General features: G+C 69.0%; 40 protein-coding genes. 21 read left to right on the forward strand and 19 right to left on the reverse strand.

What is annotated here, in order from left to right:
• Positions 1-241 precede the first annotated feature (241 nt).
• On the reverse strand, positions 242-457 hold the full coding sequence (locus E2493_RS16740; RefSeq protein WP_135089060.1) for a hypothetical protein: 216 nt from the start codon (positions 455-457) through the stop codon (positions 242-244).
• A 986-nt stretch (positions 458-1,443) separates the two neighbouring features.
• Positions 1,444-1,917, reverse strand: coding sequence for an Lrp/AsnC family transcriptional regulator (locus E2493_RS16745; protein WP_135089063.1), 474 nt, complete (start codon positions 1,915-1,917; stop codon positions 1,444-1,446).
• A 259-nt stretch (positions 1,918-2,176) separates the two neighbouring features.
• Between E2493_RS16745 and E2493_RS16750 the strand changes: the two genes are divergently transcribed.
• The 6 genes from E2493_RS16750 (at position 2,177) to cysI (ending at position 10,731) form a co-directional block, all read left to right on the forward strand.
• Entirely contained in the window at positions 2,177-2,980 is an 804-nt protein-coding gene (locus E2493_RS16750) for a phosphoadenylyl-sulfate reductase (protein WP_225421547.1), read from the forward strand.
• On the forward strand, positions 2,977-4,365 hold the full coding sequence (cysG, locus tag E2493_RS16755; protein WP_167737589.1) for a siroheme synthase CysG: 1,389 nt from the start codon (positions 2,977-2,979) through the stop codon (positions 4,363-4,365). The genes E2493_RS16750 and cysG overlap by 4 nt, the downstream gene beginning before the upstream one ends.
• Complete coding sequence (gene cysD / locus E2493_RS16760; RefSeq protein WP_135089069.1) at positions 4,362-5,288, forward strand: sulfate adenylyltransferase subunit CysD; 927 nt, start codon at positions 4,362-4,364, stop codon at positions 5,286-5,288. The genes cysG and cysD overlap by 4 nt, the downstream gene beginning before the upstream one ends.
• A 190-nt stretch (positions 5,289-5,478) precedes the next feature.
• Positions 5,479-7,143, forward strand: a complete 1,665-nt coding sequence (cysN, locus tag E2493_RS16765) for a sulfate adenylyltransferase subunit CysN (protein ID WP_135089072.1) — start codon at positions 5,479-5,481, stop codon at positions 7,141-7,143.
• Positions 7,144-7,186: 43 nt separating this feature from the next.
• On the forward strand, positions 7,187-9,004 hold the full coding sequence (locus E2493_RS16770) for an assimilatory sulfite reductase (NADPH) flavoprotein subunit (protein WP_225421548.1): 1,818 nt from the start codon (positions 7,187-7,189) through the stop codon (positions 9,002-9,004).
• A 17-nt stretch (positions 9,005-9,021) separates the two neighbouring features.
• Entirely contained in the window at positions 9,022-10,731 is a 1,710-nt protein-coding gene (gene cysI, locus E2493_RS16775; RefSeq protein ID WP_135089077.1) for an assimilatory sulfite reductase (NADPH) hemoprotein subunit, read from the forward strand.
• A 15-nt stretch (positions 10,732-10,746) separates the two neighbouring features.
• Here the strand turns inward: cysI and E2493_RS16780 are convergent, their stop codons facing one another.
• A complete protein-coding gene (locus E2493_RS16780) occupies positions 10,747-11,241 on the reverse strand; it encodes a BLUF domain-containing protein (protein WP_167737590.1) in 495 nt (164 codons plus the stop codon).
• Between the two features lie 158 nt (positions 11,242-11,399).
• Between E2493_RS16780 and E2493_RS16785 the strand changes: the two genes are divergently transcribed.
• Together E2493_RS16785 and E2493_RS16790 are read left to right on the forward strand one after the other, a co-directional pair.
• A complete protein-coding gene (locus E2493_RS16785; protein ID WP_135089083.1) occupies positions 11,400-12,062 on the forward strand; it encodes a response regulator transcription factor in 663 nt (220 codons plus the stop codon).
• 151 nt (positions 12,063-12,213) lie between these two features.
• Positions 12,214-12,600, forward strand: a complete 387-nt coding sequence (locus tag E2493_RS16790; protein ID WP_135089086.1) for a response regulator transcription factor — start codon at positions 12,214-12,216, stop codon at positions 12,598-12,600.
• 200 nt (positions 12,601-12,800) lie between these two features.
• Here E2493_RS16790 and E2493_RS16795 read toward each other — a convergent pair whose 3' ends face one another.
• Together E2493_RS16795 and E2493_RS16800 are read right to left on the reverse strand one after the other, a co-directional pair.
• Positions 12,801-15,401, reverse strand: a complete 2,601-nt coding sequence (locus E2493_RS16795) for an EAL domain-containing protein (protein ID WP_135089089.1) — start codon at positions 15,399-15,401, stop codon at positions 12,801-12,803.
• A 128-nt stretch (positions 15,402-15,529) separates the two neighbouring features.
• On the reverse strand, positions 15,530-16,639 hold the full coding sequence (locus tag E2493_RS16800; protein WP_135089092.1) for a sensor histidine kinase: 1,110 nt from the start codon (positions 16,637-16,639) through the stop codon (positions 15,530-15,532).
• Between the two features lie 228 nt (positions 16,640-16,867).
• On the opposite strand from E2493_RS16800, the gene ftsZ (E2493_RS16805) reads away from it, so the two are divergent.
• The 4 genes from ftsZ (E2493_RS16805) (at position 16,868) to E2493_RS16820 (ending at position 22,935) form a co-directional block, all read left to right on the forward strand.
• Positions 16,868-18,328, forward strand: coding sequence for a cell division protein FtsZ (gene ftsZ, locus E2493_RS16805; RefSeq protein WP_135089095.1), 1,461 nt, complete (start codon positions 16,868-16,870; stop codon positions 18,326-18,328).
• A gap of 56 nt (positions 18,329-18,384) precedes the next feature.
• Positions 18,385-19,791: a cell division protein FtsZ gene (ftsZ, locus tag E2493_RS16810; RefSeq protein WP_135089098.1), complete on the forward strand. Its 1,407-nt coding sequence runs from the start codon at positions 18,385-18,387 to the stop codon at positions 19,789-19,791.
• Positions 19,792-20,023: 232 nt separating this feature from the next.
• The gene (locus E2493_RS16815) at positions 20,024-22,318 is read left to right on the forward strand and encodes a PAS domain-containing sensor histidine kinase (RefSeq protein WP_167737592.1); all 2,295 of its coding nucleotides are present in this window, start codon (positions 20,024-20,026) and stop codon (positions 22,316-22,318) included.
• Positions 22,315-22,935 (forward strand): response regulator transcription factor, encoded by a 621-nt coding sequence (locus E2493_RS16820; RefSeq protein WP_135089104.1) that lies wholly within the window; start codon positions 22,315-22,317, stop codon positions 22,933-22,935. Before E2493_RS16815 ends, E2493_RS16820 begins: the two co-directional genes overlap by 4 nt.
• Here E2493_RS16820 and E2493_RS16825 read toward each other — a convergent pair.
• The 8 genes from E2493_RS16825 to E2493_RS16860 form a co-directional block, all read right to left on the reverse strand.
• Complete coding sequence (locus tag E2493_RS16825) at positions 22,907-23,902, reverse strand: GGDEF domain-containing protein (RefSeq protein WP_135089107.1); 996 nt, start codon at positions 23,900-23,902, stop codon at positions 22,907-22,909. The two genes, E2493_RS16820 and E2493_RS16825, sit on opposite strands and share 29 nt — an antisense overlap.
• A 98-nt stretch (positions 23,903-24,000) precedes the next feature.
• A complete protein-coding gene (locus E2493_RS16830) occupies positions 24,001-25,071 on the reverse strand; it encodes a helix-turn-helix domain-containing protein (protein WP_135089110.1) in 1,071 nt (356 codons plus the stop codon).
• 66 nt (positions 25,072-25,137) lie between these two features.
• The gene (locus E2493_RS16835; protein ID WP_135089113.1) at positions 25,138-25,659 is read right to left on the reverse strand and encodes a hypothetical protein; all 522 of its coding nucleotides are present in this window, start codon (positions 25,657-25,659) and stop codon (positions 25,138-25,140) included.
• A 65-nt stretch (positions 25,660-25,724) separates the two neighbouring features.
• Entirely contained in the window at positions 25,725-26,795 is a 1,071-nt protein-coding gene (locus E2493_RS16840; protein ID WP_135089116.1) for a sigma factor-like helix-turn-helix DNA-binding protein, read from the reverse strand.
• A gap of 333 nt (positions 26,796-27,128) precedes the next feature.
• The gene (locus E2493_RS16845; protein WP_135089119.1) at positions 27,129-28,085 is read right to left on the reverse strand and encodes a peptidoglycan-binding protein; all 957 of its coding nucleotides are present in this window, start codon (positions 28,083-28,085) and stop codon (positions 27,129-27,131) included.
• Positions 28,082-28,519, reverse strand: coding sequence for a hypothetical protein (locus tag E2493_RS16850; protein ID WP_135089122.1), 438 nt, complete (start codon positions 28,517-28,519; stop codon positions 28,082-28,084). The genes E2493_RS16845 and E2493_RS16850 overlap by 4 nt, the downstream gene beginning before the upstream one ends.
• Positions 28,516-29,865 carry a flagellar protein export ATPase FliI gene (gene fliI / locus E2493_RS16855; RefSeq protein ID WP_135089125.1) on the reverse strand — a complete coding sequence of 450 codons (1,350 nt, stop codon included), beginning with the start codon at positions 29,863-29,865 and terminating at the stop codon, positions 28,516-28,518. The genes E2493_RS16850 and fliI overlap by 4 nt, the downstream gene beginning before the upstream one ends.
• A 5-nt stretch (positions 29,866-29,870) precedes the next feature.
• On the reverse strand, positions 29,871-30,269 hold the full coding sequence (locus tag E2493_RS16860; protein ID WP_135089128.1) for a flagellar biosynthesis repressor FlbT: 399 nt from the start codon (positions 30,267-30,269) through the stop codon (positions 29,871-29,873).
• Between the two features lie 172 nt (positions 30,270-30,441).
• Here E2493_RS16860 and flgE point away from each other — a divergent pair, with 172 nt between their 5' ends.
• The 3 genes from flgE (at position 30,442) to E2493_RS16875 (ending at position 34,803) form a co-directional block, all read left to right on the forward strand.
• On the forward strand, positions 30,442-31,731 hold the full coding sequence (gene flgE / locus E2493_RS16865; protein WP_135089131.1) for a flagellar hook protein FlgE: 1,290 nt from the start codon (positions 30,442-30,444) through the stop codon (positions 31,729-31,731).
• Positions 31,732-31,798: 67 nt separating this feature from the next.
• Positions 31,799-33,886 (forward strand): flagellar hook-associated protein FlgK, encoded by a 2,088-nt coding sequence (locus E2493_RS16870; protein ID WP_135089134.1) that lies wholly within the window; start codon positions 31,799-31,801, stop codon positions 33,884-33,886.
• Between the two features lie 8 nt (positions 33,887-33,894).
• Positions 33,895-34,803 carry a flagellin gene (locus E2493_RS16875; RefSeq protein ID WP_135089137.1) on the forward strand — a complete coding sequence of 303 codons (909 nt, stop codon included), beginning with the start codon at positions 33,895-33,897 and terminating at the stop codon, positions 34,801-34,803.
• A gap of 111 nt (positions 34,804-34,914) precedes the next feature.
• Here the strand turns inward: E2493_RS16875 and E2493_RS16880 are convergent, their stop codons facing one another.
• Positions 34,915-36,765, reverse strand: a complete 1,851-nt coding sequence (locus tag E2493_RS16880) for a tetratricopeptide repeat protein (protein ID WP_135089140.1) — start codon at positions 36,763-36,765, stop codon at positions 34,915-34,917.
• Entirely contained in the window at positions 36,762-37,019 is a 258-nt protein-coding gene (locus E2493_RS16885; protein WP_135089143.1) for a hypothetical protein, read from the reverse strand. The genes E2493_RS16880 and E2493_RS16885 overlap by 4 nt, the downstream gene beginning before the upstream one ends.
• Positions 37,020-37,120: 101 nt before the next feature.
• Here E2493_RS16885 and E2493_RS16890 point away from each other — a divergent pair, with 101 nt between their 5' ends.
• Positions 37,121-37,531 carry a hypothetical protein gene (locus tag E2493_RS16890; protein WP_135089146.1) on the forward strand — a complete coding sequence of 137 codons (411 nt, stop codon included), beginning with the start codon at positions 37,121-37,123 and terminating at the stop codon, positions 37,529-37,531.
• Between the two features lie 78 nt (positions 37,532-37,609).
• Here the strand turns inward: E2493_RS16890 and E2493_RS16895 are convergent, their stop codons facing one another.
• From E2493_RS16895 to E2493_RS16910, 4 genes are all read right to left on the reverse strand, one after another.
• Entirely contained in the window at positions 37,610-38,179 is a 570-nt protein-coding gene (locus E2493_RS16895; RefSeq protein ID WP_135089149.1) for a MotE family protein, read from the reverse strand.
• A complete protein-coding gene (locus E2493_RS16900) occupies positions 38,179-38,697 on the reverse strand; it encodes a DUF6468 domain-containing protein (protein WP_135089152.1) in 519 nt (172 codons plus the stop codon). The genes E2493_RS16895 and E2493_RS16900 overlap by 1 nt, the downstream gene beginning before the upstream one ends.
• Positions 38,694-39,671: a flagellar motor switch protein FliM gene (gene fliM, locus E2493_RS16905; protein ID WP_135089174.1), complete on the reverse strand. Its 978-nt coding sequence runs from the start codon at positions 39,669-39,671 to the stop codon at positions 38,694-38,696. Before fliM ends, E2493_RS16900 begins: the two co-directional genes overlap by 4 nt.
• 278 nt (positions 39,672-39,949) lie before the next feature.
• The gene (locus E2493_RS16910) at positions 39,950-40,450 is read right to left on the reverse strand and encodes a flagellar basal body-associated FliL family protein (RefSeq protein ID WP_135089155.1); all 501 of its coding nucleotides are present in this window, start codon (positions 40,448-40,450) and stop codon (positions 39,950-39,952) included.
• A 133-nt stretch (positions 40,451-40,583) separates the two neighbouring features.
• Between E2493_RS16910 and E2493_RS16915 the strand changes: the two genes are divergently transcribed.
• From E2493_RS16915 to E2493_RS16935, 5 genes are all read left to right on the forward strand, one after another.
• Positions 40,584-41,327, forward strand: a complete 744-nt coding sequence (locus E2493_RS16915; protein WP_135089158.1) for a flagellar hook-basal body complex protein — start codon at positions 40,584-40,586, stop codon at positions 41,325-41,327.
• A gap of 39 nt (positions 41,328-41,366) precedes the next feature.
• The gene (gene flgG / locus E2493_RS16920; protein ID WP_135089160.1) at positions 41,367-42,152 is read left to right on the forward strand and encodes a flagellar basal-body rod protein FlgG; all 786 of its coding nucleotides are present in this window, start codon (positions 41,367-41,369) and stop codon (positions 42,150-42,152) included.
• Positions 42,149-42,607 (forward strand): flagellar basal body P-ring formation chaperone FlgA, encoded by a 459-nt coding sequence (gene flgA, locus E2493_RS16925; RefSeq protein ID WP_135089163.1) that lies wholly within the window; start codon positions 42,149-42,151, stop codon positions 42,605-42,607. The genes flgG and flgA overlap by 4 nt, the downstream gene beginning before the upstream one ends.
• 15 nt (positions 42,608-42,622) lie before the next feature.
• A complete protein-coding gene (gene flgH / locus E2493_RS16930) occupies positions 42,623-43,399 on the forward strand; it encodes a flagellar basal body L-ring protein FlgH (protein WP_135089166.1) in 777 nt (258 codons plus the stop codon).
• Positions 43,400-43,694: 295 nt separating this feature from the next.
• The coding region (locus tag E2493_RS16935; RefSeq protein WP_135089169.1) for a flagellin at positions 43,695-44,455 on the forward strand (761 nt) is incomplete at its 3' end.

Below are 44,455 nucleotides of genomic sequence, written 5' to 3' on the forward strand. Positions count from 1 at the left end.
CGCGGCTTCGTACCGGGCTCAGGCGCGAAAGGCTTAGTTCGAAGGCTTTCCTGCTCAGCGAGCTGATTGAGCAACTCTTTGGAGCTCCGGATAACAGTCCGGGAAGCAATGACCGCCTCCTTGTCAGCAGCGCACTGTCGATGTTGCAACCCGAGCCGCCGGCGCAAGACCGATAATTGATCACCCAAATGGTCCACCATAATCGATTCAAGACAATGGGGGACCCTTTTTATCATTCGCCCTACGCACTGTCATCGGGCTGGAGACGCCGGAGATGGTGTCGGTGCAAGAGCAGCGAGTCCTCAAAGTTCACCAGAACCTGCTCTGACAGGGTAGTGTCGGCGCCAACCGACGCGAGATGCGCGATCAGCTCATGCTGGCGAGCAATATGCTTTAAGCCAAGCGTGATATGCCGGCGCACCCGGGCGACCTCATCATCATACATGGCGTCCGCCATCCCGATTGCGAGGACTGTTGCGGACGCCGTCAAGCGGAAGCAAGCGTTCCGTTTCCAAGAGGAGTTTGCGCGAGCGGTGCAAGGCTTCCTCAGAAGCCGAAAGGCGCTGTTGCAGACTGCTGATGGGCGTGCTGGCCCGCGTGACGGACTGAGCATTGGAAGAGGCCATAAAGGTGCTCCCACGTTGCAAGCGGGAGCACGAAGAATGTCTCTCAGGCAGGCGCTCGCTCACGAGTGAATTGCGCCCGATCTCTGGACTCTATCAGATGGGGGCTTGCCGCGCCAATGCAAAGGCAGCTGTCCATCCCCTTCGGCCGCTTATCGCCGAACCTGGGGCGCCACAGAGCGGACTGTCGCCTATCGGTCCCTCGAGCTCCAGAACGGACGATCCCCTCACGGCCACTCTCAGCCGCCCACTGGCGAGCCGATCTCGCTTGACGAGGACTGCGTGTTCATGTTATGTTCCGCTCACGGTTAGCGGCTTTGTAGCCGCGCTTATGGTCGTCCGGCCGGCCGTGGGTATGCGTCCTGCTCTTTGACGTCGTGAACGGACACACGTCGCGCCAGGCTCGGGGGTGACGACGGGCCGTGCAGCTGCACGCGAGGGGCTAGTCTTCTGCCACGCGGTGCGCTGCAGCAGGTGTCAGTGAGCGTGCTGCACCGCAGCACGCTGACCGTAAACAACGGTCGATTTACGGCGTGCAGCGCAGCATTCTAGGGTAAGTCGTGCGGTACGCTCGAGGCGCTTTTGATGCGGAGCAACACGCTGTTCCAGTCGCCTGCGCGGGCACAGCCACTGCGCCGGTGCCGCGGCACGGCGGCTACGTGCGGGTCTGTCGCGAGCCTGTGGTGGCTCAATGCGCGATCCGACCGGCGACGCCGCTCATGCGCCGGGATTAGCAGACCTCTTCGGCGCAGGCGGGCACCGCACCGTTTTCCCGTAAGAACCCCTGTTCTTGACAGGAAATGCGTGGCCGCACCCCGCGTCAGCGCCCGCCCGTCGCCGCCTCCCCGACCGGATAGGCCGTCGTGTACTTGACCCGCTCCATCGCGAAGCGGCTGGTCACGTTCTTCAGCGGGAGCAGGGCGACCAGCCGGCGGTAGAAGCCGTCATATTCGGCCATGTTGGCCACGGCGATGCGCAGCAGATAGTCGACGTCGCCGGCCATGCGGTAGACCTCCATCACCTCCGGCATCGCCTCGACCTCGCGGGCGAAGCGCTCGAGCCATTCCGCGCTATGGTCGCCGGTCTCGATCTCGACGAACACCGACAGGCCGAGCCCGATCGCGTCCGGATCGACCAGCGCCACCCGCCGGCGGATCACCCCGGTCTCCTCCATCCGCTGGATCCGCCGCCAGCACGGCGTCTGCGAGAGGTTCACCCGGCTCGCCACCTCGGCGACGGGGAGCGACGAATCCTCCTGGAGGATGGCGAGGATCTTGCGGTCGGTGGCGTCCATGCGGGCTCCGGGCTGGTGGGGCAGCGAGCGAATCCTTCTCCTCGCTTGCGGCACGTTTGAGCATAATCTTCTACGCCGGCAAGAGAGTGCGCAAGATGCATGTTATCTCCTCCGGACGCGTTGATCCCCTCTGAAGAGCCGCATATCTGGGCGCTTCCAGAACGACCTAGTGCGCGTCGGCCGCGAGGGGCGAGCTCCTCGCGGTCGGCGTCGTTTTGGAAGATTTTTCTCTTTGGTACCCCGCACGGGGCCCAGGTGCATGATGGTGGAAGCAGAAGGGCCGTTCGACGCCCGCAGCGAAATTCCCGACGCGATCGATCCGGTGGCCGCGGACCTGCCCGCCGCCGGTCTCGCCGCCCTGATCCACGGCGCCACCATTGCCGAGCGGCTTCGCGCCGCGGCGCAGGCGATCGACGGCCGGCTGGTCTTCACCACCAGCTTCGGGCTCGAGGACCAATTGATTGCCCACCACATCCTCACCGAGAAGCTGCCGATCGAAATCGTCACCCTCGACACCGGCCGCCTGTTTCCCTCGACCTACACGCTCTGGCAGGAGACCGAGGAGCGCTACGGCGTCCGCATCCGCTCCTACCATCCCGATGCCGAAGCGGTCGCCGCGATGGTCGCCGACGCCGGGATCAACGGCTTCTATCACTCGAAGGACGCGCGGATCGCCTGCTGCACCGTCCGCAAGGTCGCGCCGCTCGGCCGCGCGCTGGCCGGCGCCGCCGCCTGGGTCACCGGCCTTCGCGCCGACCAGTCCGGCCAGCGCGCGGCGGTGGCGCTCGCCGCCTGGGATGCCGAGCGCGCGCTGGTCAAGCTCGCCCCGCTCCACGACTGGACGCGCGACCGCGTCGCCGCCGAGGTCGAGGCGCTCGGCGTTCCAGTCAACCCGCTCCACGCCAGGGGCTTCCTGTCGATCGGCTGCGAGCCCTGCACCCGCGCCCTCCGGCCGGGCGAGCCCGAGCGCGCCGGCCGCTGGTGGTGGGAGAGCGATGAGGCGAAGGAATGCGGCCTCCACGTCGGCGCCGACGGCCGCCTGGTGCGGAGCAAGGCGGCATGAGCGTCCAGACCCTCAGCCCGGCCGAGACTCCGGCGCGGATCGCACCGCTCCCGAACCTGCCGCTGTTCCACAAGCTGGCGGGCCGCAAGGCGGTGGTCGTCGGCGCGTCGGACGGCGCCGCCTGGAAGGCCGAATTGCTCGAGGCCGCCGGCGCCGAGGTCGTCCGCCTCGTCTCCGGCTGGCAGCCCGCCGACCTTGAAGGGGCCGCGCTCGCCGTCGCCGCTCTGGCCGATCGCGGCGAGGCGCTGCGCTTCGTCGCCGCCGCCCGCGCGGCCGGCGCCCCGGTCAACATCATCGACCAGACCGATCTGTGCGACGTCCAGTTCGGCACGATCGTCAACCGCGCGCCGGTGGTCCTCGCCATCTCGACCGACGGGGCCGCGCCGATGCTCGGCCAGTCGATCCGGGCGCGGATCGAGGGCGTGCTGCCGCTCGGCCTCTCGGCCTGGGCGAGCGCGGCGCAAGGCTGGCGCGCCCGGCTCAAGCAGCACCTTCCGGACTTCGGGGCGCGCCGCGGCTTCTGGAAGCGCTTCACCGAGGCCGCCTGGGCGAATGTCGATCGCGCGCCCGCCGAGGCGGACTTCGCCGCGCTGCTCGCCGCGACCCCGGCCGAGCGCCAGGGCAGCGTCACCCTGGTCGGCGCCGGTCCGGGCGATCCGGAGCTGCTCACCCTCAAGGCCGTCCGCGCGCTGCAGAACGCCACCGTCATCCTCTACGACGCCCTGGTCGGGCCCGACGTGCTCGAGCTCGCCCGCCGCGAAGCGAAGCGCGTGGCGGTCGGCAAGACCGGCCACGGCCCCTCCTGCAGCCAGGCCGAGATCAACGCGATGATCGTCGAGCTCGCTTTGGCGGGGGAGACGGTGGTGCGGCTGAAGGGCGGCGATCCCCTGATCTTCGGGCGCGCCACCGAAGAGATCGACGCTTGCAAGGCCGCGGGCGTCCCGGTCTCGATCGTGCCCGGCATCTCGGCCGCCCAGGGCATGGCCGCCTCGCTCGGCCTCTCGCTGACCGAACGCCGGCGCAGCCGCCGCATCCAGTTCGTCACCGGCCACGGCGCCGACGGCAGGCTCCCGTCCGACATCGACTGGGGCGCGATGGCCGACCGCAAGGCGACGACCATCCTCTACATGCCGAGGAAGACGCTCGGCGAGTTCGCCCGCAAGGCGCTGGCCAAGGGCCTCGACCCGGCGACGCCCGCCGTCGCAATGGCCAATGCGACGCGTCCCGACGAGGCGCGGGTCGCCGGCACGATCGCCGACATCGACGCGCGCGCCCAGGCCCTGCCCGCCGGCGCGCCGGTCGCCATCCTGATCGGCTGGGTCGCCCGCGACCTCGCCGGCGCCTCCGCCGACCTCATCCCATTCCCGAAGGCCCTCGCGTCATGAATGCCCATTCGTCCCTCGGCACCCGCGCCCTGACCCACCTCGAGCAGCTCGAGGCGGAGAGCATCGAGATCATGCGCGAGGTGGTCGCCGAGACCGAGCGGCCGGTGATGCTCTATTCGGTCGGCAAGGACAGCGCGGTGATGCTCCACCTCGCCCGCAAGGCCTTCTTCCCGGCGCCGCCGCCTTTCCCTTTGCTCCATGTCGATACGACCTGGAAGTTCCGGGACATGTACGCCTTGCGCGACCGGGTCGCGAAGGAAAGCGGCATGGAGCTGCTCGTCTACCGCAACCCCGAGGCCGAGCGGCAGGGGATCAACCCGTTCGACCACGGCGCCCTCCATACCGACATGTGGAAGACCGAGGGGCTGAAGCAGGCGCTCGATCTCTATGGTTTCGACGCGGCCTTCGGCGGCGCCCGCCGCGACGAGGAGAAGAGCCGGGCCAAGGAGCGGATCTTCTCCTTCCGATCGGCCGCGCACCGATGGGATCCGAAGAACCAGCGGCCGGAGCTCTGGAGCCTGTACAACGCCCGCAAGGGGCCGAAGGAGACGATCCGCGTCTTCCCTCTGTCGAACTGGACCGAACTCGACATCTGGCAATACATCTATGCCGAGGACATTCCGATCGTCCCGCTCTACCTCGCCGCGCCGCGCCCCACCGTGGAGCGCGACGGCCTCATCCTGATGGTCGACGACGATCGCTTCCCGCTGCGGGAGGGGGAGGTGCCGGTCCAGCGCTCGGTCCGCTTCCGCACGCTCGGCTGCTACCCGCTGACCGGCGCCGTCGAGAGCGAGGCCTCGACCCTCGCCGAGGTCATCCAGGAGATGCTCGTCGCCACCACCTCCGAGCGTCAGGGCCGCGCCATCGACAAGGACGGCGGCGGCGCGAGCATGGAGCGCAAGAAGCAGGAAGGGTATTTCTGACATGATTGCGAGCAAGCATCTCATCCCGGCGAAGGCCGGGATCTCGGCGACCAAGGGCGCAGGCCTGCAATCCTCCCCGGAACGGGGAGGGGGACCGCGCGTAGCGCGGTGGAGGGGGCCCAGTGCCACGCTCCGAACCCCCTCCACCAGCCTGCGGCTGGTCCCCCTCCCCGCAAGCGGGGAGGAATAAATGGCCACCGCCCTTCGAGACCTCACCGCCGCCGACGTCGCCCGCGCCGAGATCGAGGCCTATCTCGACGCCACCGCGCGCAAGTCGCTGCTGCGCTTCATCACCTGCGGCTCGGTCGACGACGGCAAGTCGACGCTGATCGGCCGATTGCTCTACGATTCGAAGATGCTGTTCGAGGACCAGCTCGCCGCCCTCGCCAGCGACAGCAAGCGCTCGGGCACGCAGGGCGAGGCGCTCGATCTCGCTTTGCTCGTCGACGGCCTCGCCGCCGAGCGCGAACAGGGCATCACCATCGACGTCGCCTACCGCTTCTTCACCACCGACAAGCGCAAGTTCATCGTCGCCGACACGCCCGGCCACGAGCAATATACCCGTAACATGGTGACCGGCGCCTCGACCGCCGATCTCGCCGTGATCCTGATCGATGCGCGCAAGGGCGTGCTGACCCAGACGCGGCGCCACTCCTTCCTCGTCCACCTGCTCGGCATCCGAAGGGTCGTGCTGGCGGTGAACAAGATGGACCTGGTCGGCTTCGACCAGGCCCGGTTCGACGCCATCGTCGCCGATTATGCCGCTTTCGCCCGCGAGGTCGGGATCGAGGGCTTCACCGCCATCCCGGTCTCGGGCCTCACCGGCGACAACGTCACCGGCCGATCGGCCGCCATGCCCTGGTACGACGGGCCGGCGCTGCTCGAGCACCTCGAGAGCGTGCCGGTCGCCGCCGCGTCGCATGGCGACGAGCCGTTCCGAATGGCGGTGCAATGGGTGAACCGGCCGAACCAGAACTTCCGCGGCTATGCCGGCCGCATCGCCTCCGGGCGGGTGCGGGTCGGCGACGCCGTCAGCGTGCTGCCCGCCAGCCGCAGCTCGACGATCGCGCGGATCGTCACCTTCGACGGCGATCTCGACGAGGCGATCGCCGGCCAGTCGGTCACTTTGGTGCTCGCCGACGAGGTCGATTGCTCGCGCGGCGACATCCTCGCCTCGGCCCCGGCCGAGCCGGTCTCGAAGCTCCAGGCGACGCTCGTCTGGATGTCGGACGAGGCGATGGTGCCGCATCGCTCCTACTGGCTGAAGATCGGCGCGCAGACGCTCTCCGCCTCGATCGGCGGCATGGGGCCGATCGTCGACGTCAACACGATGGAGCAGCGGCGCGGGCTCACCCTGGCGCTGAACGACATCGGCCAGGTCGACATCGATCTCGACCGGCGCATCCCCGGCGTCCGCTACGCCGACAACCGGCGGCTCGGCGGGTTCATCCTGATCGACAAGGTCACCCACGCGACGGTCGCGGCCGGGCTCGTCCAGGACTTTCCGAAGAGCGTCCTCAGGGCCGGCGGCGGCGACGAGGACAAGGGCTCGATCCTCTGGATCGCAGGCCCCGGACGGGCCGAGCACGCCCGCCGCGCCGCCGATCGCCTCGCCGCGCTCGGCCGGCCGGCTTTCGTCCTCGACGCGGCGGCGCTCGCCGATCTGGTCAGCGACCTCGGCGGGGACGCGCGCGCCGAGGCGGTCCGCCGCGGCCGCGAGGTGGCGAAATTGATGGCGAGGGCGGGGGTGCAGGTTCTCGTCACGCTCGAGGCTTCGGCCGAGGAGGCGCACCCGGGCCGCCGCATCGAGGCCGGCGCCGGCGAACAGGAAGGGGCGGACGAATGGGTGATCTGACCCGCCGCCGCGAGCAACAGGGATCGAATTCGCGATGACCGCAATGCAGACTTTCGCCGAGGGCGCGCTGACCCTCGAGCAATGGCAGCACGTCGAGGCGCTGGCCGGGACGCTCACCCCGGCGCAGGCGCGCTGGATCAGCGGCTATTTCGCCGGCCTCGACGCCGGCCTGCTCCGCGCCGGGGCGCCGGCGGGCACTGCAGCCGCGCCGGCCGTGCCGCAGGGCCGGACGCTGACCATCCTCTACGGCACCGAGACCGGCAACAGCCGCGATCTCGCCCGCGCGCTCGCCGCTGCGGCAAGCGAGCGCGGCCTCTCGCCCCAGCTCGCCGACATGGCCGATTACAAGACCAGGTTGCTCAAGGACGAGCAGGACCTGCTGGTCGTGGTCAGCACCTATGGCGAAGGCGATCCGCCGCAGCCGGCGGTCGGCTTCTTCGAGTTCCTCGAAGGCAAGCGTGCCCCGAAGCTCGACAAGGTCCGCTTCTCCGTCCTTTCGCTCGGCGATTCGACCTACGAGAAATATTGCGAGGCCGGGAAGCGCATCGATCGCCGCCTCGAGGAACTCGGCGCCAGTCGGATCGGCGATCGGGTCGATTGCGACATCGATTACGAGGAGCCCGCCGCCGCCTGGAGCGGCATCGTCATCGATCGTCTCGCCGCCGATCTCGCCGCCGCCGCGCCTTCGGCCAGCGGCTTCGCGATCCCGTCGGCCATCCCGACCGCTGCTGCGGCGCCGGTCCACGACAAGAAGAACCCGTTCCCGGCGACGGTGATCGAGAACATCTCGATCGTCGGCCGCCACTCGACCAAGGAGACCCGCCACGTCGAGCTCGATCTCGCCGGCTCGGGCCTCGTCTACGAGCCGGGCGACGCGCTCGGCATCGCCGCCTCGAACGATCCGGCGGTGGTCGCGCAATTGCTCGAGGCGACCGGCCTCTCCGCCGAGGCGCCGGTCCCGGTCAGGGGCGAGACGCTGACGCTGGCGGAGGCGCTCGGCAGCCGCTTCGAGGTCGCCATCGCCTCGCCGCGCTTCCTCGATCAATGGGCGACGCTCAGCGGCGCCCGGGAGCTCGCCGAGCTGCGCGCCGAGGATCGCACCGCCGACCGCCTGCTCTTCCTGCGCGGCCACCATGTCGTCGACATCGTCCGCAGATATCCGGTGCCCGGCCTCAACGCCGAGGCGCTGGTCGCCGGCCTGAGGCCGCTCCAGCCGCGCCTCTATTCGATCGCCTCGAGCCTCGCCGCGGCGCCGGACGAGGCCCACCTCACCGTCGCCCCGGTCCGCTACGCGCTGCACGGGGAGCCGCGCGCCGGCGTCGCCTCGACCCAGCTCGCCGACCGGATCGAGATCGGCGACACCCTGCCGGTCTACATCCAGCACAATCCGCACTTCGCGCTGCCGAAGAACGGCGCGCCGATCGTCATGATCGGCGCCGGCACCGGGGTAGCGCCCTATCGCGGCTTCCTCCAGGAGCGCGAGGCGACCGGCGCCGGCGGCAGGTCCTGGCTGTTCTTCGGCGAGCGCAACTTTCGCTCCGACTTCCTCTACCAGACCGAATGGCAGGGCTGGCTGAAGGAGGGCGTGCTCAGCCGCATGGACGTCGCCTTCTCGCGCGACCGGGGCCAGCCCAAGACCTATGTCCAGCACCGCATGCTGGAGCAGGCGAAGGACCTCTACGCCTGGCTCGAGGAGGGCGCCCATCTCTACGTCTGCGGCGACGAGAAGAGCATGGCGCGGGACGTCCACGAGACGCTGATCCGGATCGTGGCCGAGCAGGGCCGCGTCGATCGCGACACCGCCGAAGCCTATGTCCGCAACCTCGCGTCCGACCATCGCTACCAGCGCGACGTCTACTGATTTCAGGATCCTCGAAGATGACCACGATCACCGACACCGTCGATCGCAGCACCGACATCTCGCAGCCGCTCGACAGGCTCGGGCCCGACGAGACGCTGAAGTACAACAGCGACTATCTGCGCGGCACGATCGAGCACGGCCTGCTCGATCGGATCACCGGCAGCGTCAGCTACGAAGACAACAAGCTGATGAAGTTCCACGGCATCTATCAGCAGGACGATCGCGACATTCGCGACGAGCGGCGGCGGCAGAAGCTGGAGCCGGCCTATACCTTCATGGTCCGCGTGCGGCTGCCCGGCGGCATCTGCAGCCCCGAGCAATGGCTGAAGATCGACGCGCTCGCCCGCGCCCATGGCGGCAACACGATCCGGCTCACCACCCGCCAGACCTTCCAGTTCCACTGGGTCCTCAAGGAGGACATCAAGCCCACCATCCAGGGCCTGCACGAGGTGCTGCTCGATACGATCGCGGCGTGCGGCGACGACGCGCGCGGCGTGATGTGCACCTCCGATCCGTCCGACTCCGCCGTCCATGCCGAGGTCGCCGCGCTCGCCGCCGCGACCAGCCATCACGTCATCCCGCGGGCGCGGGGCTATCACGAGATCTGGTACGGAAAGGAGAGGGTGGCGACCTCCGAGGAGGAGGAGCCCTTCTACGGCCGCACCTATCTGCCGCGGAAGTTCAAGATCGGCTTCGTCATCCCGCCATCGAACGACATCGACGTCTACACCCAGGATCTCGGCTTCATCGCGATCGCCGGACCCGATGGCCTCGAAGGCTTCAACGTCTCGATCGGCGGCGGCATGGGCCGCACCGACAACGAGCCGCGGACCTATCCGCGCCTGGCCGACGTGATCGGCTTCATCCCCAAGGACCGGCTGATCGAGGCCACCGACGCGGTGATGGCGGTGCAGCGCGACTATGGCAACCGCGCCGAGCGCGCCCGCGCCCGCTTCAAATATACGGTCGACGACAAGGGCGTGGAGTGGGTGAAGGCGGAGATCGAGCGCCGGATGGGCGCGCCGTTCGCCCCGGCGCGGCCGTTCGCCTTCACCTCGAACGGAGACCGGTTCGGCTGGCGCCGGACCGAGACCGGCCGCTTCGACTACACGCTCTTCATCCAGAACGGACGAGTCTCGAACCTGCCCGGCCGGCCGATGATGGATGGTCTCAGGGCCCTGGCGGGAGTGCATCGCGGCGCCTTCCGGCTCACCCCGAACCAGAACCTGATCATCGCCGACATCGCCGCGGAAGACCGGCCGGCGATCGAGGCGATCCTCGCCGAGCACGGCCTGGCCGAGGCCGATCGCCAGAGCGCGCTGCGCCTGAACTCTATCGCCTGCGTCGCGCTGCCGACCTGCGCGCTCGCGATGGCGGAATCGGAGCGCTATCTGCCGGATCTGATGACCCGCATCGAGGAGATCCTCGCCGCCAACGGGCTTCTCGACGAGCCGATCACGATCCGCATGACCGGCTGCCCGAACGGCTGCGCGCGGCCCTATGTCGCGGAGATCGCCTTCACCGGCCGGGCTCCCGGCAAGTACAATCTCTATGTCGGCGGCGGCTTCCACGGCGAGCGGCTCAACCGCCTCTATCGCGAGAATATCGGTGAGGCGGCGATCCTCGAGACGCTCGGCGAGATGCTCGGCCGCTATGCCGCCGAGCGAGCGGCGGGGGAGCATTTCGGCGATTTCGTCATGCGGGCCGGCTATTTCGACGCGGCCTGAGCAGGCCCGCGGCGCTCAGCTCGGGCAGGCCCTGGCGAGCTCGCGGATCATGTAGAGCAGTTGCGACGCCAGCTCGGCCTGGTCCCGCGCGCCGCGATCGAGCTCGATCAGCGGCGTGATGTATCGGGCCACGTAGAGCGAGCCGCCGCTGTAGACGAGGTCCATTCCCGGTCGCGGCGGCGCGCCGGCAACGGTCTGTTCGAGCACGACCTTCACCCGCTCGTGACGCGGATCGCCGGCGATGGTGGCCATCACCGCATCGACATGGTCCTCGGGCCCGTCGACGACTTCGCCGAAATGGCCGCGCGCCGCGACCAGCGCCGAATAGACGCCGAGCGAGGCATTGCGCCGTCGCCCCGCCGCGACGATCGCGCGCAGCTGCTCCGCCTCCTCGGTCCGCTCGATGCGGCTGGCGCTGACGAAGAGGAGGGTCTTCAGGGTCGTGCCCTCCTCTGGGCGCCGCCAACCGGAAGCGGTGCGGGTCTTGCCCTCATGCCGTTTCCGTAACAAAGTTTCCGAAAGAATTCAATCTTCTGGAAAGTTCGCGGCGGGGCAGCTTATCCCCAGAAATCCGCGGTTCTCGGCCCCGATCCGGATTAGTACAGTATCCCATTTTGGCGCCGAATGAGGGTAATGACGGCACCAACGGGGCAGGAGTTCGGAGCCAGATGCAGCCAATTGTCCATATCGTCGACGACGATCCGTCGGTCAGGGCGTCGATCAGCTTCCTTCTGCGCAGCCACGATTGCGTCAGCGAGATCTATTCGAGCGCCGAGGAGTTCTTCCGCGACGCGCGCTTCGGGCTCGGCTGCATCCTGCTCGACGTCCGCATGCCGGGGATGGACGGCTTCGCCGCCCAGGCCGAGCTGATCCGCCGGGGCGTCGATCTGCCAGTGATCTTCATGAGCGGTCACGGCGACGTTCCCTCGGCCGTTCGGGCGGTGAAGCTCGGCGCCTTCGATTTCCTCGAGAAGCCGTTCCGCGAGGGCGTGCTGCTGCCGATCGTGCAGCAGGCGTGCGCACTCTCGATGCGCGATCAGCAGCGGCGTGCCCAGCGCAGCGAAGCGGTGGCGCGCCTCGCCCGCCTCTCCACCCGCGAGACCCAGATCCTGCGCGGTCTCCTCGCCGGCATGACCAACAAGGAGATCGCGCGCCGGTTCGAGATCAGCCCGCGCACGGTCGAGATGCACCGCGCCAACATGATGCGCGACATGAATTGCGACGCGTTGTCCGATGTCATTCGCCTGGCCATCGAGGCCGAGCTCGAGCCGCTCGACCGGGCCTCGCCGCCCCAGCACGCCGCCGGGGAGCAGCGCGACCTCGCCGCCTGAAGGCTCTGCGGACGGTGCGTGATCCCGCGCGCGCCGGCCGCGCCTCGCCGTCGCTCGAAAAAATCCTGCCGACCGCCCTTTCGGAGACACTCTCCCTTGCGGGAACGCGCCCGCACCTTATGCTCGGCGTCGGGCAAAGAGGTGCGTCTCCATGCGAACCGGAAGCGTGTACCTGGTGGAGGATGATGACGCAGTCCGCGCATCGCTGAGGACGTTGCTCCGGCTGGCGGACTGGACGGTCACGGATTTCGCCTCCGGCACGGCTTTTGTCGACGCGCTCGCCACGCTCGAACCCGGCTGCGTCATTCTCGACATGCGGATGCCGGACATGGACGGCCTCGCCGTCATCCAGAAGATGGCCGAGCAGGGCATCGACTGGCCGGTGGTGGTGATGACCGGCCACCCCGATCCCGGCATCGCCGCCGCCGTGCTCAAGCGCGGCGCGATCGAGTTTCTCGAGAAGCCCTGCCGTGAGGAAGACATGTTCGCGGCGCTCGAGCGCGGCCTCGACGCGCTGGACGGCCGGGCCCGGGGCTGAGGCGACCAATCTCCTGCGTCTGAACCGGTCCCTGTGGTCAGGGGGCGATTGCCGGGCATCCCGGTTCGCACGGCCGAGATGCATCGCACCAGTCTGATCCGTACGCTGCAGGCGCGCGCGCTCGCCGATGGGGTCCTGCTCGCCACCGAAGCCGGCATGCGGCGCAGGGAAGCGGAGCTGCAGCCTGATCGCGCCGCCGCTCAGCGCGGCGCGGCGTCGCCCGGAGCGAAGCTGAAGTCGGTCCAGCGGGCGATCCGCTCGGCCGCAGCGTCGGCCGCCACCGGCCGGCCGAAATAATAGCCCTGGCCCATGCTGCAGCCCTGGGCCGCCAGGCAGACGGCCTGCGTCTCGCTCTCGATGCCCTCGGCGATCGTCCGCAGGCCCAGGCTCTTCCCGAGGCTGATCAGCGCATTGACGATCGCCGCGTCCTCGGGATCTTCCTCGATGTCGCGAACGAAGCTGCGGTCGATCTTGATGATGTCGACCGGAAAGCGCTTGAGGTGCGACAGCGAGGCGTAGCCGGTGCCGAAATCGTCCAGGGCGATGCGCACGCCTTCCGACGAGAGCAAGTTGAGCGCGCGATCGACCAGCTCCGAGCCGCGGCCGAGGAACACCGTCTCCGTCACCTCGAGCTCGAGGCAGGAGGCGGGAACGTCTCCCGCCTTCAGCAGCCCGAGCACGCGCTCGGCGAAATTGTCGCGCCGGAATTCGGCGGCCGAGGCGTTCACCGCCACCCGGCCGAACGGCAGGCCGCCGTCCAGCCAGCGGCGCATGTCGGCGATCACCCGCTCGAACATACGATCGCTGATGCTGGTCGCCAGCTCATTGTCCTCGAACGCGGCGGCGACGCTGCCGGGCAGCTGAAGGCCGCGGTGGCGGTCGCGCCAGCGCAGCAGCGCTTCGAAGCCGACCAGCTTTCCCGAGTGGAGATCGACCTGCGGCTGGTAGTGCGGCTCGATCGCGTTCGAGGCGAGCGCGCCACGCGCGAGGCTCAGCATCGATGCGCGCTGCTGGATGACGGCGCGCATCTCCGGCCGGAACATGGTGACGCGACCACGTCCTTCCGCCTTCGAGACGTAGAGGGCGATGTCGGCGTGCTTGAACATCGCCTCGGCGCCGTCGAACTCGGCGCGCGAGGTGGTGGCGCCAATGCTGGCGCGGACCTCGATCGACTGGTCTTCGAGGCGGAACGGAATACCGAGCTGCGCGATGACGCGCTCGGCGATTGCCAGCACCTCTTCGTCGGACGCGGGCTGCGCCAGGAGGATGGCGAACTCGTCGCCGCCGAGCCGCGCCACCGTGTCGTGCTCGCCCACGGCCTTGCGGATCCTCTCCGCCGAGACCTGGAGGAGCCTGTCGCCGGCATCGTGTCCGAGAGTGTCGTTGATCAGCTTGAAGTCGTCGAGGTCGACGAGCAGCAGCCCCGCGCAGCAATCCGGGGCGCGGCCGGTGCTGACGGCCTGATGCAGCCGTTCCTGGAAGGTCAGTCGGTTGGCGAGCCCGGTGAGCGGATCGTGCCGCGCGGCCCAGGTGACCTGGTCCTGCGCCTCCTTGCTCTCGGTGATGTCGCGGATCGCGACGATACTCCGCGTCGTCGTGCCGCTTTCGTCCCGCACGCGATGGATGTCGAAGGTCAGCCAGCGCACCGCACCCGTGTCGGCGCGGCGGAAGCGGAAGAGCTTGGCGTTCGGCGGGAGCGCGGGATCCGGATCGTCGCCGTCGATCACGGCGGTCACCACCTTGCGGTCCTCCTCCACGACGCGCTCGAGGAACAGGGCGGTATCGGCGGGGACCTCGGCCGCGAAACCCAGCATGTCGCGCAATTCGTCCGACCAGCGGCGGGTTCCGGAGGCGTGATCATAATCCCAGATGGCGAGGCCGGTGGCGCGAACGGCGAGGCGATAGACCTCCTCGACGGAGAGCAGCGCCGCCTCGGCACGTTTTTGATCGTCGATGTCCTCGAGCGTACCGTACCAGCGCACGATCTCGCCTTGCTCGTTGCGGCGCGCGCCGGCTCGTGCCCGCACCCACAGCCCGCCTCCGTCGAAGCGCCTCATCCGGTATTCGCTGTCGAGGGTCTCGCCGGTCTCGAGCGAATGACGCCAGGCGGCCTCGGCCCGTTCCCGGTCGTCCGGATGGACGAACTCCAGCCAGCCGTGGCCGAGCGCGTCGTCGCGCGGCCGGTCGCTGGCCTGGAAGCCGCGCTGGCTGACCTCGATCAGGCGACCGGAAGGATCGGCGGTCCAGGGGATCTGCGGGCTGAGCTCGACGGTGTAGCGATAATGCTCCTCGCTCTCCCGAAGCTTTTCCTCGATCGCCTTGCGTTCGGTGATGTCCTGCAGGATGCCGCGGACAGCCGTCACCTGCTTGTGCTCGTCCAGCACCGGGCGGACCTCGGCCCAGCAGTGGCGGGTCTCGCCGTCGGGACGGATGATGCGGAACTCGGCAGCGTCGTCGCTGCCGCCGGCGATCGTGCTCAGCAGGCGCTGGTGGACGCCGGCGACATCGTCCGGATGGATGCAGGACAGGGAGCTCTCCAGCGTCGGCTTGTAGGTGGCGCGATCCCGTCCGGCGATCCGGAACATCTCGTCGGACCAGGCGAATGCCTGCGTTGCGACCGTCCACCGCCAGATGCCGAGCTTGGCGATCCGCTGCGCCTCCGCCAGATCATCGGCCAGGGTCTCGATGCTGGTCGCCAGCTCCGCGAGCCGTTCCGGGCCCACCGACGCGGTGCGCGGCGGCTCCGTGCGGCGGCGGGGTATCTGCGAGGAAATGTCGTTGTGAGCGTACATGACAGCCATTGAGCGGCCGGGCGGAATCCCGGCCCTTTCATTCTAGAGCGCCGAGCCTGGGGAGAGTGGCCGGAGAAGGACTTTCTGCCGCGATCCTCGCGGGCGAGGCGGCAGCGGCGGGGCTGCTCGGCGCCGGCTCAGTCGCTTGCCGTCGGAATTGCGATGCAGAAGCAGGCGCCGCCTTCCTCGTTGGCGGCGGCCCAGAGACGGCCGTGCTGCGCCTCGACGATCATCCTGGAGACGGAGAGGCCGATGCCCATGCCTTCCTCCTTGGTCCCGGAGAAGGGCGTGAACAACGTCTCGCGCTCCTCCTCGCTCAGACCCCGACCGGTATCGCGGACATCGATGCGAACCTCGTCTCCGCTGCGATAGGCGGAGATCCGCAGATGCTTGCGCTCGCATCCGTCCATCGCCTCGACGGCGTTGCGGATCAGGTTGATCAGCACCTGCTGCAGCTGCATGCGGTCGAACTGCACCATCAGCTGCGGCGGATGGGTGATGGTCTTGCGGATCTGGGTGCCCTCGGGGCCGATCAGCGCCACGGCCGCCGCTTCCTCGATCGCTTCGCCGACGTCGACGCGCTCGCGCGCCGCCTTCGATCGCACCGTCATGTTGCGCAGCCGCCGGATGATGTGGGCGGCACGGGTGGTGTTCTGGCGGGCGGCGGGGATCAGCTCGCGCAGCCGGTCGAGCGCAGGCGGGTCGGCGTCCAGCGCCATCTCGCATGCGGCCAGATAGTTGGTCACCGCGGCGAGCGGCTGGTTGAGCTCATGCGCCAGCGTTGAGGCCATCGCGCCCATCGCGCTGACCCGCGACATGTGGACGAGCTCGGCCTGGAGATTGGCGATCTTCGTCGCGGCCTCCATGCGCGCGCTGATGTCGCGGATGAAGCCGAGGAAGAGAATCTCCTGGAATCGCCCGGTCAGCATCACCGCGAGCTCGACGGGGATCTCGCTGCCGTCCCGGCGGAGCGCCACCGTCTCGATCTGGCGGCCGAGGATGCCCACCTCGCCGGCACGGAGAAACCGCTCGAGGCCGGACTTGTGGGCCTGGCGCAGCCGCTCCGGAATGATCAGCTCGCTGAGATCCTGGCCGATCGCCTCGCTGGCGGTCCACCCGAACAGGCGCTCGCATATCTGGTTCCAGCCGAAGACGGTGCCGTCGGCGCGCATGACCACAACCGCGTCGAGCGCGGTGTCGAGCACGGCAGCGAGAAGCTGCCCTCCGGTCTCCGGCGAGGTCGGCATGTGCGCGGCCTACACCGCAGCAGGCGGATTTGGACAGCCCGTATATCTACAAAGCGCGCTCAATAGCGTGCGCCGCAAGAGGCTGTGGCGAGTCCGGGCCCGCCGCTCCGTAGAATCCCGCTAGGTACACTTCCGCAATATCTCGTCATCAATTCCAAGAAGTAGTTACCGAGTCATTAACGGAGAGAGTCGGCGCTGCTCGCCGACGGCCGAGCGGGGATAGTAATGATGATGACCGACGCTGTGAGCAATTACGGTTCCGAGCTTCGTCCACGTATCTGCGTCGTTGGCGTTGGGGGCGCTGGTGGTAACGCAGTCGCCAACATGATCGAGCACGGCGTGACGGGCGTCGAGTTCATCGTCGCGAATACCGATGCGCAGGCGCTCAATGCCTCGCCGGTGGAACGCGGCATCCAGCTCGGCCGCGAGATCACCCAGGGTCTCGGCGCGGGCGCCGCTGCCGAGATCGGCCGCGCCGCCGCGATGGAGTCGCTGGACGAGATCGTCGCCGCCCTCGACGGCGCGCACATGTGCTTCATCGCGGCCGGCATGGGCGGCGGTACCGGAACCGGCGCCGCCCCGGTGATCGCCGCCGCGGCGCGTGCCCGCGGCATCCTGACGGTCGGCGTGGTCACCAAGCCGTTCGGCTTCGAGGGCCGCCGGCGCGCCGCCGCGGCCGAGGAAGGCCTCGCCGCCCTGACGCCGCACGTCGACACGCTGATCGTCATCCCGAACCAGAATCTGTTCCGCGTGGTCTCGCCGAGCACCACCTTCCGCCAGGCCTTCCGCATGGCCGACGAGGTGCTGGAGCAGGGCGTGCGCAGCATCAGCGACCTCATTCTCATGCCAGGCCTGATCAACCTCGATTTCGCCGACGTGCGCACCATCATGCTGTCGATGGGCAAGGCGATGCTCGGCACCGGCGAGGCCAGCGGCGAGCGCCGCGCGACCGACGCCGCGGAGCGGGCGATCAACAACCCGCTGCTCGACGGCGCCATCCGCGGCGCGCGCGGCCTGATCATCTCGGTGGCCGGCGGCGAAGACATGCGCTTGATGGAGATCGACGAGGCGGCGATGCGCATCAAGGACGAGATCCACCCCGACGCCAACATCATCTGGGGCTCGGCGGTCGACCCGGCGCTGGAGGGGCGTATCCGCGTTTCGATCCTCGCCACCGGCATCGACGGCGAAACCGCTACGGCCGCGGCCGACCAGCTCGAGACGCCGGCGGCAATGCCTTTCGCAGCGTCGCAGGCGGCGCCGGTCGCCGCCGCCGCGGAGATCGCCGTGTCTCGGTCGACTGCGGTGATTGAGCCTGCGGAACCGATCGCAGAGGCCGCCGAGCCGGTGGAGGAGCCTTTTTACGAGGTCCAGATCGCCGCACCGTGGGAAGACGGCTACGCCGCCACCGACACGCTGGTTCTCGCAGCCTCCGACGCCGTGACCGTCGAGGGGCCGCGCATCGATCCGGCGGCCGCCTTCTTCCGCGAGCCGCGCGGCAGCGACGAAGGACTGATCCTGGTCCAGCCGCCTGCGCCGGCCGCGCCCGCCTTCGCCGCGGGCGAGTTCGGCGGCGGCCGCCCGGTGCACAAAGCGGTCGCGGCGCCGCTCCGCGGGCCGAGCCTGCTCCAGCGCCTGTCGATGCTGGCGCGCGGCGATGGCGGCCGCGGCGGCCATCTTCCTCGCTGATCTGACCGGCGGCGCCGTCGAGGCGTCTGTCCCCTCGCTGTTCGAAGGATCGAGAGATGGTGCTGACCAAGCTGTTCAAGGCGCGCGACACCGAAGCCCCGGCTGAGGCGCCGGCCATGGCCGAGCTGCGGCCGCGGATCTGCGTGGTGGGCATCGGCGGCGCCGGCTGCAATGCGGTCCGGCACATGATCCGCAACGGCCTCGAGCGGGTCGAGTTCGTCGCCTGCGACACCGACGTCCGCGTGCTCGACGCCTCGCCGGCGGAGACCCGGATCCTGCTTCGCGAGAAGACCAGCGGCCGTCTTCCGGTCGATCCGCGCCGCCAGTCGCCCGCCGATCGCGCCCTCGACGACGAGATTGCCGAGGCCCTCGCAGGCGCGCAGATGTGCTTCATCGCCGTCGGCATGGGCGGAGGCACCGGAACCGGCGCGGCGCTGCGGATCGCGTCCTGGGCACGGCGCAACAACATCCTCACCGTCGCCGCGGCGACCAAGCCGTTCCGCTTCGAAGGCCGCCGCCGCTATCTGGCCGCCGAGCGCGGCATCGAGGAGCTGCGCCGCGCGGTCGATACGATGATCGTCATCCCCAACGAGAATCTGCTGCGCTCGACCGGTGCCGAGGCCACGGTCACCGCCGCGTTCGAGGCGGCCGATGCGGTGCTGGAGCAGGGCGTCCGCTCGATCACCGACCTCATCGTCAACCCCGGTATCGTCAATCTGGACTTCGCCGACGTCCGCGGGATCATGCAGGGCATGGGCAAGGCGGTGCTCGGCACCGGCGAGGCCGAAGGGGCCGACAGGGCGGTGACGGCCGCGCAATCGGCGGTTTCCAATCCGCTGCTCGACGGCGCACTCGACGGCGCCAACCACCTGATCATCTCGATCGTCGGAGGCGAGGACATGCGCCTGATCGAGATCGACGAGGCGGCGCGCTATATCACCGGCCGCGTCCATCCGGAGGCGCAGATCATCTGGGGCTCGTCGCAGGATCCGGCGATGGACGGCCGCATCCGCGTCTCCGTGGTCGCCACCGGGCTCGACTCCCCGGCCGGGAAGGCGCTGCGGCCGCGGCGGACCTCCTCCTGCCGCTTCCGCAAGCACCAGGCGCAGCCGAGCGCGATCTACAACCAGGGCTTCTATTTCAGCACCTGCCGCAATTGCGGCGAGGACATGATCAGGACCGGCGGCGACTGGCAGGCGGTGCCCAAGGGCCTTCGGGTGGTCTGGCCCGGAAGCGCGCCCGCGGCTTCGGTCCGGCCGGCCGGCAAGAGCCGTGACGCCCGTCCGGCGTCGCCGAGGCGGGGAACGGCGCGACCGCTGGCGCCGCTTCAGCTCGCGGCGGCGGGCCTTCGCGTCCTGCTGTGGCGCGGCGGGGACCTGCTGCGCCATTTCCACTGGCGGCGCGCCCACCGCCGCCGCGCCGGAGGCGTCCTTCTGCTTCCTCCGGCACCCGCGACCCGCTGAGAGCTTGCCGCGGCTGCGGCAGGTGCCTAGAGCGTCAACGCCCGGTGCGGCGGCGTTCGCGCTGCCGGATCAGGCTGAACCAAGGCTGATCGAAGCTTCGCTGCGATCGGTCCAACGATGCTCTCGAGGTCTTTAGCGACCGAAATATACAGTAATCTCCGTAGGTTGTATGGCACGTGGTCAGTCGCCAGAGCCGCAGGCGGCGGTGTTCCTGCCGGTGGGGAAAACGGCAATGGGTATTGAGGCGCAAGATCGGGCGACGACGGCACTTTGCGCCGCGGCCGGCGCCTGCGCCGGGCTGGTCCTCACCGGATGGGCGATCGACGCACCGGCGCTGACCGGCTTCGGCAGTCCGCTCACTGCGCAGCCGCTCACCGCCGTCGCCTTCCTCGTCCTGACCGCCGCGATGCTCTTCGCGCTCGCCGAACGAAAAATGCTGGCGACCCTGCTGGCGGTGGTGCCGGCCCTGATCGGGGCGAGCGCGCTCTTCCAGGAGATTGCGGGGGTCGCGCTCGGCACCGACACCTTGCTCTTCGCCGATCGCGTGACGCGCCAGGCCTTGCCGGAGCCCGGCCGGCCCTCCACGGCGGTCGCTCTCGGCCTCCTCCTGCTCAGCGGCGGGGCCGTCGCGGCGACGCGCAAGGGCCTGCGCATGGGGCAGACGGCCGCCGTGCTGGCGATCACCGGCTTCGGCGCGATTGCGGTGGCCGGGGCCGCCCTGCCGCTGGCTGCCGAGCTGACCGATCCCGCCTTCCGCTATGTCGCCGCGCCTTTGCCGGCGATGATCTGCGGGGTCCTGCTCGCCATCGCCCTGCTCGGGTGGCGCGGCTCGGTCTGGGAGGGGTTGCTCGCCGGCCTCGGGCTCGACCGGACCCTGCTCCAGGTCGTCCTCCCGTTGCTCGTCGTGACTCCGGTCGCCGCCGAGTGGATCGAGGAGCGCGCCAAGGGCGCGGGGCTCGATCCGGTCGTTGCCGGCAGCGTCGAGACCGGGCTCAACATTGCCGCGATGGCGGCGCTGCTCTTGTGGGTGACGAGCCGGGCGGCGCGCGAGCAGCGGGCCCGAAGGGCGCTGACCCGGGCACTCGATTCCGCCCCGATCGCGCTTACCGACACCTCCGGCCTTGTCATCCACTGGTCCAAGGGATGCGAGCAGCTCTACGGCTGGGGCCAGGCAGAAGCGCGCGGCCGGCGGAAGTACGATCTGCTCGCCTCCGCGACCGGGCAGGATGAGTCCGCCGCCTGGCCGAGCGGCTCCGCGGGCTGGGAAGGCGAGCTGATCGAGCGCAAGCGCGACGGCAGCACCGTCAACATCCTCGAGCGGGCCCGCCTGCTCGAGCCGCGCCACGGCGGCGATCCGGTCTTCGTCCTGTCGATGACCGACATCACCGCGCGGACCCAGGCGGAGGCGGCGCTCCGCGAGAGCGAGGCGCGGCTCACGCTCGCCATGGACACCAACGATATCGGCATCATCGAATGGGACGCCGTCGCCGGACGGTTCACCCAGTCGCGGGGCGCCGGGCGCAGCCTCGGTCTCGCCGAGGGCGGGATCAGCAGTCTCGCCGACTGGCGCGCCCGTATCGATCCGGCCGATCGTGCCGCTCTCTTCTCGCGGATCAACAATGCGATCGCCCGGCAACAGCCCCGCATCCGCTTCCGGCACCGCTTCGTCAGGCCCGACGGCTCGAAGCGCATGCTCGAGACCAGCGCCGCCTGCTTCTACGATGCCGCCGGCAAGCTCACGCGCCTGATCTGCGTCTACATCGACGTGACCGAGAAGGAGGAATGGGAGAGCCGGCTGGCGCAGCTGCAGGACGAGGTCATGCACGTCTCGCGCCTCAGCGCAATGGGCGAGATGGCGTCCGGCCTCGCCCACGAGCTCAATCAGCCGCTCACCGCGGTGGTCAATTTTCTCGGCACCGCCAAGGTCCTGCGCGCCACCGGCGACGACAGCAAGCTCGACGATCTGCTCGCGGCGGCGAGCCAGCAGGCGCTTCGCGCCGGACAGATCATCCGCCGCCTGCGCACCTTCGTGTCGCGCGGCACGGTCCAGGAGGAATGGACCTCGATCGGCGAGCTGATCGAGGATTCGATCGCGCTCGCGCTCGCCAGCCGGGGGCGCAACGACGTCGATCTGCGGATCGAGACCGAGGATCCGGATCAGCTGGTCTGCGCCGATCGCGTCCAGATCCAGCAGGTTCTCGTCAACCTGCTGCGCAATGCCGCCGAGGCGCTCGATCAGATGCCGCCCGAGCGGCGCGAGATCGTCGTCACGTCGGCGATCGACGGCGATCCGGAACGCCTCCTCGTTTCCGTGCAGGACAATGGTCCAGGCCTTCCAAAGGAGATGCTGGACAGTCTGTTCACGCCCTTCGTTTCGGGTAAAGAGGGCGGGATGGGCGTCGGCCTCTCGATCTGCAAGCGCATCGTCGAGGCCCACGGCGGCACGCTGAGAGCCGAGAACAACCAGCACGGGGGCGCGACCTTCCGGTTCACGCTTCAGACCAGACCAGGAGATGATGAAGTATGAGCACCCGCACCATCTACGTCGTCGATGACGACGACGATGTCCGGCTCTCGCTGCAGTCGCTGCTCTCGGTGCTTCCCAACACTCTGGTGTGGGGCTTCCGCTCTGGAGATGCCTTTCTCGAGCGCGCCGAGGAGCTCGGGCCGGGCGTGATCCTGCTCGATTACCACATGCCGGGCTCGACGGGGCTGGACGTGCTGAAGGCGATCCAGCCTTATGGCCCCAAGTTCGTGGCGGTGGTGCTGACCGGCCATGGCGAGGTCAGCCTCGCGGTCGAGGCGATGAAGTCGGGGGCGCTCGATTTCCTCGAGAAGCCCTATGAGCACGATGCGCTGCTCGAGACGCTGAACAGCGCGTCCGCCCAACTGGAAGAGAGCAGCGAGCAGATCGCCCGGGTCGAGGCGGCCAAGGCGAAGATCGATCGCCTGTCGCAGCGCGAGGTGCAGGTGATGCACGGACTGATCCAGGGCCGTTCGAACAAGGTCATCGCCTATGACCTCGATCTCAGCCCGCGGACGATCGAGATCTACCGCGCGAACCTGATGGACAAGCTCGAGGTGAACAACCTCTCCGACATCCTGCGGATCGCCTTCACTGCTGGACTGGTACCGAGCGCCTGATCGCCGGCCGCGGCGGCGGCCTGATTCCGGTATCGACCTCCACGCAGTTCCGGCCGCTCGCCTTCGCCTTGTAGAGGAGGCGATCGACACGGCGCATCAGCGATTGCTCGCTCTCGCCCGGCTTGGCGGTCGCCACCCCCGCCGAGAACGTGATCTGGCCGATCGGCGCGCCGGTCTCGCGGTTCTTGAACGGGCTCGCCGCGACCGCGTCGCGCGCCGCGTCGATCAGGCGCGAGACGATCGCGGAGTTGGTCGCGGCGAACAGCACCGCAAACTCCTCGCCGCCGTAACGCGCCACCATCGCGCCGGCGCAATTGGCCTTGAGCATCTGCGCGACCAGCTTCAGCACCCGGTCGCCGACACCATGGCCGTGCGTGTCGTTGATCGATTTGAACCGGTCGATGTCGCAGAGCGCGACGCTGAGGCCGACGCCCGCCTCGCTGAGCGCGGCATAGCGATCCTCGAACGCGCGCCGGTTCGAGATCCCGGTCAGGGTGTCGGTGCGCGCTTCCGACTGCGCGTCGACCAGCTTCTGGCGGAGCGCCCGTGCCTCCTCGGTCGCCTGCTCGAGCCGGGCTTCGGCCAGGCGGCTGCGCTCGATCATGCTTTCGGTGATGCGCACCAGCGCCTTGATCGACGCCGGACCGGCGCCGGCGGCGAGCTGCTCGGCGCCGAAGATCAGGTCGCCCTGGTAATCGCGGACTTCCTCGCGCGTGGTCTCGGCCACGTTGGCGAGTGCTTCCACCTGGCGCCGCGCGACCTGCATCAGCTCCTGCGTCGCGTCCTTCTGCTCGGCGGCGGCATCCGCGTCGGGGAGCGGGCAGATGCTGCTCTCGTCGCTGCCGGTCAGCAGCGCGTGGATGATTGCGAAATTTTCGGGAGTCGGATCGAGGCCTCGCGCGAACAAGGCTTCGCCGATCGCGGCAAAGAGCTGCCGTTTCTCCGCTTGTTCGCCTTCCTCGATCATCAGACTTAGCGCGTACCTCTGCCGGCAAGTGGTCGCCGGCCGAACCGGTTCCTCCCTGTCATTGTAGGACCAAAGTTCGCAATGAAGAAGCGCGCGGGTCAATCAAAGTAGGCCGCGACGACACCGGCGATCGCGGCCGGATCGATCGCGTCGAGGGCAATCTCCTGTGCCGGGTTGAGGCTGCGGCCGAGCATCGTTCCATGCTCGTCCAGCGACACTGCGAGCAGGCGGACTCCGCCGCTCTCGCGCACCACCGCCAGACCACCCGCGGCCGGGAAGCGGTCCGGATCGACGACGAGCGTCGCACTCGCCGGCAAGCCGGCGCCGAGGGTGGGGCGGCAGATCCGCAGCGCGTAGCAGCGCGGGCCCGCGCGGCCCGGCGCCTCCACGCTGCGGCCGGTCGGAACCAGCGCGAGCAGGCCGTCGGGAAGCGGCGACCCGTAGACCGGCAAGCGGCCGGGCTCCGCCACGGCGGGGGGCTCGGCCGCGGCTTGCGCCCTCTTGGCCAACTGCGTGCGAAGCTCCGCGACCTTCGAGCGCGTTCTCTCGATCCGCGGCGCGGGTCCGGAGAGCACCGCGATCCGCTCGTCCAGCGCACCCGTGCGACGCAGCGCCTCGACTGAGCCGCGCAGCGCCTCGATGCTCTCGACGCCGAACAGGCGCAGCAGGGCCGTCACCACGAACGGGTTCCAGCGATCAAGACTCTTGTGAGCGTTCTCGAGGCGCGAGAGCACCACCGGCGCGATCCCAAAATCGTGCTCCAGCCGCGCTATGGTGAGCGCCGGATCTCGGCTCCGCCGGTGGCGGATCGCGGCGGCAAGGGCGATCGCGAAGGCGTCGTCCTCATGCTCGCCACCCCTGATGTGCTGCTCGCTGGCCCAGGCGCCGATGTCGAACCCCGGATCGTCGATATCGAGGAGCACCGCCTCGGGCGCAGTGTCGAGGGCGGCTGCGATGCGGACGATCTCGTCCGGCCGCGCGACCACCTCGCCGCGCTCGATCTTCGACAGGCGGATGTACGGGATTTCGGGAACGCGTTGGGCGAGCCCCAGCAGCTTGGCGAAACCCGCCGCCCGGCGGAGCCGTCGCAAGTGATTGGGAAAGACGATCGAGCGGTGCGGGTCCGTCAGGATCTCCCGCGGGGGGTCCAGCGCTGCGTCCTCCGCCATCGCGCCTCCTGACGATCACGCCGACGATCAGCGAGGCCGGAAATATCCGCTGATCTCAAGTGCCTGTCAATGCGCGGCGCGGCCCGGCCCCTGCATGTCGGACGCGAGGAGGCTCCAGACTCCGCTCGTGCCGAACGGAATGATGATCGACGCCGACGAGCGCCTTTCGATCTGGTCGAGCAGCCAGTTCCGGCTGAGCCCGGACGGGTGCTCGCCGGAAACGGCCAGGCCGATGCCGTCGGTGACCAGGCCGATGATCGGCGGCGTGGCGTAAGGCGGCCAGCGCCGCGCGACCTCGCGCAGGGCCTCGGCACCCGCTTCGCGCAGCTCGGCGAGCGCGCCGCCCGCGTCCCCAATTTCCTCTCCCGGCTCCAGAAACCGGGTCCAGGAGGAGAGGCGCACCGTCGCCTCGGCATCGGCGGAGCAGCGCGAGACGGTGAGGAGAGGGGCCTGAAGCCGGGCGAGCAGCGCGGCGGCCGGAGCGAGCATGCGTTGCCCGGCGAGAAGCAGCTCGGGCTCGGTGGCGAGGAGGAGCCGGCCTCTGGCGGACCGGCCGAGCTCCGTCGTTGCGTCATGGCGTGGGCGCACGGGGTTTCTTCATGAAAAGGGCGGCGGCCTGGCGGCCGCCGCCCGAGATGGTCAGCGCGGAGCGATCAGGCGGCCTTGCGGACGTCGACCGGGAAATCGGCGAGGACGGCCGGCTGCTCCTGCTCCACCGCCGGCTCGGGGCGGATCGCCACCAGGCTGGTCAGGCGGTTGTGCGGAAGCGACGGATCGGGAAGCAGCTCGGGCAGGGCCTCGGCCGGGGCGGCGGCCTCCGGCGCCGGAGCAGCGGCCTTGCGCGGCTTGGCGCCGGCGGCGGCCGCAGCCTTGTAGTCGGCCATCACGTTGAACTTGGAATTGGTCGCGACCAGCTCGCCCATCGTCTTGGCGGCGCGCTTGGTGATCTGGCGGACGCGCTCCTTGGTGAGGCCGGTGTCGAGGCCGAGCTCGTCGAGGGTGCCGGTGTCGAACACCCGGCGCTCGACGATCTCGCGATTGCGGGCCAGCTTCTCCTCGAGCTTGGCGAGCTCGACCGGATCGATCTCGCGGAAGCGAGGGCGACGCTCCGGAACCTGGTCGCGGATGTCGCCGGGCTGGTTGGCGATGGCGCGCTTGGCGCGGGGCCGCTTCTTCAGCTGCTCCATGCTCGCCTTGCGCAGGTGGTCGATATATTCGTCGATCAGCGCGCTGGTGGCAGCCTTCGCCAGATAGGCGGAGGCGTCGGCCTCGGTGGCGGCGAGGGCGTCCTCGTCCTCGATCGTCGCTTCGAACGGCATGTCCTCACCGTCGAGGTTGCGGTTCAGATCGCCGAGCGAGATGGTCATCGCCTCGACCTTCTTGGCCGACGAGCGCTGGTCGGTCATCAGGCGGAAGCGCAGGCTCTGCATCTCGCCGCGGATCTGCCAGTTGACGAAGGTGGTGAACTGCGCCTTCTCGGAGTCATAGGCCTCGATGGCGCGGTGAACGGCGATGGCGGCGGCCTGCTCGGCGTCTTCCCAATGCGAGACGAGGCCGTACTGGCGGATGAAGTGGCGGATGCGCGGCGCGATCAGCTTCAGGATCGAGGCGAAGGCGCGATCGGTGTTCGCGCGCTGCCGGGCGGTCGGCTTCGCGCCGGCTTCGGCGCGGTTGGCGATGACGTCGGCCACCAGGGCTTCGAGCGCGATCGTGGTCTTGGACATTTCTCAACTCCCCCCGGGCGAAGCGCACCCCGCGCTTCCGGCCCCCGTTCACGAGGCTGAAATTGCAGGAGGAGAGTTAATGCGCCCATTAATCCTATATACGGGCGTGTACGTAAGGGGCCGCCGCAAACGGGCTGCTCGACGGGCACAAAGCCATGTAAATCAGGGATTTAACATTGCAGGCCCTGGCCTTTTGGCCGGGGCTCCGTAGTAATGCTTATCTTATAGGATGAGATCGGCGCGACGACTCGTTTCACCAATCTTTCGTGCCGCTCCGCGTCTTTTCGCCCCCGGCATAGCATCGGGGGCACACGCCGGAAACGAGCGGCGTCGTCAGGCCATGAAGCGTTCGGGACGGATGTGCCGCTCGACGAAGCCGAGCAGCCATTGACGGTGCGCCTGGGAAGCGTCGCCGGCCTGTGCCAGCCGCGCGTGCGCCGCGGCCGATCCGACCTGCGCCTTCAGCAGCACGGCGGCGCGACGATCGTCGATACCGCCCTTCAAAAACTTGATCGCGTCGCCCGCGCCGAGATGATGCCCGAGATAGGCCGCCTGGGCGATGCGATCGACGTCCTTGCCGATCTCGACGCCGGCATTGCGCAGCCGTTCGAGATTGCCCTTGGCGTAATCGGCCGTCGCGTGGATCGAGGTCTCGCCGTCATAGCGGAGGGCGAGCAGCTCCGAGCGCGCGTGCTTCAGCACCTTGCCCGATTCGGACAGCCAGCCGCGGTTGCGCGCGACCTGGTTGAGCCAGGTTCCGGGCCGTTCCGCCTCGCCGATCCAGGTGCCGGCGAGAAACTGGCCGAGGCCCGCCGCGCTCGAGCGCGGATTGCGCGAATAAAGCTTCCAGCTGCCGTCGCGGCCCTTCGCCGCCTCGGCATCGACGATCGCGGCGAGCGCCGGCGTCGGGATGCCGGTGCGTTGCGCGGCCCGCTCGAGACTGGCCTGGTGCTGCGCGTTGGGGCCGAGCCCTGCCGCTTTCACCACCTCGGCGTTGCTTGCCGGCGATGTCGCATTCGCTGCCGCCGGCATCGGCGCTTGCTGAACCGGCTGGCCCGAACGCATCGCGGATGTGGGGCCGGCATCGTCGCGGCCGAGCACCGCCAGGAGGGATTCGAGATTTGCGGCGAGCGGACCGGAGGACTGGGCCTGCTGCGGCGCCTCGGGCGACGCGCCGTCGCCAAGTGCAGCGCGCCACAGGCGCCCACTGAGCTCGGTGCGGGCCTGGGTATAGATCAGTTCCGCCTTCTGCTCCGGGCGAAGCCGGTCGAGGTCCATCCGCCCGATCATCGGCCGCGCTCCTGCGCCGCAAGGCGGCGGGCGCGGAGCAGCGCGGCGGTGGAGAGATCGTCGACCATCGCCTGCTCGGCGGTGGCGGCTGCGCGTTCCTCGGCGGCACGGAAGCTTTCGGCGGCGGTCTCCATCGCGCGTTTCGATCCGAACACCTCCATCGCCTCGTCGCGCAGGCTGTCGAGGCGCGCGGCCGATGCGACGCGATCGTGCTCCAGCCGCTCGCGCAAGGAGCGCATCCGGCTGACGTAAGCGAAGCTCGACATCATCGGATCGATGGCGGCGGCATGAACTTCCGCGATCGCGCTCTGGATCGCGTCCTCGCGCGCCTTCTCGATCGCGACGAGCTTGCCCGTCTCGGCGCCGATGGCCATGCCGACGCGATCGATCTCGCGCTGCTGGAGCCGAAGTGCGGTGTCGAACGGAGTCTTCATGCGTCACCTTCTGCGTCGCCGCCTTGGCCGGCGTCGGAAACGAGGATGGACTGGAGCATCGCAAAGCTCTCGGCCGCGAAGCCGCGATCGTTCTTGCCCTGCTTGAGCAGGGTCTCGATGGCCGGGGCGAGGGCGATCGCCTGATCGACCTCCGCCCGCGTGCCTTCCTTATAGGCACCGAGACGGATCATCTCTTCCATGTCGCCATAAGTGGAGAGCGCGCGCCGGGCTTCGGTGCGCAGCAGGTTTTCCTCCGGGCTGTGGGCGGCGGGCAGCGTCCGCGACACCGATTTCAGCACGTCGATGGCGGGGTAGCGCCCGCGATCGGCGATGCGGCGGCTCATCACGACGTGCCCGTCGAGAATGCCGCGCACCGCGTCGGCCACCGGCTCGTTGTGATCGTCGCCGTCGACGAGCACGGTGAACAGGCCGGTGATGCTGCCCTCGCCCGCCCGGCCGGGACCGGCGCGCTCGAGCAGGCGCGGCAGTTCGGCGAAGACGGTGGGCGTATAACCTTTGGTCGCCGGCGGCTCGCCGCTGGCCAGGCCGATCTCGCGCTGCGCCATGGCGAAGCGGGTGACCGAGTCCATCAGGCAGAGCACGCGCTTGCCCTGGGCGCGGAAATGCTCGGCGACGGCCAGGGTCGTCCAGGCGGCCTGCCGCCGCATCAGCGCCGGCTCGTCGGACGTGGCGACGACGACGACGCTGCGGGCGAGGCCCTCCGGCCCGAGATCGTCCTCGATGAATTCCTGCACCTCGCGTCCGCGTTCGCCGATCAGGCCGATCACCGCGACGTCGCATTCCGTCCAGCGCGCGAGCATGGAGAGCAGCACCGATTTGCCGACGCCGGATCCGGCGAACAGGCCGAGGCGCTGGCCGACGCAGAGCGGTGCGAAGATGTCGAGCGCGCGCACGCCGGTCTGGATCTTGGCGCCGACGCGAGCGCGGGAGGCCGCCGGCGGCGGGGCCGCCTTGATCGGACGCGGCACCTCGCCGCGGGGCAGGGGCCCCTTACCGTCGACGGCGCGGCCGAGGCCGTCAACCGTGCGGCCGAGCCAGGCGTCGCAGGGGCGCAGCGCGAAGCGTCCGGCCATCAGGTCGGCGCGCGCGCCGGAGGTGATGCCCTGCGGATCGCTGAACGGCATGCACTGGGCGATGCCGCGATCCAGGCCGGTGACTTCCGCCTCCACCGGGGCGTCCAGGCCCTCGATGCGGAGCCGGGCGCCGATCTGGGCGGCGCCGACCAGGCCCTCTACCTCGATCAGAGCGCCGCGCACGGCGACGACCCGCCCGAACCGGAGGTCGGGCGAGACGTCCCTCAGCGCCGCGGCGGCTGCTGCGAGCATGACGTTCAGGCGGCCGCGGCGGTGGCGAGCAGATCGGCTTCGTAGTTGATCAGCCACCGGCAGTCGGCGAGCGCCGCATAATATTTTCCGCAGGCGACCTTCTGGGCGAAGGCGACGCAGGTGGATTGGGCGTCGGGGCTGGTGAGCGCGCCGATCAGATCGCGAACCAGCGCCACGATCGAATCCTGGTGCGCTTCGCGATTGGTCTCGTCGATATAGGCCATCATGCAGGCGAAATAGAGACGGCGGGCCGGCGTGTTCGCCTCCTCGGGCGTCATCACGTCCTGGCCGCGCAGCACGCAGGCGTCGTTTTCCAGGCGCAGATCGGTGCGTCCCACGGAGCGCAGCACTGCGCCGTTGACGATCACCTTCTCGCCGTCGCGCAGGGAAATGCGGAGCGTCATCATCTCATCCTTCAGCCGTTTGACTGGATTATAGGAGCGAAGCGGAAGCGCGACGCGGAACTAGGCAAATTTTGCCCATTGTTGGGCCGACCCGATCCTCATTCTACAATGGATCAGAACCCCAGGTGCGTGCGCAGAACGCCGGCCGACCAACAGTGTCAGGAGAACGAAGTTGAGCCTCTATTCCGCGCTTTATGCCGGCGTGTCGGGCCTTTCTGCGCAATCGAGCGCGATGGCCGGCGTCGCCGACAACATCACCAACATCAACACCGTCGGTTACAAGGGCGTGCAGACCGAGTTCCGCACCCTCGTCACCGACGGCCGCGCCAAGACCAGCTATTCGGCCGGCGGCGTGACCGCCGCGCCGCAGGCGCTGATCTCGAAGCAGGGCATGCTCCAGTCCTCGTCGAGCGACACCGACATCGCGATCGACGGCGCCGGCTTCTTCGTCGTGCGCGCGGGTAGCGCGCCGAGCAGCGAGGTGAGCTTTACCCGCGCCGGCTCGTTCAAGCCCGACGCCGAAGGCTATCTGCGCAACACGAGCGGCCTCATTCTCCAGGGCTGGCGTCTCGACACGCAGGGCAATTATCTCGACACCGGCAGCCTCGACACGCTCGAGCCGGTCCGTCTCAGCGATCTCACCGGCACCGCGATGCCGACCTCGAAGCTCGAGATCCGCGCCAACCTGCAGTCGACCACGCCGATCAACCCGGCGGCCGGCACCTATGTTGCCGGTCAGATGCAGTCGGGCGCCGTGACGCCGGATTTTTCGCGCGCGCTGGACGTCTATGATGCGCAGGGCACCGCCCACCGCGTCACCGTCGGTTTCATCAAGACCGGTGCGAACACCTGGCAGTCGGAGATCTACGGCCAGGCCGGCGACGTCACCACGCCGCTGCTCGCCTCGGGCACCGTCACGTTCGACGGCGAAGGCAATCTCGCCACCCTGCCGGCCAGCTTCAACGCGCTGACCATCAACTGGACGAACGGCGCCGCGCCGCTCAACGTCGATCTGAACCTCGGCGATCCGGGCTCGCTCAACGGCCTCACCCAGTTCGGCAGCGAATCCGCGCTGATCTCGTCGATCGTCGACGGCGGCGTGCTCGGCAACCTGGCCTCGATCGAGGTGTCGAAGACCGGCCGCGTCAGCGCCGTGTTCGACGACGGCACCACCCGCGAGGTGTTCCAGCTGCCGATCGCCACCTTCGCCAATCCGAACGGTCTCACCCGCGTCTCGGGCAACGCCTTCCAGATGTCGGCCCAGTCGGGCAACGTGGCGATCAACAAGGCCGGCGCGCTCGGCGCCGGCATGATCGCCAGCGGCTCGCTCGAGGCGTCGAACGTCGATCTCGCCGGCGAGTTCACCAACATGATCCGCTTCCAGCGCGCCTACAGCGCCTCGTCGAAGATCATCACCACCGTCGACGACATGCTCCAGGAAGTCAGCAACCTGAAGCGCTAATGCCTCCGGCCCGGCCGCTCACCCGGCCGGGCCGCAAATTCCCTGAAGTGTGAAGGAAACGATCGGCGTGTCTTTGAACGAGATCCTCGGGTCAGCGATATCGGGCCTCTCCGCGTCCCAGGCGGGGCTGCGCTCGGTCTCGAACAACATCGCCAACGTCGATACGCCGGGCTATGCGCGCGAGCGCGTGGCGCTGAGCGCCGCCGTGACCAACGGCCGCGTCAACGGCGTCGTCGTCGGCGAGCCGGAGCGTATCGCTGATCGCTTCCTCGAAATGAGCGTCTACCGCCGTTCCGGCGACATGGGCCAGTCGGAGGTCACTGCGACCTATCTCGACCGGCTCCAGTCGCTGCTCGGCCAGCCGGGCGCGGAGGGCGGCCTTCCGGCGCGGCTCGACGCGATCTCCGCCTCGGCGGTGCGGCTGACCAGCGGCACCGCCGCCAGCCAGGTGATCTCCGCCTTCACCGGCGACGTCGAGGATGCGATCGTCTCGATGCGCCAGCTCGACGGCGACGTCGCGACGATGCGCACCGACGTGGAGGCCGAGGTCGGCTATACCGTCGAGCGCGTCAATGCGCTGCTCGGCCGGATCCACGAGCTCAACGACAACGTCGCCCGCCTCCAGGGCCTCGGCAAGAGCCCCGCCGGCGCGATCGACCAGCGCGTCGCCGCGCTCGAGGAGCTCAGCTCCCTGATCAAGGTCACCGTGCGCGACCAGCCGGACGGGCGCGTGATCCTCGAGACGCCGCAGGGCCAGACGCTCCTCGACAGGAGGGTTCGCCAGCTCGATTATGCGGTCGCCGGAACCGGCGTCGCGCAGCACGTCTACCCTCCGATCACCATTCGTTTCGCGGAGCCGAACGGCACGATGGGACCGGCGACGGGCGACAAGATCGACAGCGCCGCGATCGGCGGAAAGCTCGGCGGGCTGATCGACCTTCGCGACCGTGCCCTGCCCCAGTTTTCCGACAAGCTCGGCGTCCTGTTCGGCGGCCTCGCCCAGACCCTGAACGCCGCCTCGAACGCGAGCACGTCGCTGCCCGCGCCGGCGCAGCTCGAAGGCCGCTCCACGGGCCTCACCGGCACCGACCGGCTCGGCTTCACCGGTTCCACCACCTTCGCCGTGGTCAAGAGCAATGGCGAGCTCGTCGCCAAGACGAGCATCGATTTCTCGACGCTCGCCACGGTCAACGATGCCGTCGCCGCGATCAACGCGGGCCTCGGCGGCGCAGGCACCGCGACCTTCACCGGCGGCAAGCTGGTGATCGCCGCGAGTGCGGCCGGGAACGGAGTCGCCACCGGCCAGGACGAGACCAACCCGAGCAGTCGCGCCGGCGTCGGCTTCGCGCAATATTTCGGCCTCAACGACCTGGTTCGCACCCCGGAGAGCACGCTCGTGCCGTCGGGCTTCGTCGGCACCGATCCGCACGGCTTCTCGCCCGGGCAGAGCGCCGAGATCGTGCTGCGCGACGCCTCGGGCCGGTCGTTGACCCGCTTCACGCTGACGCCGACCGGCACCAGCTTCAACGACGTTCTCACCCAGCTCAACGCGAGCCCGCTCGGCGGCTTCGGCGCGTTCGCGCTCGACACCAAGGGCAGGATCCAGTTCCAACCCAACCCGATGGTGACGGGGGCGTCGCTGTCGATCGTCTCCGACACCACCGATCGCTTCGGCACCGGCCGCTCGTTCACCGCGCTCAGCGGCCTCACCGGCGCGTCGATGGGCCTCAACCAGGCCGAGCTGCCCAAGCAGATCGCCGACAATCCCGCCGCCGTTCCGCTCGCCAAGCTGCAGATCGGCGCCGCGGTGGGCGAGCGCGCGATCGGCCAGAGCGACATGCGCGGCGCGACCGCGTTCATTGACGAGCTGGCGAAGCCGATGGATCTCGGCCGCGAGGGCGTGGCGACGATCGAGCGCTACTCAGGCCTCCTGCTCGGCGGCGCCGGCGCGGAAGCCGCGCGCGCGGCCGAGCGCTATGACGACGCGTCGGCGCGACGCGACGACGCGGTCAACCGCCGCGACAGCTTCGGCGGCGTCAACATCGACGAGGAGCTCGCCCAGATGGTCGTGCTCCAGAACAGCTATTCGGCGGCGGCCCGGGTGATCACCACCGCCAGCGAAATGTACGACACCCTGATCAACATGATCCGCTGAGAGGTATTATGACCCGCGTCGCCACCATCCCGATCCAGCGCAACCTTTCCAGCGCGATCATGCGCAGCCAGCAGAAGCTCGCCGAGACGCAGCTGCAGCTCGCAACCACCAAGAAGGCGCGCGACTATGCGGCGCTGGGCACCGAAACGGTGCGCCACATCTCGGCGCGCACCCTGCTCGCCAAGCAGGAGGCGCAGAGCGACGTGCTGACGACGCTCGGCACCACGCTCACCCTCTACGATGCCAACATGAGCGGCATCGAGACCGCGGCGAGCGAGCTGCGCCAGTCGCTGCTCGAAGCGATCGGCACCAATTCCTCGGGCGGCCTCCAGGAGGCGATCGAGCAGGCCTTTTCGGCGTACCGCAACGGCCTCAACGCCTCGGAAGGCGGGCAGCCGCTGTTCGCCGGCTCGCGTACCGATGCGCCGCCGTTCAAGGCCGATACCCTGGCCGACACCCTGGCCCTCACCACCGCCACGGCCTTCACCGACGATACGATCCGTCCGACCGCGCGCGTCGCGGAAGGCTTCGACGTCCAATATGGCGCCGGCGCGAGCGAGATCGGCACCGGCCTGTTCATCGCCTTCCAGAAGCTGGCGACCGCGGGCTCGATCGGCCTCGTTCCCACCGATGCGCAGATGACGGTCCTCAAGGACGCGGTGGGTCTGATCGAGACGGGCCTCGACGAGCTGCGCGACGTCAATGCCGAGAACGGCCGCAAGCAGAAGCAGATCGAATCGATCGCGGTGCGCGGCGAAGAGCGCACCCTGCTGCTCAAGGACGTGATCGGCCGCAACGAGGACGCCAACCTCGCCGAGGTGGCGAACGATCTCGCCCAGCAGCAGACGACGCTGCGCGCCTCCTACTCGGTCTTCTCTCAGCTCTCCGCTTTGTCGCTGACCGAATATCTCCGCTGATCAGGTCATCCGGGCCCGCGCCTGAAAGCGCGGGCCCGGATGACGAGCAAGGAAAAAGGCCGGGCGCTGGCAGCGCCCGGCCTTTCTTCGTTTTGGCAGATGCCTGGAGCTTCAGCTCTTCTTCGAGACCTCGAGGAGGTCCGCAATCTCGCCCGCGGGGCTGGCCGATGGGATCGCCGCCATCGCCTTGCCGAGCTTCTCGGGATCGACGGCGCTCACCTCGCTGGTCAGCGCATCGAACGCCGCCGCCGTCGGCAGCGACGCGAAAGCGCCGGCATAGCGGGCACGCAGCTCGGCGATCTCGGGCTCCCGTCCAGTCATCGCGAGCGCGACGGCGTGCCGGAGGATCGTCGCCTGGGCGACGTCGCTCAGCCTTCCGGCGGCCGGGAGGCTGGGGGCAGTCGCGGCGGCGAGCGCATTCCAGTCGCGCGCCTTCCACAGGATCTCCGCCTGCAGCAGGCCGCCGTTCGGCACCTCCTGGAGCACGGCGAAGGCCTCGGCGGTGCGGCCGAGCTGGGTCAGCGCCACCGCTTCCATGCGGTAGCGTTCCCACAGCATCTCGCGCGGATAGATCACGTCGGTGGTCTTGCGGATGGCCGCCAGCGCGCGATCGGGACGTCCGGCCAGGATGTGCAGCGTCGCCACCTTGGCGGAGAGCGGACCCTTGGCGAGATCGTGGGCGCGGGCGAACAATTGATGCTCGAGGAGCTCGGCCGCCTTTTCGTAGAGCCCGGCGCTCTGCAGCCGGTCGGCGAAGCGGTTGACGAGCAGGTCGCCCTCGGCCCCGAGCGGGGCGAGGGCGCGGAAATCCCAGTAAAGGCCCAGCGCCTGGTCGAGCGGCATTCCGTTGGCCGGATCGAGCACGGCGGTGAGCTTGGCCTGCAGCTCCGCCGCGAGCGGCGGCCCGGCGGCGCCGAGCTCGAAATAGTTGAACAGGGTCGAGCCGGCCGAGAGGGCGCCGCGAACGTCACCCGCCTCGGTGCTCAGCCGGTAGCTGAGCTCGAGCGCGCGCCGCTCGATCGGGCCGCCGCGCCAACTGTAGCGGATGCGATCGAGCTTTTCGATCGCCGCTTTGGCCGACATGTCCTTGCGCGCGACCGCCGCCTCGATCGCGCTGAGATCGGCGTCGATCCGTTGCTCCTCGCTGCCGCTGCTGGCGACGCGGCCGAGCTGGATTCGCGCGTCGCCGGGTTTGCCGAGCATCAGGAATGCGCGCCCGCGCAGCAGGTCGCCGGCCGGATCGCCATTGGGCACCTGGCGCAGGGTGGTGACGGCAAGATCGGCGCGACCGGTCTCGATCGCGGCGGCGGCGGCGGCGAGGGCGAAGCGCCGCCGCTCGGCCGTCGGGCGGCCGTTGAGCGCGGGCAGGGCGCAGTTGAGCTGGGACAGCGCCTGGGCGGCGAAGCCGGACTCGGCCAGCACCAGCATGCGCCAGGCGCAAGCCTCGGAATTGCTCGCCAGTCCGGGGCCGACCAGCGCGCTCAGCGCTTCCTCGGGACGGCGCATCTGGGCGAAAGCGGCGCCCTTGGCCAGCCGAAAGGTGTCGACGAGCGCGAGATCCGGATCGTCGCTTTCCATCACTTCCAGGACACCGGCGGCATCGCTGCCCAGCCCTTGGCCGATCAGGCTCGCCGCGTAGCGCCAGCGGGCTCGCTGGCGGCTCTCCGCATCGGCAAGCGCGAGCGCCTTCCAGGCATCCTCGTGGCTGACATAGGTCCAGGCCTCGCGGCCGTTCGGGGCAGGCGCTTCGGAAAGCTCGTTGGCGAAGCCGGGCAGCCGCCCCTCGCTGCGGCGCTCGGCCGGCAACGGTGCCGGGGCGGCGGCGGGGCTCGCCAACGGCGGCTGTGCTTCGCCGCCGATCAGCGCTTCGGTTTCGGCGGCATGCTGGTCTTCCGGCGCCTGGGCGAAGACGGCGGCCGAGAGGGCGGCCGCCGCGGCCGCCGCATAGAGACGTGGCTTCATTGCGGCAGCGACGGCAGGACCAGCAGCGTGAACGCGATTCCGCCGGAAGCGCAGCACATCAGGAATAGCACGACGGGCACGAAGGCGAGGGCGCCGGTCTGAACCACCGCGGCGGGCTCGGGCGCCGCGACGCGATCGGCGGCAGTGCCGTCGGCGGCCTCCGGATCCAAGTCGGTCCGGCGGCGGAGGGGCTGCGCCCCCGCGTCGCGCTGACCGATGACTCTGACTTTTCCTGGCTTCTGGTCGCGGCTCATCCCAGTCCTCCGGGTAACGATTTGTTTCTATTATAGGATGAAAAGAGCGGCATGCGGTCGCGGTGTAAGGCGGCCGAAAGAGAAAAAAGGGGAACAGGAAAGTGCCGCTTTCGCCGAAACGACTTCTCGTCGCCGCGAGCGTTCTCGCCGTGGCGGCAGCCGGCGGTGCGGGCATGGCGCTCGCGTCGGACGGCAGCGAAGCTGCCGCCGGAGGCGCCTTCGTCCCGCTCGAGGACGTGGTCGTGCCGATCGTCAGCAGCGATCGTGTCGAAGGCACGTTGCGCGTGCGGATGGTCGTCGAGACCGCCGACGAAGCCGCGGTCAGCGAGCGTCTGCCGGAGCTTCGCGCCGCCAGCCTTGCCGCTGCCGTCGAGCATTCGCGGCTTTATGCCTCCGCGCTGGCGCCGGTGAATGCCGAGCAGCTCGGCGGCGACATGACCGCCGCGCTCAAGCAGGCCAATCCGGCGGTCGGACGTGTCCTCCTCACCGAGGTCGGCGCCTTCGCCATCTGACGCGCAGGCGTCCGCTCCAACATCTCGACTGGAGACGCGCCGGCGTACCTGGTGATCCCGGGTACGCCGGCTTTCTCGTCAGCGCGCATTTCCGGCGGCGGGAGCCGCGGCCGGCGCCGGCCTTGCGGCGCGCGGTGCCGGCTGGGGCAGGGCCTTCTGCGCGTTCTTCCCCGCCATCGCCATGCTGAGGCGGGCGGCGGCGTCCGGGCTCATGCTGGCAAGGATCGAGGCGGTGGCGCGATCGCGCATCCGCTGCGCCACCTGCACCTGGACGTCGAGCTCGAGCTGCTCGAAGACTCGCGCCGCCTTGGCCGGCTTCATCGTCTGGTAGATGCGCGCCAGGGAATCATACGGCCCCTCTTCCTCTTCGGCGGCCTTGCCCGCCGCGGCCGCCTTGGGCGCGTTCTGCTTCGCCAGCATCTCGGCCTTGAGGCGCTCCTCAGCCGCGCGTGCGGCCTGCTCGCGAAGGTCGAGCGCGCGGTTGCGCTCGGCCGCCGCGCGGTCGCGGTCCTTCACCGATTGCTTGATCGAGACTCCCATCCGGGTCTCCTGGGGCGCGGCGGGCGCGGAGATGGCAACGCCGTTGGCGACGATCGCCAGGGCCGCCATTCCGGCGAGGAGCGGGAGCAGGGGAGGACGCCTGGACATCAGACGGTCTCGACCTTGGCTGCCGAAGCCGCGGCAGCGGGGCGCTTGCTCCGCACCGGCGACTTGGCGCGGGGCCGCGACGTCTTCACCACCGGCCTCGGCAGCGGCGTCTCGGACGCGGTCTTCACCGGCTCACGGGGCGCCTGCGGCGCGGCCGCCTTCGGTTCGGCCTGTTTGGCGTCTGCCTGCTTCGCGGGCTGCTTCGGAGCGGCCTCGACCGTCTCGACGATGCGCTCGGCCACCGCATTGGCGATGCCGACCATGACGGTCAGCTCCTCGCGCATCTCCTCGCCCTTGGCGACGGTGCGGGCGTTGGCCGCACCCTCGGTGCGCAGCGTCTCCTTGAGATCGCCGAGAACGACGCGCGCCTGGGCGGTCGACTTGTCGAGCGCGTCGACGACGTCCTTGAGGCCGCCCTTCTTCAGCGTCTCGAAGCTCCGCATCATCCGCACGCTCTGTACGAGAACGGCACCGCAAAGCAGGATCAGAACGACGTTGGTCAGCGTGGCGAAGGTCATTTCGGGAGCCCCTTCGAGATGTCATTGAGGATTCGAACGGCGATGCTGTTGTTGCGCTGGCCGATATGCGCGTGCCCGAGAGGGACGCCGCCGCAATGGACTTCCAGCGGATCGTCCGGTCCGGAGGCGAGGGCCAGGGTCTGGCCGATCTCGAGGCTCATCACGTCGCGCAGGCTGAGCTCCTGCTCGCCCAGCACGACGTCGACCGAGACCTCGGTCTGCCGGATCTGCGAGGCCATATGGTCCTCCCACATCCGGTCGCGGCCGAGCTTCTCGCCCATGAAGCGCTGGATCAGCTTGTCGCGGACCGGCTCCATCGTCGCATAAGGCAGGAGCAGGCTGAACTTGCCGCCGCGGCCTTCCATGTCGACGCGGAAGGTCGCGACCGCGCAGATGTTGGTCGGCCCTGCGATCGCCGCGAAGCGCGGGCTGGTCTCGATGCGCTCGAGATTGAGGCTCACCGGGGTGATCGGCTCGAACGACTGGCCGAAATCCTGGAGTGCGAGCACCAGCATCTTGGAGACGAGGTTGGTCTCGATCGTGGTGAAGCCGCGGCCTTCGATGCGCAGCGTCTCGGTGCCCTTGCGGCCGCCGAGCAGAGCGTCGACGACGGCGTAGATCAGGCTCGATTCCACCGTGACGACGCCGTAATTCTCCCACTCCTGGACGTTGAACACGCCGATCATCGCGGGCAGCGCGACGCGGTTCATGAAGTCGCCGAAGCGGACGGAGGTGATCTCCTCGAGGCTCACGTCGATCGCGTCGGAGGTGAGGTTGCGCATGCTGGTGGCGAAGACGCGCACCATCCGCTCGCACACCACCTCGAGCATCGGCAGGCGCTCGTGATTGATGATCTTGGATTCGATGACGGCGCGAAGGCCGCTCTTCTTCGCCGTCGACATCGCCGCGTCGAAGCCGAACAGGGCATCGATGTCGGCCTGGTCGAACGGCGAGTCCGAGCCGCCGGCCGCCATGATCGGCGGATCGGGAAGGACGAAATCGTCGAAGCCGTCGTCGGCAGGCGCATCGCCGGGGAGGGGGATTTCCTCGAACGCGGCGGTTTCCGGCGCGTCGCCCGGCAGCGGGATCTCCTCGAACGGCTCGGCCGCAGCGGCATCGGCCGCAGCCTCGTCGTCGGCGACGGCGCGCGCTTCCTCGCCCTCGCCGTCGGCGGTGCCGCGGGCGAAGTCGAGCGCTTCCTCGATCGCCGCGGCGTCTTCCGCCTCGGCCTTCGGCTGGTCCTGGGCTTCGCTCATTGCTGGATCAGATCCTGGATGAGGACGTCGGTGACGACGCCGCGGCCGGCGACGCGGGCGGCACGCGACAGCATTTCTTCCTTCAGGCGGAAGACCGCGGCCGAGCCGGCGAGATCTTCCGGCCGCAGCTCGCGCAGGAAGGGCTGGAAGCCGTCGAGGATCAGCGGCAGCTTCTCGGTGATCACGTCCTCGTTGGCCGGATCCTGGGCGACGAGGATGAAGCGCAGCTTCAGGAAGCGCGGCTTGCCGTCGCCGCTGCGCAGGTTCACCGTCATCGGCGGCACCTCCACATAGGCACCGGCCTCGGGCGCCGCTTCGTGCGCGGCCTCCTCGCCTTCACCGCCGCCGCCGAGCATCGTCCAGGCGGCGGCGCCGCCGCCCCCCGCTACGAGAAGGCCGGCCGCCGCGATCGCGATCAGCTTGCCCTTCTTCTTGCCGGGATGGGCGGTCTGCGGCGCCACGTCGTCCGGGGCTTCGTCTTTGACTGGCTCTGACACTCTCGATCCTCGTGTGTGCGAAAAAGAGGGCGCCTGCCGCCGCTCTTGGTCCCTTTCCCGCTATTATAGGACGGGTGGGCGGCAAAGTTTGCCTACCGGGCTTTTCGCCGAAGATTTTTGGAAGAGGTGCCGAATGGACGTATCCGCATATGTTCTGTTGAGCCACGAACAGGCGCTCCGCAGACGGCTCGACGTCGCCGCCAACAATATGGCGAACAGCAGCACGATCGGGTTCAAGCGCGAGCAGCCGCTCTTCCATGAATATGTCGAGCGCGCCGACGAAGCCCAGGTGAAGGACGCCCGCACGACGTCGTTCGTGCTCGATTACGGCGCGGTCCACGACAGCAGCCAGGGCGCGTTCCAGGCGACCGGCAATCCGCTCGACGTGATGATCGACGGCCCCGGCTATCTGTCCGTGCAGACCCCGGACGGCGGCGTCGCCTTTACGCGGGCGGGCATGATCAAGATGCGCGAGGATGGGCAGCTGGTCACGTCCGGCGGGCAGCCGATCCTCGGCGAGGGCGGCCGCCCGATCAATGTGCCGGAGGACCAGCGCGGCCAGCTCGCGATCACCGCCAACGGCACCGTGATGAGCCCCCAGGGCGCGCTCGGCCGCCTGACCGTCACCGTGTTCGACGACGAGCGCGGCGTCGATCCGCGCGGCGACGGCCTGATGACTGGCGCCGGCGGCCGCGAGCTCGCTGCGGCCGAGACCAAGCTCAAGGTCGGCGGCGTCGAAGGATCGAACGTCCAGCCGATCGTCGAGACGACGGCGATGGTAGAGATCCTGCGCTCCTACCAGTCGAGCCAGCGCATGTCCGAGAGCCTCAACGAAATGCGAAAAGGCGCGATCAGCCGCCTCGGCCGCATCAACTGATCCTATAAGTCTTCCAAAGCCACACGAAAGGGCACGCTCATGCGATCGCTTTCCATCGCCGGCACCGGCATGCTTGCGCAGCAGACCAACGTCGACGTCATCTCGAACAACATCGCCAACATGAACACGACCGCGTTCAAGCGGCAGCGTGCCGAGTTCCAGGACCTGCTCTATCAGCAGGTCTCGCGTCCCGGCGCGGCCGCTGGCGGCGCCGACAATCGGGCGCCGTCCGGCATCCAGATCGGCTCGGGCGTCAAGACCGGCGGCGTGTATCGCATCGCCGAGCAGGGCGCGATGACCCAGACGTCGAACCGCTATGACGTGGCGATCGACGGCCAGGGCTATTTCCAGATCACCATGCCCTCGGGCGAGGTCGCCTACACCCGCGCCGGCTCGTTCCAGCTGTCCGACCAGGGCGAGCTCGTCACCACCGACGGCTATCCGGTCGCACCGGGCATCGTCGTGCCGCAGGGCGCAGTCGACGTCGTCGTCTCCAAGACCGGCCAGGTCCAGGTGAAGATGCCGGGCGAGGCCGAGATGCAGAATGTCGGCCAGATCGAGCTCGCGACCTTCGTCAACGAGGCCGGCCTCGAGGCGGTCGGCGGCAACATGTTCCTGCAGACCGCGGCCTCCGGCCAGCCGACCGTCGCCGTCCCCGGCGAGCCGGGCTTCGGCACCGTCGTCCAGGGCTTCCTCGAAGCGTCGAACGTCAATCCGGTCTCCGAGATCACCGCGCTGATCACCGCCCAGCGGGCCTATGAGATGAACAGCCGCGTGGTGAAGACGGCCGACGAGATGCTCGCGACCTCGGCGCAGCTGCGGTGACCCTCCGCCGCGCCTTCCTTCTCGCCGCCCTGCTGGGCGGCGCGGTCCCGGCCTCGGCGCAGACCGCGCCGGCCGCGGCCGACGTGGCCGTGCTCGTTCGCGACGTCGAGAAGGGCGAGCTCCTCTCGGCCGGCGACTTCACGATCGAGCCGCGGCCGCTCTCCCAGGCGCGCGGCGCGGTCGACATCGGCGCGGCCGCCGGCAAGGAGGCGCTTCGCCGCCTGCGCGCCGGCTCGACCGTCCGCACCGGCGATCTGATCCGGCCCCAGCTCGTCCGTCGCGGCGAGCCGGTCTCGATCAACGTCCGCAGCGGCGGCCTCACCATCACGGCGCAGGGCAAGGCGCTTTCCGGCGGCGCGCAGGGCGAGCTCGTCCGCGTGGTCAACACCGCGACCAATCGGACACTCGACGGCATCGTCGAGAAGGCGGGCAGCGTCCGCATCGCGGCCCAGTAACCAGCGGAGTCTTTCATGAAGAAGCTCGTCACCGTCCTGGCGCTTGCCGTCTGTCTCTCCGGCTGCGGTGCGGCCGGTCGCCTCAAGGCGGTCGGAAAGGCGCCCAAGCTCAGCCCGACCGGCGAAACCTATGCATCCGAGATCGAGCCGTCGCTCGGCGATGCGGCGGCGGCGCGTCGCGCGGCCGAAGCACCCGCGCCGGCTTATGGCCAGCCGCAGCCGCAGGCGCCCAGCGCCTCGCTGTTCCGCACAGGCGCCAGCGCCCTGTTCCAGGATCAGCGCGCGGCGCGGCTCGGCGACATCCTGACCATCCGGATCAACATCCAGGATCGTGCCAGCGTCGACAATTCCACCTCGCGCAGCCGCTCGGGGGGCGAGACCGCCGGCCTCGCCGCGCTGCTCGGCCTCGAGAACCCGCTGAAGAAGGTGCTTCCGGGCTCGAACAACGACACGTCGAAGCTGGTCGATGCGAAGTCGACCTCGACCTCCAACGGTGCCGGCAACACCAGCCGGAGCGAGCAGATCAACATGACGATGGCCGCGATCGTCACCCAGGTGCTGCCCAACGGCAATCTGATGATCCGCGGCAAGCAGGAAGTCCGCGTCAACTTCGAGCTCCGCGAGCTGGTCGTGACCGGCATCGTGCGCCCGCAGGACATCGCCCGCGACAACACGATCCGGCACAGCCAGATCGCCGAGGCCCGCGTGATCTACGGCGGCCGCGGCCAGCTCACCGACGTCCAGCAAGCGCGCTGGGGCCAGCAGATCTACGACGCGCTCTTTCCGTTCTGATCGTACGGTTTGCCAGTTGAAGAGCCGCAGGGGCGGGTGCTCCTGCGGCTTTTTGACGTTCAGCGCTCCGGCACTACCTCAAAAAGTCGTCTTTCCGCGACTATCCGGAGACTGCGCAGCTCAGGGACTTAGCTGGTAACCCACGCATTAACTTCAAAAAAATCGTCCACGCGCTTGGGCCGGTGGAATTTCGTTTCCAGAATGAGACTGCGGGAAGGGGCTTTCTCTTCCGTCGAGGGTCGGCGCATCCGATCCGGGCCGCAGAACTCGGCCCAATTCCAAGAAGGAAAAGACGATGGGTTTCTCCGTCAACACCAACACCGGCGCGATGGCCGCTCTCCAGAACCTGAGCGCGACCAACCGTGGCCTCGAGACCACGCAGAGCCGCATCAACACCGGCCTGCGCGTTTCCGGCACCAAGGACGACTCGGCGTCGTACACGATCGCCCAGAAGCTCCGTGGTGACGTCGGCGGCCTCACCGCCGTGACTTCGTCGCTTTCGCGCGCGAAGAGCACGGTCGATGTTGCCGTCGCTGGTGCCGAGCAGATCTCCGATCTGATGAACCAGATGAAGACCAAGGTCCTCGAGGGCAGCGATGCCGGCCTCGATACTGCGTCGAAGACGCAGATCACTGCGGACGTCACCGCGCTCCAGAACCAGATCCGGTCGATCATCAAGTCGTCGTCGTTCAACGGCACGAACCTGCTCGACAACAGCTCGGGCGCCACGGCTTCGGTCGCGGCCCTCAAGTCGGCGGACACCACCGACACGCTGACGGTTGCGCACACCGATCTGGCTTCGTCGCTCGGCAACGTCGCCAGCGGCACGGTCACCATGGCGGACTTCGCCACGGCGGAAGCCAACATGAAGACGCTGCTCAGCACGCTGGGTTCGGCTTCGCGTCAGATCGACGGTCAGCTGAGCTTCACCAGCAAGCTGTCCGACGTGATCGAGAGCGGCATCGGCAACCTCGTCGACGCCGATCTGGCCAAGGAATCGGCGAAGCTTCAGGCCCTGCAGGTCAAGCAGCAGCTTGGTCTCCAGGCTCTGTCGAT

The organism is Sphingomonas parva (ex Maeng et al. 2020), assembly GCF_004564275.1.
Lineage (GTDB): Bacteria > Pseudomonadota > Alphaproteobacteria > Sphingomonadales > Sphingomonadaceae > Allosphingosinicella > Allosphingosinicella parva.

What these genes read in the sequence shown, in the direction of transcription:
- E2493_RS16740 (WP_135089060.1), bottom strand. Translation starts at nt 457, where the DNA reads ATGGCGGACGCCATGTATGATGATGAGGTCGCCCGGGTGCGCCGGCAT.
- E2493_RS16745 (WP_135089063.1), bottom strand. Translation starts at nt 1,917, where the DNA reads ATGGACGCCACCGACCGCAAGATCCTCGCCATCCTCCAGGAGGATTCG.
- E2493_RS16750 (WP_225421547.1), top strand. Translation starts at nt 2,177, where the DNA reads ATGATGGTGGAAGCAGAAGGGCCGTTCGACGCCCGCAGCGAAATTCCC.
- cysG (WP_167737589.1), top strand. Translation starts at nt 2,977, where the DNA reads ATGAGCGTCCAGACCCTCAGCCCGGCCGAGACTCCGGCGCGGATCGCA.
- cysD (WP_135089069.1), top strand. Translation starts at nt 4,362, where the DNA reads ATGAATGCCCATTCGTCCCTCGGCACCCGCGCCCTGACCCACCTCGAG.
- cysN (WP_135089072.1), top strand. Translation starts at nt 5,479, where the DNA reads ATGGCCACCGCCCTTCGAGACCTCACCGCCGCCGACGTCGCCCGCGCC.
- E2493_RS16770 (WP_225421548.1), top strand. Translation starts at nt 7,187, where the DNA reads ATGCAGACTTTCGCCGAGGGCGCGCTGACCCTCGAGCAATGGCAGCAC.
- cysI (WP_135089077.1), top strand. Translation starts at nt 9,022, where the DNA reads ATGACCACGATCACCGACACCGTCGATCGCAGCACCGACATCTCGCAG.
- E2493_RS16785 (WP_135089083.1), top strand. Translation starts at nt 11,400, where the DNA reads ATGCAGCCAATTGTCCATATCGTCGACGACGATCCGTCGGTCAGGGCG.
- E2493_RS16790 (WP_135089086.1), top strand. Translation starts at nt 12,214, where the DNA reads ATGCGAACCGGAAGCGTGTACCTGGTGGAGGATGATGACGCAGTCCGC.
- E2493_RS16795 (WP_135089089.1), bottom strand. Translation starts at nt 15,401, where the DNA reads ATGGCTGTCATGTACGCTCACAACGACATTTCCTCGCAGATACCCCGC.
- E2493_RS16800 (WP_135089092.1), bottom strand. Translation starts at nt 16,639, where the DNA reads ATGCCGACCTCGCCGGAGACCGGAGGGCAGCTTCTCGCTGCCGTGCTC.
- ftsZ (WP_135089095.1), top strand. Translation starts at nt 16,868, where the DNA reads ATGATGACCGACGCTGTGAGCAATTACGGTTCCGAGCTTCGTCCACGT.
- ftsZ (WP_135089098.1), top strand. Translation starts at nt 18,385, where the DNA reads ATGGTGCTGACCAAGCTGTTCAAGGCGCGCGACACCGAAGCCCCGGCT.
- E2493_RS16815 (WP_167737592.1), top strand. Translation starts at nt 20,024, where the DNA reads ATGGGTATTGAGGCGCAAGATCGGGCGACGACGGCACTTTGCGCCGCG.
- E2493_RS16820 (WP_135089104.1), top strand. Translation starts at nt 22,315, where the DNA reads ATGAGCACCCGCACCATCTACGTCGTCGATGACGACGACGATGTCCGG.
- E2493_RS16825 (WP_135089107.1), bottom strand. Translation starts at nt 23,902, where the DNA reads ATGATCGAGGAAGGCGAACAAGCGGAGAAACGGCAGCTCTTTGCCGCG.
- E2493_RS16830 (WP_135089110.1), bottom strand. Translation starts at nt 25,071, where the DNA reads ATGGCGGAGGACGCAGCGCTGGACCCCCCGCGGGAGATCCTGACGGAC.
- E2493_RS16840 (WP_135089116.1), bottom strand. Translation starts at nt 26,795, where the DNA reads ATGTCCAAGACCACGATCGCGCTCGAAGCCCTGGTGGCCGACGTCATC.
- E2493_RS16845 (WP_135089119.1), bottom strand. Translation starts at nt 28,085, where the DNA reads ATGATCGGGCGGATGGACCTCGACCGGCTTCGCCCGGAGCAGAAGGCG.
- E2493_RS16850 (WP_135089122.1), bottom strand. Translation starts at nt 28,519, where the DNA reads ATGAAGACTCCGTTCGACACCGCACTTCGGCTCCAGCAGCGCGAGATC.
- fliI (WP_135089125.1), bottom strand. Translation starts at nt 29,865, where the DNA reads ATGCTCGCAGCAGCCGCCGCGGCGCTGAGGGACGTCTCGCCCGACCTC.
- E2493_RS16860 (WP_135089128.1), bottom strand. Translation starts at nt 30,269, where the DNA reads ATGACGCTCCGCATTTCCCTGCGCGACGGCGAGAAGGTGATCGTCAAC.
- E2493_RS16875 (WP_135089137.1), top strand. Translation starts at nt 33,895, where the DNA reads ATGACCCGCGTCGCCACCATCCCGATCCAGCGCAACCTTTCCAGCGCG.
- E2493_RS16880 (WP_135089140.1), bottom strand. Translation starts at nt 36,765, where the DNA reads ATGAAGCCACGTCTCTATGCGGCGGCCGCGGCGGCCGCCCTCTCGGCC.
- E2493_RS16885 (WP_135089143.1), bottom strand. Translation starts at nt 37,019, where the DNA reads ATGAGCCGCGACCAGAAGCCAGGAAAAGTCAGAGTCATCGGTCAGCGC.
- E2493_RS16895 (WP_135089149.1), bottom strand. Translation starts at nt 38,179, where the DNA reads ATGTCCAGGCGTCCTCCCCTGCTCCCGCTCCTCGCCGGAATGGCGGCC.
- E2493_RS16900 (WP_135089152.1), bottom strand. Translation starts at nt 38,697, where the DNA reads ATGACCTTCGCCACGCTGACCAACGTCGTTCTGATCCTGCTTTGCGGT.
- fliM (WP_135089174.1), bottom strand. Translation starts at nt 39,671, where the DNA reads ATGGCGGCCGGCGGCTCGGACTCGCCGTTCGACCAGGCCGACATCGAT.
- E2493_RS16915 (WP_135089158.1), top strand. Translation starts at nt 40,584, where the DNA reads ATGGACGTATCCGCATATGTTCTGTTGAGCCACGAACAGGCGCTCCGC.
- flgG (WP_135089160.1), top strand. Translation starts at nt 41,367, where the DNA reads ATGCGATCGCTTTCCATCGCCGGCACCGGCATGCTTGCGCAGCAGACC.
- flgH (WP_135089166.1), top strand. Translation starts at nt 42,623, where the DNA reads ATGAAGAAGCTCGTCACCGTCCTGGCGCTTGCCGTCTGTCTCTCCGGC.